Source organism: Paraburkholderia largidicola, from assembly GCF_013426895.1.
Lineage (GTDB): Bacteria > Pseudomonadota > Gammaproteobacteria > Burkholderiales > Burkholderiaceae > Paraburkholderia > Paraburkholderia largidicola.
On record NZ_AP023177.1, the window covers coordinates 57,672 to 115,342 of the forward strand.

Sequence of the window (57,671 nt, forward strand, 5' to 3'; positions counted from 1 at the left end):
CGCCAACGCCGCCGCCGTGGCGGAGCACGCCTGGGCGCTGATTCTTGCGTGCGCCAAGTCCGTGCCGCAACTCGATGCGCGCATGCGCGCAGGTCACTGGGACAAATCCACGCACAAGTCCGTCGAACTGGACGGACGCACGCTCGGCCTCGTCGGATTGGGCGCGATCGGCCGACGTGTGGCAGCGATTGGCACCGTGTTCGGCATGAATGTGCTTGCGTTCGACCCGTATGCGAAAGAAGCGCCGGTCGGCGTGAAGCTGGTGTCGCTCGACGAGCTGTACGCCGCTTCCGACATCGTCTCGCTGCATTGCCCGCTGACCGCGGAGAACCGCCAGATGCTCAACCGCGACACGCTCGCGCAGTTCAAGCCCGGCGCGATTCTCGTCAACACCGCGCGCGGCGGTCTGGTCGATGAAGCCGCGCTCGCCGAGGCACTCGCCAACGGCCAGTTGCGTTCTGCTGGTCTCGACAGCTTCGACGTCGAACCGATGACGAATCCCCATCCGTTCCAGCAGATTCCGAACGCCATCCTGTCGCCGCACATCGGCGGCGTGAGCGATGCCGCGTACGTGAACATGGGCAGAGGTGCCGCAGCCAACGTTCTCGCCGTCGTCGACGAACGCGCCCGCAACGCAGCCTGACGTTTGCAAGAGAAGGTCTATCATGTTCTATCTCATCTCGCCCGAAGTTCGCACAGCCGAAGTCTTCACGCGTATGCCGGACAAGTTCCGCAAACCCGATGCGCAGACCGATTGGGCACGCGCGAATCGCGGCGGACTCGCCACGGATTCCTTCCTCGAAGGCCCGGTGTGGGACCCGGAAGGCTATCTGTTCGTGACCGACATCCCGCACGGCCGCGTTTTCAGGATTTCGCCTTCGGGCGAGTGGGAACTCGTCGTGCAATACGACGGTGAGCCGAATGGCATGAAGCGTTATGACGATGCGCATCTGCTCATCACCGACTATCGCAATGGCCTGATGCTGCTCGACATCGCGCGGGGCGAAGTGCGTCCGTTTCTCGAGCGGCGCAATTCCGAGCGCTTCAGGGGCGTGAACGACCTCACGTTCGATTCGAACGGCAACCTCTACTTCACCGATCAGGGCCAGACCGGTCTGCACGATCCGACCGGCCGCGTCTACCGGCTGTCGGTGGACGGCAAGCTCGACATGCTCCTCGGCAATTGTCCGAGCCCGAACGGACTCGTGCTGTCGCCCGACGAAAAGGTGCTGTTCGTCGGCATGACGCGCGGCAACTGCGTGTGGCGCGTGCCGCTTCAGGCCGATGGTTCCGTCAGCAAGGTCGGACAGTTTTTCACGTCTTACGGTCCGAGCGGTCCGGACGGTCTGACCATCGATAGCGAAGGTCGTCTCTTCGTCGCAAACCCGGGGCTGGGTCGCGCGTGGGTGCTGAATCACCGCGCCGAACCGGTGGAAATCCTGACGAGCCCGGAAGGCGCTTCGCTTACCAATCTGTGTTTCGGCGGCCCGGACATGAAGACGCTGTTCATGACCGAGTCCGTTTCGGGAACAGTTCTGAAAGCCCGGATGACGATTGCCGGACCGCTTCCCAGGCTGGCAAAACAGACCGTCTGATCGATCGGCTGGCGAGCCTGATCGCTCGCCTTACACCAATACGTTGCGCCGACAGAAGCGCGATGGAGGAGCAAACATGACCATGTCGCACACCCTGCGCGCCGACGGCGCCACGCGGCAAGCATCAGCGCAGCCCGTCCCCGGCATTGCGAGCGAGGATTACGCGGCCAGCGAGCGCACGCTTGCCAAGGCATTCCGGCGCATTCTGCCGTTCATCTTCATCTGCTACGTGATCAGCTATCTCGACCGGACCAACGTCGGATTTGCTGCGCTGACGATGAACAAGGATCTCGGTCTGACGGCCGAGCAGTTCGGCTTCGGTGCGGGGCTGTTCTTCGTCGGCTATTTTCTGTTCGAGATTCCGAGCAACCTGATCATGCAGAAGGTCGGGGCGCGCGTGTGGATCGCACGCATCATGATCACGTGGGGTCTCTTTTCGATGGCGACAGCGTTCGTCGTCGGCCCGAAAAGTTTTGGCGCCGCGCGATTCCTGCTTGGACTCGCGGAAGCGGGCTTCACGCCCGGCATCTACCTGTATTTCACGCACTGGTTTCCAGGCAAGTGGCGCGCCAAGGTCACGGCTGCGTTTCTCGTTGGCATTCCCGTCGCGAACATGATCGGTTCGCCGGTGTCAGGCGCGCTGCTCGAACTAGGCGGTGTGCACGGGCTGCGCAGTTGGCAGTGGTTGCTGCTGATCGAGGGCGTACCGGCTGTGATCCTGGGCATCGCCTGTCTGTTCGTGCTGGCGGATCGTCCCGAAAAGGCAAAGTGGCTGAGCGACGCCGAGAAGTCGTCGCTTGCGAAGCGTCTCGCGCTCGAACAGCGCGACATCGGCGCGCGTCACGGCAGCAACCTGCGCGACGCGATGACCAACTGGCGCGTGTTCGTGCTCGCGTTCATCAACTTCTGCGGCATCGTCGGCTCGCTCGGCGTGGGTCTGTGGATGCCGCAAATCATCAAGCAGTTCGGCGTCGGGCATTCGGTCGTCGGCTGGCTTACGGCGATTCCCTACGCGATCGGCGCAATCGTGATGCTCTGGTGGGCGCGCGTCGCGAATCGCTCGCAGAACCGCATTCCGTATGTAGCCGGCGCGCTGGTCGTGGCGGCCGTTGCGCTGTGCGCGAGCACCTTCATCGACACGCCCGTGCTCAAGCTGATCGCGTTGTGCTTCACGGTAAGCGGGATTCTCGCTTTCCAGGCGACTTACTGGGCCATCCCGTCCGGCTTCCTCACGGGGCGAGCCGCAGCCGGCGGCCTCGCGCTGATCGTCTCGGTGGGCAATCTCGGCGGCTTCGTCGGACCGTCGATGATCGGTGCGCTCAAGCAGGCCTCAGGCGGCTTTACCGTGCCGCTGCTCGCGGTATCGGGCGTGCTGCTGCTCGGCGCGCTGACCATCGCGTGGCTAGGCGATCCGGGCGCAGATGCAGGCGAGGCATCTTCGGCTCACAAGGCGTGATCCACGTTCTCAAAAACCAATCCATAAACACAATTTGGAGACTCCATGCTGTTTAAGAAGGCCAGCCAGAAACACAACACGAATTCACGTCTGTTGCTCGGCGCACTCGCCGGCGTGAGCCTGACCTGCGGCACCGCACACGCGCAAAGCGGCGTCACGCTGTACGGCATTGCGGACGTTGGCATCGAGCACATCAACAATACGAGTGCTGGCGGCGCACAAACGCGCGAAGTATCAGGAAACCTGTCGGGTTCGCGCTGGGGACTGAAAGGCGTCGAAGATCTCGGCGGTGGGATGAAGGCCATTTTCCAGCTGGAAAACGGATTCAACATCAATGACGGCACGAGCGCGCAATCGACCAAAGGTCTGGGCGCGAATGCGGCCACGACTTCCCGGCTGTTCGGCCGGCAGGCATGGGTCGGGCTTGCCTATAAAGGCCAGCAGTTGACCTTCGGCCGGCAGAACGCGCTGCTCTACGAGCAGGCGGTTGCCTTCGATCCGATGGGGGCTTCGTCGCGATATTCGGTGCTGTCGCTCGACTACGCGATGGCTGCGCGGATCGACAACTCGGCAAAGTACACGGGCATATTCGGCCCGCTGACGGCACAGGCGATGTACAGCACGCGCTACGACACGGGTTACGGCTCCGAAGTGCCGGGTGCGGAAATCACGGGGCGCTTTTTCAGCGGCGCGCTGACCTTCGCGCAAGGCCCGTTCGCGGCAAGCGTGTCGTACGAGCAGCGCAACAGCAACTCGGTAGCAACCAACACGGACACGGAGCGCCGCGCGACGGCAGCCGCTTCGTATCAGATTGGACCGGTGAAGGGCTTCGCGGGTTATCGCTATCTGCGTGCGTCGAATGCTTTCCTGCCTGCGAACCCGATCGTCGTGGCAAACGGCTCGGAAGCCAGCGCCGCGAACCTCTACTGGGCGGGCGCGCAGTACGTTGCCACGCCGGCATTCGTGCTGACGGCAACGGCCTACTACCAGGACGTGCATTCGACCAGCGCCGATCCGTGGCTCGCCGTGCTTTGCGCCGACTACCTGCTGTCAAAGCGCACCGATGTCTACGCGACGGCGGGCTTTGCGCGCAACAAGGGCGGCTCGGCGCTAGGCGTGAACGGTTATGGAACGGTCGCGGCCGGATACAACCAGACGGGCGTTGTCATCGGCATGCGGCAGAAATTTTAAGAGGCGAATGTCATGCAGATCGTCCAATCGCCTCATTTGCCCGTCCGGCCCGAGTGGCTCGCGCTTCGCGACGAGCCGGTGCTCGAACCGTCGCTTGCCATCGTCGATGCGCATCATCATCTGTGGGATCGCCAGACCGGGCGGTATCTCGCGGAGGAGTTCGGCAGGGATGTGGCCAGCGGGCATCGGGTCGTGTCGACGGTCTACGTGCAATGCCGCTCGATGTTGCGCCAGAACGGTCCGGATGCGATGAAGCCCGTTGGCGAAGTGGAGTTCGCCAACGGCATCGCCGCGATGTTCGCGAGCGGTGCGTACGGGCAGGCGCGCTGCTGCGAGGCGATTGTCGGCGGCGCGGATCTGACGTTGGGCGCGGAACTCGATGCCGTGCTCGAAGCGATGCTGCAGGTATCCGGCGGGCGCTTGCGGGGCATCCGCAATCCGCTCGCGTGGCATGCGAGTCCTGCGGTGAGTTCGAGCCCCGTGACGCCGCCGCGCGACCAGATGACGAATCCCGCGTTCCGGCAGGGTGTCAGGATGCTCGGCCGTTTCGGTTTATCGCTCGATGCGTGGGCCTATCACACGCAACTCGACGATCTGTACGAACTCGCGCGGACTGCAGAGGAAGTCACCATCGTCATCGATCATTTCGGCGGGCCGCTTGGCGTGGGTCCGCATGCCGGTCAGCGCGCGATTGTGGGCGCCGAATGGAAGCAGAAACTCGCACGGCTTGCGAGCCTGCCCAACACGCGTATCAAGCTAGGCGGCGCGGGCATGAACGTGTTCGGCTTCGACTTCGCCACACGCGCGCTGCCGCCATCGTCCGAGGAACTGGCCGTCGCGTGGCGCCCGTATTTCGACACCTGCATCGAACTGTTCGGCGTGAATCGCTGCATGTTCGAAAGCAATTTCCCCGTCGACAAAGGGATGTTCAGTTACGGCGTGCTGTGGAACGCCTTCAAACGACTCGCGTCCGCGATGTCCGTCGATGAAAAGACCGCGCTCTTCAGCCGGACTGCGGCGACGACCTATCGCCTCGCGATTGCAGGAGACAACACATGAAGACGAGCGCAACGGTTGCGACGGCCGAACTGAAGGACGGCGCGCAAGCCAGAGGCTTGAAAAACATCACGCGCACTGAGTGGCGCTCGCTGTCACTTGCAGGACTCGGCTGGACTTTCGAGAGCTACGATTCGTTCCTGCTTTCGCTTCTTCTGCCGACATTGGCCCTGCAGTTCGGCCTGAGCAAGGCACAGCTCGGTCTTTTCACGAGCATCACGGCGGCAGGACAGATCATCGGCGGCATTCTGTTCGGATACGTGTCGGACCGGTTGGGGCGCGTGCGTACCGCGTTGCTGTGCGTCGGCATCTATTCGCTGTTCTCCGGGCTGATTGCCTTCGCGCCCAACGAACACTGGTTCGCTACGTTGCGTTTTTTTGGCGCGTTGGGCATGGGCGGCACGTGGACGGTGGGCGCCGCGCTCATTGCCGAGACATGGCATGCAAGCCGGCGCGGCAAGGGCGGGGCACTGATGCAGATGGGTTTGCCCATCGGCGCCATTCTCGCCATCACGATCTCGGGCATCGTTAGCGGCGTGAATGATGGACTCGGTGGAAACAGCTGGCGTCTGCTGTTTCTGATCGGTGCTTCACCTTTCTTCATCCTGTTCTGGGTCGCGAGAAAAACGCCTGAATCGCCGATCTGGCTGGAGCGCAGGCAAGCGAAGTCAGCGGTTCAACGCGTGGCCGCGGCAAGTCATGACAAGCTCAATGTGCGCGGACTGCTGACGGCGTTCTGCTTCATCTTTTTCCTGCAGTACCTTTACTGGGGCGTCTTTACGTGGACGCCAACGTTCCTCGTCACGGTGAAGCATCTCGACTTCGTGCACAGCCTGAAGTTTGTGCTCGCGTTGCAATTCGGTGCGATCAGTGGGTTTCTGCTGTTTTCGGCGTTCGTCGACCGGCTCGGTCGTCGGCCAATGTTTCTTGCCTATCTGCTCGTCGGGGCGGCCGCGGTCGGCGCGTACATCCTGTCATCGGATGCGCTGCTGCTGATGGTCGCAATTTTTCTGACTGGCTTCAGCGTGAACGGCATTTTCGCTGGCGCCGGACCGTTCCTCGCGGAGATCATCGGCGATACGGCATCGCGCGGATTTCTGATGGGCCTCGCGTATAACGGTGGCCGTCTTGGCGGCTTTATCGCGCCGTTGATCATCGGTGCGCTCGCGTCGACGTCGGGCGGTTTCGTGCTGGGACTCGCGACGACGATCGTCGCCTTCATCGCCGCTGCTGTGGTGGTGTTTTTCGCGCCCGAGACGCGCGGCAAGGCGCTGTCGTGACGACAAGTGCACAAACGGGCTTCGTCAGCCGGCTGTTTCCGGCGCTTGCGGAAGCATCGCTGCGCCGGTATCTGAGCGGACAGGTCGCGTCCGTGCTCGGAAGCTGGACGCAGAACGTCACGCTCAACCTGCTCGTGTATCACCTGTCGGGGTCGGCGGCGATTCTCGCGCTGCTTAATTTCCTGCTGTACGGACCACAGCTGATCGTCGCACCTCTCGCCGGGTCGCGGATCAGCTCGGTCAATGCGAAACGCGCGACGCTGTGTGTGCTGACGGCTTCGCTGGTTCTTACAGCCAGTCTTTTCACGTTGTCGCTGCTCGGTGTGCTTGGTGTAAAACTGATCCTCGCGCATGCGCTTGCGATCGGTGTCGCGAGCGCAATCGAAACACCCGCGCGCCAGGTCCTGCTGCTCACGAGCCTGGAAGATCCGGCGCATACGTCGAATGCTGTCGCGATGAACACGATGGTCTACAACGTCGGTCGCATGGTGGGCCCGACGATTGCAGGGTTCGTCTATCCGACGCTCGGGCCCAGAACATCGTTTGTGATTTACGCGTTGGCGCTCGGCTTCATGGCTACGTGCGTGCGTTCGATCAGAGCCTCTGCTGCGCGGCCTGCGCGGGCGAACAGCAGCCTGCGCGACGCGGTCGGTTACGTGATGTCCGATGTGTTCTCCGCACGCTATCTGCCGATCCTCGCGTGCATCGGCCTGTTTGCCGGCAGCTACCAGACGCTCGTGCCGCTGCTCGCGGATCAGGGGTTTCACGACGCGGCGCGCTTTACGGGTGTGTTCTTCGCGTGCGCTGGCGCGGGTTCGTTGAGCGCGGCGATTCTGCTTTCCTCGGCGATTGGTCCGATGGCCTCGCGGAGATTCATCGCGTGGGCGCCGTGGACGGCCGTCGTCGCGCTCGCGTCGCTCGCCGCGACGTCGGAGGCGGCAGCCACGATACCGGCCTTTTACGCGCTCGGCTTCAGCCTCACTTTTGCGGCCACGTCGACGAACGCGACCATCCAGCGACAGTGTCCTGAACACGTGCGCGGCGGGCTCGTCGGCATGTACGGGATGGCTTACAACGGCACGATGCCGTTCGGCTATCTCCTCGTCGGAACTGCGTCCGAAGCGCTAGGCGTACGGCACACGTTCGCAGCCATGGCGGTGGTGCTCGCCAGCGGCGTCATCGCCGTCATTGCGTGGCAACGGTTCACAAATCAGCGCGCAGGCGCACAATAAACGGAGACGACAATGCAAACTGGATTCATGGACAAGTCCGCGATCGAGCGCCGGACCATACGAAAGGTCGTCTGGCGACTCATTCCCTTTCTGATGGTGTGCTACCTGCTTGCCTTTATCGACCGGGGCAATGTGGGAATGGCGTCCCTGCAGATGAATCAGGACCTTGGCATGTCGGCGAAGGTCTTCGGCTTCGGCAGCAGCCTGTTCTTCATTTCCTATTTCTTTTGTGAAGTGCCGAGCAATCTCGCTTTGCAAAAGTACGGCGCGCGGATCTGGATCGCCCGGATCATGATCACATGGGGCATCGTGTCGGCGGCGACGGCGCTCGTGCATAACGCGACGACGTTCTACCTCCTGCGCTTCCTGCTTGGCGCCGCCGAGGCGGGCTTCTTCCCGGGCGTGCTGCTCTATCTGTCGTACTGGATTCCGGCGTCGTATCGTGCTCGCATCGTTGCGACCTTCATGGTCGCGATTCCGGCCGCGAGCTTCATCGGCTCACCGATCTCGGCGCTGCTCTTGCAGATGGACGGCTTCTGGGGTTTGCGCGGATGGCACTGGCTGTTCATTCTCGAGGGCATTCCGACGGTGCTGCTCGGCGTTGCCTGTCTGTTCCTGCTGACCAACAAGCCGGAGAACGCTAAATGGCTCGACGACGACGAACGGACATGGCTCGTCAATGCGCTTGCCAGCGGGCACAAGGCGCCCAAAAAGGTGCCGTCGCTGCCGCTCGCACAACTGTTCCGCAATCGCTATGTGCTGTGCCTCGCACTCGTCGATACGTGTGCGTCGGCGGCGGGCAGCACGCTGTCCGTGTGGCAGCCGCAACTGCTCAAGTCCTTCGGCCTGTCCGTCATGCAGACGGGCTTGCTGAACTCGGTTCCGTACGCGGTAGCTTCCGTACTGATGGTCTACTGGGGCCGCCGCTCGGACCGGCTGGGCGAGCGCCGCTGGCACACCGTCGTGCCGATGCTGCTGATCGGCGTGGGCCTGTTCGCGACGTCGCTGAGCGGCTCACTGCTGCCGACGGTCTGCATGCTGTGCGCGGTGCTCGTCGGCGCCTATTCGTTCAAAGGCCCGTTCTGGGCGCTGGCCACTGACATGTTGTCGAATAGCGCCGTGGCAGCAGGTCTCGCGACGGTTAATGCGATCGCGAACCTGCTTGGCGGCGGTCTGATGGTGAACGTCTACGGATGGGTGAAGGACGCGACGGGTAGCTACGCGCTGGCATTGATGCCGCTCGCCATTCTTACACTCGTGAGCGTCGCGACGCTGTTGCTCCTGACGCGCAACGGTTCGGCAAGCCGTCTTGCCGGTAAGACGGGGACCATCTGAGCATGAAGTCCAGAACGAGGCGCGAGTTTCTCCAGGTTGCTGGTGCGGCGCTGGTGTCGGCAGCGCTGCCGAGGCTGGCTGGTGCGGAAGAAACATGGTCGAGCGGTACGGAGCGGCCAGTGTTCAGGTTGCCGGAAGGCGCCATCGACTGTCACATGCATATCTACGACGACCGCTTCCCGGTTGCGCCGGGCACGACGCTGCGTCCAACTAATGCGACGGTCGCGCAATACCGGCTTCTGCAGTCGCGGCTCGGCGTGAAGCGTAACGTGGTCGTCACGCCGTCGACGTACTGAACCGATAACCGCTGCACGCTCGACGCCCTCAGGCAATTCGGCGATCAGGCGCGCGGCGTCGCCGTCATCGATAGTTCAGTGAATGATGCCGAATTGCAGACGCTCCATCGGGGCGGCATCCGTGCGATTCGCTTCAATCTGAGTTATCCGGGTGCGACGACGCTCGACATGCTTGCGCCGCTTGCTGCGCGCATCGCCGATCTCGGCTGGCATATCGAACTGGTGGTGCAGGGCGCGCGGCTACCGGAACTCGAACGTCATCTGTCCGCGCTGCCTTGCCCGCTTGTCATTGACCATATCGCCCTTGTTCCGCAGCCGGGTGGGCTGTCTTCGGACGCGTTACGCACCGCGCGACGGCTCGTCGAACGAGGTAATACATGGATCACGTTGTCAGGGCCGTATGTCGACAGCGAGACGGGCGCGCCTGTCTATGAAGATGTCGCGCCAGTCGCAAAAGCGCTGATCGACATGGCGCCGGAGCGAATCCTATGGGGAACCGACTGGCCTCATCCGACGGAAAAGACTCAAAAGCCGGACGATGCGAACCTGTTGGACATCATCGCAAATTGGATTGGGCGTGCGGACTGGCAGCAAAGGATATTCGTCGACACCCATTAGCGGACCCGGTGTCAAGCGAGCAAACAATCCCCTCGACCAGGTGAGGGGCCGATGCCGATTCTACTGATCGAAGGCAGTAGCCAATCGCACCCGTTTCTTCGCTTCATGGCTGCGACGGATCGCGCCAGACACCCATCAGGATCAAGCGATCGGCGTGCAGCGGCTGCCTGTCGCCCTGGTGGCTCTGCCACCCCAGAAGAACTACAAGGGCTTCCCCATTGAGCACAAGCGCAATCGAAGTTCGATGTCGATACATGCTGCAATGCCGTTTCGGCGCGTGTGAGAAGGTGAAGGACTGCTGTACTACAACCGGTCATATTGGGCCGTTGGCCCGGACCCTGATGAAAGACGCGCGCAAGGACCTCATTCTTTGGGCGGGACAGAAATCCCCGTTCTTCTGACAGGTATGCCTTGCGCGGGTCCAACCCGCTTCACATCACCGCTGGCAGTGCAAAGTGATCGTCAATTCCCTCGTGGTTGCTCTGATGCCTCGAGATGCTTATCTATCGGACGTAGTGTCCGTTCATGCGGTCGCCGGTAGGGCCTTGAAGGCGTCCCCGTATTTCAGAGTCGCCCACGCCATGCGCGCGTTCTTCGCTGCGATGGCGACGGCTGCGCGCCAGTAGCCGCGACGCTCGACGAGACTTCTCACCCAGCGGCTGAAACGGTCCTGCTTGTCGCCCAGACTCGCCATCACCGAGCGAGCTCCGAGTATCAGCAGATTGCGGAGGTACGCATCTCCCGTCTTCGTGATGGCGCCGAGCCGTTCCTTACCTCCGCTGCTGTACTGGCTTGGCGTGAGGCCGATCCATGCGGCCACCTGGCGGCCGTTTCTGAAGTCATGTCCGGCGCCGAGACTCGCAAGCAAAGCGCTTGCAGTGGTCGGGCCAATGCCGCGCAGATGCATCAGCCGTCGGCTTCGCTCATCGTCTCGGGCGATTTCGCTAATTGCGCGATCGTATTCGGCGAGCCGGGCTTCGATGTTGCCGGCGTGTTCGAGCAGATCACTGATGCAGCGTCGGGCCCAGCCGGGCAATGCATCCAGATGGGTGGGTATCTCTCTTCGTAGGCGTTCCGGACTCTGCGGTAGCACCACGCCGAATTCGGAGAGCAAGCCACGTATGCGGTTATAGATCGCGGTCCGTTCCTCGACGAAACCCTGACGTGTTCGATGCAGGCAGAGTGTCGCCTGTTGGTGCTCGTCCTTCAGCGGCACGAAACGCATGCTGGGGCGCGTCACTGCCTCACAGATTGCCGCAGCATCGGCGGCGTCGTTCTTGCCACGCTTGCCTGACATCCGGTACGGCGCCACGAGTTTCGGTGCCATCAGCTTCACCGTGTGGCCGTACTGCTGGAACATGCGCGCCCAGTGATGTGCTCCCGAGCATGCCTCCATGCCGATGAGACAGGGCGGCAGCTGGGCGATCAGCGTGAGCAGTTGATCGCGTGAGACGCGCGGTTTGATCAATACTGCCTTGCCGCCTTCATCCACTCCGTGAACGGCAAAGACGTTCTTGGCAAGATCGATTCCGACGGTGACAACGGGCATGGACTTCCCCTTTAACTTGGTGTTCGTTGGACGTTCAAAACTTCATCACGGCACGTTGATGCTAATTTACGGCTTCACCGCAACCACGGGACGGGGAAGTCCCTTTCATTCTTTGGTGCCGCAACGCGTCCATCGGGTTCGCACAATACTCGTGGTTGCCAAACGTCCGGCACCAATCCAGGGCTGGCTCGTGTTGCAGGCGATCCGCTTTGCTGCACTTCGGGGACGGCGGCACGACATCCCATTCAATCTCGGTGGCTTGTGGCCCAGTCAACGATGAGGGCTTGCCGGTCGCCGTCGTAACGCTTATGCGAAGCAGCGAGTCACATCAAATGGTTTTCGCTCCTTCAGCATGTGGAAACACGCGCGGGCCAGCTTGTGAGCCAGGGCCTTGCGGGCGAGCACTGAATTCGTCCTCGCTTTCTTGCGTTCGTAGAACAGCCGGGCTTCGGTGCTAAAGTGCATCGCGAAGTTGGCCGCCTCGATGAATGCCCAGCACAGGTATGGATTTCCATTCCTGGTATTGCCTTCGCCCTTTTTCTTGCCGTTGCTCATGCGCTGGCTGTCCACGCACCGCGCGTAGGAAGCGAAGTTGCCAGCGTTGGCGAAACGCTCGATGGTTCCGGTTTCGAGCATGATCACGGTGGCAAGCGTCTGGCCGATGCCGGGCACCGTGGTCAGCAAGACATAGTCGGGATGTCGCGCGACTTCCTTCTGGAGACGCCTTTCAACGATAGCAATCTGTTCGCGAAGCGTCGTGATGACTGCGACGTTCGCGCGGACCGCGAGCGCCACATTGTCGGGCAGGCCCATCTGATCGACAGCGTGTTCGTCGAGTCGCTTGACCTGATTACTTGTGATTCGCGTGCCATACTGACGCGCTGTAATGTTCTCGACGGCGAGAATGTGACTGGTGCAGCTGCGTACCAGCTGCATGCGCTTGCGCGCCAGGTCTCGTACCTCACGGAGCCTCGCCGGCAGGATGGTGCCCACCGGAAGGATCCCCAGGCGTAGCAGGTGGGCCAGGTAGCGCGCGTCGGTCTCGTCGCCGCTATGTTTGAGCCCATCGTACTTTTTGATCGCGGTGGTGTTGGCGAGATGAACCACGTAGCCGGCCGTCTGCAGGCCGTCGACAAGCCAGTACCAGTTGAACGTGGATTCGACCACGACGCCGGCCATCCCGGCTCGCCATGGAGCAAGGAACGCCAGGATCTTCGCCAGGTCGTTCGGCAGGCGTTTTTCGGCGACCACGCGGTCCGTTTCGTCGATCACGCTCACCACGCTATTGTTCGAATGCAGGTCAATGCCGCTATAGTTCATGATGACCTCCTTCTGGTTAAAGCTGTTTCGGCAAACTCACTTTAACCCCGTCGCCCGGCAGGGCGACGGCAGGAGGTCCGCTAGATGATTTTCAATCCGGTAAAGCTTTACCAGTTCGCCTAGCACCTTTTTGCGGAGTTGGAGAGACGACGTAGTCCAGTGGCATTCTGGATGCTTGTCCGTCGTGACGTGCTTTTACCGCGAGCCGAGACTGCGCTTCGAATTGAAGCGTCCGTTTAGAACTTGAAAGCGGCCGTTGCTTTGACCTCGTTCAGTCGGCCGTTTCGGGTCCGGGGTGCTGTCGATCGCGTCGGGCACGAGTCGGCCAACGGACTAAACCGCTCGCGCGGTATGCACTCCGTTTGAACGCGGTGGTTCTTCATAGGAAACCCGCCCGGTTTCCTATGTTGAGCAATGAGGCACTCCGCCTCGTTGCTCAACAGGAGCCCAGCCATGACTACCCCCAGCCAAGGCATCAGTCCGCTACGCCAGCGCATGATGGACGACATGCGCATGCGCCGCCTCGCGCCAGCCACACAAGCCAACTATCTTCGTGTGGTTCGAGAGTTCACCGTCTTTCTCGGTCGCTCGCCTGACACCGCCACCGTCGAGGACTTGCGGCGCTATCAGCTACATCTGGTTGACCGCGGTGTGTCGCCGATTTCCCTCAACGCGGCGATCACCGGATTGAAGTTCTTCTTTGCCACCACGCTCGGTCAAGGGGAGTTGATGGCGAAGATGCGTCCGATTTATCTTCCGCGTACCTTGCCCGTCATACTCAGCCGCGACGAAGTGGGGCGGCTGATCGCGGCGGCCAGTAACCTCAAGCATCAGACAGCGCTCGCAGTAGCCTATGGCACAGGACTACGTGCCAGCGAGGTGGTGGCCCTGAAGGTCGGAGACATCGACAGCCAGCGCATGACGCTGCGCGTTGAACAGGGTAAAGGTCAGAAGGACCGCTACGCGATGCTGTCCCCGGTGCTGCTTGAGCGCCTGCGGGTCTGGTGGCGAGTGGCCCGGGCCCAGGGCAAGATGCTCGACGGCGGCTGGCTGTTTCCCGGGCTCAATCCGATTGAATCGCTCAGCACCCGTCAACTCAATCGGGTGGTCCATGCGGCCGCCGAGGCCGCTGGAATCGACAAGCGTGTGTCCATGCACACCTTGCGCCATAGCTTTGCCACCCACCTACTGGAACAGAAGGTCGATATCCGCGTGATTCAGGTCATGCTTGGGCACAAGAAGCTCGAGACCACAGCGCTTTATGCCCAGGTCGCCACCGATATTCTGCGTGAAGTGGTCAGCCCTCTCGATGGTCTGGATCCTGCGTAGATAGCCGTCGTGGCGCATTGCGCGCTCGAGGTAGCCGACGTCTTCCGCGCTCTTGGTCCAGCGTGGCGCCAATCCGCTCACCTGAACCTTGGGCAACTGAAGGTGATGTCAGCGATCGAACAGTGCCGCAGCGCGGCGCTGGGAGGGCACGTGCTGCGTTGCCAGGGATGCGCCAGGATCGAGATCGCCTACAACTCATGCCGCAACAGACATTGTCCGAGGTGTCAGGCTACCGCTGCGCGCCGGTGGCTCCAAGCGCGTGAGGCCGATCTTCTTCCCGTCGAGTACTACCACGTGGTCTTTACGCTGCCGGCTGCGATCAGCGCGATTGCGTACTACAACAAGGCCGTCATCTATGGGCTGCTGTTCGATATCGCGGCCGAAACATTGCGCAGCATCGCCGCCGATCCGAAGCATCTCGGGGCACAGATCGGTGCCACTCTCGTGCTGCATACCTGGGGCTCCGCGCTCACGCATCATCCCCATGTGCATGGCATCGTTCCCGGTGGTGGGCTGTCGCCGGACCGAAGCAGGTGGGTAGCGTGCAAGCCAGGCTTCTTCCTTCCGGTGCGCGTGCTCTCGCGCCTGTTCCGGCGACGCTTCCTCGAGGAGCTGGAAGCGATCTATCGCCGCGGCCAGTTGCGCTTCTTCGGCGAATACGCCGAGCTCAACGATATGGCAGCCTTTGCCGGGTGGCTTGCGCCAATGCGTACATGTGAGTGGGTGGTATACGCCAAACGCCCGTTTGCAGGGCCCAAAGCAGTGCTCGCCTATCTGTCACGCTATACCCACCGGGTGGCGATCTCCAACCAACGCCTGGTCGCGCTCGACGAACATGGCGTCACCTTCCGCTGGAAGGACTACCGCGTAGACGGACGCACACGCAACAAGACCATGACGCTCCAGGCAGATGAGTTCGTGCGCCGGTTCCTGCTGCACGTGCTGCCTGGCGGCTTCCACCGCATCCGCCACTACGGTCTGCTCGCGAACCCATCGCGGCGCGAGAATCTCGCGACGATACGCGAGTTGCTGGGCGCCGCGCCTAACAGTGTCGGCCTCAGTGCCAACGTCGTATCCACCGTGGAAGTACCGCCAAGCTTCGTTTGCCGGCACTGCGGTTCGCCAATGATCATCATCGACATACTCCAACGCAGCAGACCTATCCGGGCACCGCCTGTCGAGTGCGCCCACGCATGAACGCCATCGTGTCAGGATGCACAATTCGACTGTCGGCTCTTCGGCAACGAGAGCCAATAGCAGACGCCTGTGCCTATCGTTCCAAACAGGCAGTCTGGCGCTGGCCGAGTCGGCGCGATGACAACCCACCGCTGTGCCGTCGCCGCGATCATGCGTGTCTAACCGCAGATTTACCCGCGTTTATATCCACCATGCCTTCAATGGGATCGAACAAATCGCCATAGCGGTGAAACGTTCAGACCATGCCGGAGCACTCCGCGGTTTCCTCCCTTGGGGCTTGTAGGACGCCTGCCCGCTGGCGTCTGGGGGAGTTGACGTGTCGATGGATCAGGGCAGGCGTCCTACAACCCTAAACATTTCTTGCCGGTCGTCGGTACAGCATAGCCGCCATTCGAGCGGCTGATTCACTCTCGATATCTGACGTTCAAAGTCTCTGGCATCAAGCGGCAAGCACCTTTTTGCTTCACCCGCGCTCGCCAGCACGGACGAGCATCGATCTACCGCTTCGAAGCGCTACCGGCGGCGAGCGCGGCGGGATCGACAAGACGGTCGTATTCATCGCCGTCGAGAAATCCGAGCGCGACCGCTGCCTCGCGTGGCGTGACGCGGTCGCGAAACGCTCTTGCCGTAATCTGTGCAACGCGGTCGTAGCCGAGTATCGGATTGAGGGCAGTGACTGCGAGGAGCGATCGGTCAACGTTGCTCGCGAGTTGCTCTCGATTCACTTCAATGCCACGTACCAGGCGCCTCGCAAAAATGCTGACTGAATCAGCGAGCACACGCAACGACTGCAGCAGGTTATAGACAAGTACCGGTTTGGCGACGTTCAGTTCGAAGTTTCCGGAAGCGTTCGCCAGGGTGACCGTCTGGTGGTTACCGATAACCTGAAAACACGCCTGGACAAGCACTTCTGCGATCGTCGGATTGCGCTTTCCCGGCATGATCGAAGAAGTCAGTCCATCATCGGGAATCAACAATTCGCCGAGACCACAGCGAGGACCGGAAGCGAGCAATCTAATGTCGTTTGCGATCTTCAGTAGCGATGTCGCGATCGTGTTCAACGCGCCCGATAGTTCCACTAGAGCATCATGCGCCGCCATGCCTTCGAACTTATGGGCACTCGGGACAAACGACAAACCGGTAACGTCTGCGAGCGCCGCACAAAAGAATGTGTCGAAGCCTTCGGGCGCGTTCAGCCCCGTGCCGGCAGCCGTGCCGCCCTGAGGCAGAATCAAGAGCCGGGGCAAGGCATCGTCGATACGAGCCAGTGCATTGGACAGTTGGCGCTCGAATGTTTCGAACGTTTGCCCCATGGTCATCGGCACAGCGTCCATCAAATGCGTGCGAGCGACCTTTACGACGTCCGCGAAGGCATGGCTCCGCTCAGCAAGCGCCGATCGAAGTTCTTCCAGCGCGGGCCGCAAACGTCCCCTCAACTCGATCGCGGCTGCCACGTGCATCACCGTCGGAAAGCTGTCGTTCGATGACTGTGAGCGGTTGACGTGATCATTGGGGTGCACCGGATTCTTGGTCCCGAGCGGTTGGCCGAATAACTCGTTTGCCCGGTTTGCGATGACCTCGTTGGCGTTCATGTTGGTTTGCGTGCCGGACCCCGTCTGCCAGATCGTCAAGGGAAAATGGTCGTCCCATCTTCCCTCGTGCAGCTCGATCGCCGCCTTCTCAATCGCCGAGGCAATCTCTTGCGCGAGCACGCCACACTGAACATTGGCCTGCGCTGCCGCGCGTTTTTGCAGACCGAACGCGCGTGTCAGCACAGTCGGAAAGCGTTCTTCACCGATCTCAAATAAACCGAGGGCACGCTGCGTCTGTGCGCCCCAGTATCGATCCGACGGAATCTCGACGGGACCGAATGCGTCATGTTCGATTCGCGATGGCATGATCATAGCAAGTGGCACATTCTCGAAAATTTGGGTTGAGCGTGGCGCGACATCTCTGCGCATTGTGGAGATGTCACATTCGGATCAAGGCGCGTTCCGGGCGCTTTTGAGCGGGATACCGTGAGGATGTGGATTGGTGTCGCTCATGTCTTCGGGAAGCAGATTGCCGTCCGCGAGGCTTTCATCGGCCTGCGCGGCTTCAGGATAGCGCTCGGGATACAGATGTCGCTCCGCAATGGTTGCATCGAAGGTCCGCGACCATTTGGCGATCACGACCGTGGCGAGGCTATTGCCGATGGTGTTGCAGGTGGCGATGGCCATCGACATGAAGCGGTACACGCCAAAGATCAGCGCAAGCCCTTCGATGGGAAGAATGCCCGTCGACGTGACCGTAGCCGCAAATACGACGAACGATCCGCCCGACACTGTGGCCGCGCCTTTCGACGTCAACAGCATCAGCAGCAGAATGCCGATCTGATGATCCAGCGTGATAGGCACGCCATACGCACGCGCGATGAACATCACGCCCATCGACATGAAGATCGATGTACCGTCGAGATTGAACGCATAGCCGGTCGGCAACACGAGACCGACGGTCTGCTTCGCGCAACCGAGACGTTCGAGCTTGATCAGAAGACGCGGCAGGGCGCTCTCGGACGAAGCCGTGCCGAGCACGATGAAGATCTCGTCCTTGATATAGCGCAGAAAGCGCCACAGGCTGAAGCCCGCGAGCTTCGCGATCATGCCCATCACCACGACGATGAATAGCACGACCACCGCATAGAAGCTCAGCACGAGCTGCGCGAGCGCGATCAGCACAGCCGTGCCGTTGCTTCCCACCGAGAATGCGATCGCACCAAGCGTGCCGAGCGGCGCGAACTTCATCACGAGATTGATGAACGAGAAGAGCACTTCGGAAACGAGATCCAACCCTTCGTTGATGCGCACGCGGCGGCGCTCGGGAATCGCGAGAATGCCGATGCCGACCATCACCGCGAGCACGACCACTTGCAGCAACTCGCCCTTCGCAAACGCGCCGACGAAGTTGTCCGGCACGATATGCATGACGAACTCGGTGAAGCCTTGTGGCGTGGCCTTGGACGCCATCGCGGGTACAGCGCCGACCGTTACGCCGGTCATGCCTTTACCGATTTGCAGCAGGTTGCCCGCAAGAAGGCCGAAGGCGAGCGCGAGTGTCGAGACGACTTCGAAATAGACGATCGAGCGCCAGCCGACGCGCCCCGCGCTCTTCACGTCGCCCGCCGAAGCGATGCCATGCACGATCGTCAGGAACACGAGCGGCGCGACGCCTGCCTTGATTAGCGCGAGAAAGATATCGCCCAGCACCTTGAGTTGCGCGGCGAACTTCGGGAACAACAAGCCGACCACAATGCCGATCGCGAGCGCCAGAAGCACCTGCATGCCGAGCTTGCGATACCACGGCAGTTTTTTCTTCGCTGCGACTAAGGCGCCGTCGTGTGATGCGTGTTCGTTTTGCATCGCGTGCTCCTCCATGTTCTGTACGTTCAGATTTCGCTCGACAGCGCGATGGCGCGGTCCACCATCTGCGGCGCGAGGCCGAGATAGTTGGCGGGATCGGTCATGCGGTCGATCGCGGCACGATCGAAGTGCTTCGTGACTTCCGGCAGTGCGGCGAGCGCTTGCGCGAGCGTGCCGCCTTGCTCGTTCACCGTGCGGCAGGCGTCGTACACGATGTCGTGCGCCTGCTGACGTCCGGTGTAGGGCGCCATGCCCATCATCACGGCTTCCGCGACGATCAAACCCTTGCTGATGCCGAGGTTGTGCTTCATGCGCGCTTCATCGACGACGAGACCGCCGAGCGCGAACTTCGCCTGATGCAACGCGCCCGCCGTGAGGATGAAGCTCTCGGGAATCGCGATCCATTCCGCATGCCACGGACCGGTGGCGCGCTCGAAGTCCTGAATCATGGCGTCGACCATCAGGCCGGCGTGCTGTCGCACGGCTTTCGCTGCGGCGAGCATGAGTTCGCTTGAGATCGGATTGCGCTTCTGCGGCATCGTGCTGCTCGCGCCGCGTCCCTTGACGAAGGGCTCGTATACTTCCGCGAATTCGGTCGACGCCATGATCATGATGTCGAGCGCGATCTTGCCGAGCGAGCCCGTAACGAGCGCGAGCAGATTCACGGCTTCGGCGAAGCCGTCGCGCGCGACGTGCCACGTCGTCGCGGGCACGCCGAGCTTCAGTTCCTCGGCGAGCGCTTTTTGCACCTCGAAGCCCTTGTCGCCAAGCGATGCGAGCGTGCCCGCCGCGCCCGCGAATTCGACGACGGCCACGCGTTCGCGTATCTGCGCGAGGCGTTCCTGATGACGATCGAACATCGCGAGCCAGATCGCGACCTTGTAGCCGAACGTCACCGGCAATGCTTGCTGCAAGTGTGTGCGGCCGGCCATCGGCGTGTCGCGATGCTTCTTCGCCAGCTTCGCGAGAATCGTGCGCAGTTCGCGGATATCGCCATCGATCGATTCGAGCGCGTCGCGTACTTGCAGCGCGACCGCCGTGTCCATGATGTCCTGTGTCGTCGCGCCCCAATGCACGTAACGGCCCGCGTCCCCGCACATCTCGACCAGTTGATGCACCAGCGGCAGGATCGGATAACCGACGATATCGGTCTCTTCGCGCATGTGATCGAAATCGATGCGCTCGATCGTCGACTCACGCGCGATCACGTCGGCCGCATCGGATGGGATCACGCCCACGCGCGCTTCTGCCTTCGCCAACGCAATCTCGACGTCGATATAGCGTTGAATAAGCGCGTGATCGGAAAACAGCGCGCGCATCCTGGCGGTTCCGAAGGCGTCGCGAAACAGGATGGAATCGACCACGGTGCTGGCCATCGGAACGGTGACATGTGTCATTGCGACCTCGAAAATATCGATCTGTAGGGGCGGACCAGGCAAAGAATGATTTCAATAAGTCCGGACATATGTAGATTATTATGTTCGAACATGTTGAGGCAAGCTATGATTTACCCGTAGCCACAGAACAAGACACTTACAGAGGAAGGACCATGAATCGACCCCACTTCGCGGAGATCGCCCGCGAACTCACTGAAGCGATTGCTTCCGGGCGTTATCCCGTCGGCACTGTCCTTCCGACCGAGCTGGAACTGCGGGATCACTACCGCACCAGTCGCCATACGGTGCGCGCGGCGCTGCACGAACTTCAGCAATTGGGTCTGGTTTCACGTCGCAAGAACGCGGGAACGCGTGTCGAGTCGGCGCGGCCGCGGAATGAATTCCGGCCGACGCTTGCCTCCGTGGACGATCTGGCCCAGTTCGGGGCCGAGCACTTGCGGCTCATGCAATCGACAGACGTGATCGCTGCGGACCGCGATCTCGCCGGGACGCTGCAATGCGCGGAAGGGACGCGGTTTCTGCGCATTTCGAGCCTGCGCATCGATGGCGGGAACGCTCGCACGCCGGTGGGATGGACAGACGTGTACATCGCGCCCGATTATGCGAACGTGGCGGATACCGCACGCGAGCAGCCCGACCGCCTGATCAGCGACTTGATCGAGGAGCGCTACGGGCACAGCATCGCGGAGATCCAGCAGGGGATTCAGGCGGTGCTGATTTCGGAGGAGATGGCAAAGCGGCTACGCGTGGAGCAGGGGACGGCGGCGCTCGAGATCGTTCGGCGCTATCTCGACGTGGAGGGAAAGAGTTTCGAGGTATCGGTCAGCGTTCACCCCGCGGCGCGATTTTCAGTCGCGATGCGGCTCAAACGCTCGAATGGCTGACGCATTTAATAGTCGGTCACATCCCGGGATTCGTACGATCGACAATTGTCGAGGCAACTGCTGTCGCCCCGGTGTCCCATACAGCGTCGTTCGACGGCGTTTCCACATCCGATACCGGCCGTTCAATATCTAAGGTGTGACCGGCGGATACGGGTCGCACCGGGACTTTGGAGGGGCTAAACACCGGGCATTCCACAGGCGCGAGTCGCCGCAGATGATGCGCGAATCTCATCTTAACGCCGACATTCCTAGGCTAAAGTCCTCGTACATTAAGCGTGCTCGCTCTGTCGTTCTCTACCGCGACGAACATCCCTTGCTATCGCAGAGCCGAATTTCGAGCCCTTAAATTGCCCCGGATCGACCCAGCAACTGGCCGTCATACCGGCGCAAACGCCGAACGCCATCCGAACTGCGGTGCGCAAAATCATTGCGTTTCTCGTGCTTCAGATGCGAGATGGGATTACCATCGCCGCGCCCTGCCGATACGCGCGCGTTGACATCGGAACCGATCGGTCCATATAATCGACCCCACTTTCAAGCACTGCATCGTTTGCGAACCTGATCGATGGCAAATCCGGCTGGCGTGGGGCGCCCCCGCGAATTCGAACTTGGCGATGCCGCGCGCGACGCCATGGACGTTTTTTGGGACCGCGGATATGAAGGCGCGTCCCTGCCCGACCTGATGGCCAGCACCGGTTTGTCGCGCGGCAGTCTCTACAAGGCCTTCGGCGACAAGAAGGCGCTGTTGCTGGCGGCGCTCGACCTGTACATGGCCGACGGGCTCAAGGCGACCGCGGACATCCTGTCGCAACCCGGCCCCGTGAAGGATGCGATTCGCGACTCGCTGCTGCGCTATGCGCACCTGTCTGTCGGCGAGGCTGGCCGGCGGGGGTGCCTCGCGATCGCGATGACCACCGAACTGGCCGCGCGCGACGCGGATGTTGCCGAGCGCACGGGGCGCATGTTCCGGCGCCTGCAGCAGCTTTATGCGGGCGCAATCGTCCGCGGTCAGGCGAGCGGCGAAATCGCCGAGCAGGACGAACAGGTACTGGCGCGTTTGCTCGTCTGCCAGATCGAGGGCATGCGCGTGCTGGGGAAAACCGGCGTGCCCGAGCGCGACATGCTCGCGCTGGTCGACCGCACGATGCGTCTCCTCGACTGAGTTTTTTTATTCAATTTGGAACCGATTGGTTCCGTATGGAGAGCCGTCCATGTCACCAAATGATCCCGTCTCGCCCGACCCGCGTCGCTGGGCCATGTTTTCGGTCCTGCTCGTCGGCGCGTTCCTGCCGCCGCTGGACTTCTTCATCATCAATGTCGCGCTGCCGTCGATCCGCGCGGAACTGGGCGCCTCGTCATCGGCCGAGCAACTGGTCATTTCGTCTTATGCCGGCCTGTACGCGGTGACGCTGATCACCGGCGGGCGGTTGGGCGACCTGTTCGGCCGCGGCCGCATGTTCTTTCTCGGGTTGATCGGCTTTGCGACGGCCTCGACGCTGTGCGGCCTCGCGAGCTCGCCGTGGACACTCATCGTCGGTCGCGCGTTGCAGGGCGTGACCGCCGCGATCATGGCGCCGCAGGCGCTCGCTTCGATCCAGGCGATCTTCCCGGAAACGGAAAAGCCGCTCGCGCTCAGCCTGTATGGCGCGGTGTTCGGCCTCGCCGCCGTGGTCGGTCAGGCGCTTGGGGGGATCCTGATCTCGCTGAACCTGTTGAACCTGGGTTGGCGCACGATCTTCCTCGTCAACCTGCCGCTGGCAATTCTGGTGGTGCTGTTCGGCGTTCCGCTCTTGAAGGAAACGCGTGCGCAGCATGCGCGCAAGCTCGACCTCGGCGGCACCGCGCTGTCGATGCTGACGCTGGGCGCGCTGATCGTGCCGCTGATCGAGGGGCGCGAAGCAGGCTGGCCCCTATGGGCATGGGTGTCGCTGATCGCGGCGCCGGCCCTCGCCGGGTTCTTCTGGCGGTATGAGCGCAGGCTGGGCAGCCGCGGCGGCGCACCGCTGCTCGATCCGGCCGCGCTGCGCGCGCCAGGGCTGGGACGGGCGTTGCTGATCGCGCTGCTGCTGTACGCGATCGGCGCGTTCTTCCTGCTGTTCTCGGTGTATCTGCAGAATGCATTGCATGTCGACGCGCTGAGCGCGGGCCTCGTGTTCTTGCCGTTCGGCGTGGGGTTTTTGCTCGGCCCGTTGTCGACCCCGTTCTGCGCACGTCTCATCGGCGCTTACGTCAATCCGTTTGGCATGGGGCTGGAGGTCGTCGGGCTCGTCGGACTCGCGTGGTTGGTCGATGCCACGCCGATCGGGATGCCGCTCGCGTCAGTGCCGCTCGCCGCCGCCCTGTTCGTCATCGGTTTCGGACAGGGGCTCGCGCTGCCCACGCTGATGCGCATGGTGACCGGGCGCGTCGCACCGGCGCTTTCCGGCATGATCGCGGGCATCGCCAGTTCGACGCTGCAGGTCAGCACCTCGCTCAGCGTCGCGATCATCGGCGGAATTTTCTATATGGTCCTCGGCGCGCGCCAGGATCCGGCCGCCATTGCGCACGCGTTCATCGTCGCGCTGCTCTCGATTTCATTGTTCCTCGCCGTCGGCGCCGCGCTGGGCATCTCGCTCGCACGCGCGCCCGCCGCGCCGACATCGGTGCGGGCGGCCGCCCGGCCGGGCTTTGGCTCTGAATGCAATCGGCCGTAATCGTCCATCTGTCGTTTTCTGACGTCGCTGGCGCGCTCCACTTGCGGGCCCTTCCGGCGACTCGCGGTACATGTCTAACGTGTGTCGTCACGTGGCGTACTGGCGACTGATCTTCAGCAGTTACCAGACTCTTCCGTTGCGGCGGCATCTCGCTTCACTGCCACGCACTTGATCTCGACCAGCAAGCCGGGATGCGCGAGTTCGGACACGCCTATCGAAGTCCAAGCGCATGTGCCGCGTGGAAAAACCCGGTTCTTCACTTCACGGAATGTAGGCATATGCGTGCTCATCTGCACGTGGTATGTCGTCATATCGACGACATCTTCAAAAGTGCATCCAGCCGCTTGCAGAACCACGCGCAAATTATCCCAGCACGCGAGGAATTGCGCCTCGGGATCGGCGATGACTTCGAGGGCAACGGTCCGCCCGACCTGCCCCGCGCAGAAAACTATGGAACCAGCCTTCACGGCCGGTACATAACCGGCGCGCTCTACGATACGTTGCATCGTCGGCGGGATGATCAATTCACGGACTGTCATGTGTCTCACCCGTTACAGGATTGAAGCGGTCATTCACCGCAGCCCAGATTATGACCGTGTGTGTCCGGATCGAGGCAGAGTGACGCGTCATTCGCTCGCCGGAAGGCGGTCGTGGGCAAGGGCCTATTGCACCCCCGGACATAGAAGTTGCGCGACGATCTCAAGTGGCCGTTCATGGCCGAATGGGTGAGGTCGCCATCGGCCGCTTTAAGGTAATTCGGCTCACAAAACCCGGATTCGACAGATTCGACTGACTGACCGCTCTGGAGGGAGTCGTCTGACCGTAGTGGGTCGACTAGGGAAGGTCGGCGACCAATCCGGGCGGCCCGTTCGTCATCAGCCGAGGGATTTCCGGGTTCGCCAATAAGCGTTGTTCGTGCGACACCGAAAGCTGCCGTTCCTATGACCGATGTACTCTCGCAGCGGCCGTCGAGGTAAGGCTCGCCTGAGCGGCTGTAGAGGGTCGGTTTTTGCTTTTAGCATAGTCGGAGTCGTAACAATGATGTGCATTAGATCGTGTTCGGCCATAAAGGAAACACGTTGTCCATTTAAGGCCCGATCGTGACAAGGAGTGTCACGTCTACGGCGTAATCCGGCGGCGGAATGCCTGGCCCGAAGTCGCCCGCGAGATAGTGAAACCTGCCGCCATAATGAATCGTGTGCGGACCTGGCGGCAACGGCCGAAGCATGAGGTAGTAGCCGTCAGCGACACCCGTACCCGTTCCGTAAATCTGTTCAGGTAGACCAAAAACCCAACGGAACGCTGCTGTGAATGTGATACGGTCGGTAGAAACACGATACGACTCAATATCGTTCACAGGAACGTTGTCGATAGTGACAAACATGTCCTGGATCCGGTCGGCGAAGCGGTCCGCGATTGCACGTTCGCCCGACGCCTTGGTTGGGGTGTATGCGCCGGGAGGCAGCAATGTCGACGAAAAAGTATCCAGTGTTGCGAGCAGGATAGACGTCCCTGCAGGGATAACGTCTGCGGACTGGTCGCAAACCTGTGGCGCATTTGGAACGTCCAGGGCGTGGAAGTAGGGGCTGGGCGTGTTTAGGGTTGTAGGACGCCTGCCCTGATCCATCGACACGTCAACTCCCCCAGACGCCAGCGGGCAGGCGTCCTACAAGCCCCAAGGGAGGAAACCGCGGAGTGCTCCGGCATGGTCTGAACGTTTCACCGCTATGGCGATTTGTTCGATCCCATTGAAGGCATGGTGGATATAAACGCGGGTAAATCTGCGGTTAGACACGCATGATCGCGGCGACGGCACAGCGGTGGGTTGTCATCGCGCCGACTCGGCCAGCGCCAGACTGCCTGTTTGGAACGATAGGCACAGGCGTCTGCTATTGGCTCTCGTTGCCGAAGAGCCGACAGTCGAATTGTGCATCCTGACACGATGGCGTTCATGCGTGGGCGCACTCGACAGGCGGTGCCCGGATAGGTCTGCTGCGTTGGAGTATGTCGATGATGATCATTGGCGAACCGCAGTGCCGGCAAACGAAGCTTGGCGGTACTTCCACGGTGGATACGACGTTGGCACTGAGGCCGACACTGTTAGGCGCGGCGCCCAGCAACTCGCGTATCGTCGCGAGATTCTCGCGCCGCGATGGGTTCGCGAGCAGACCGTAGTGGCGGATGCGGTGGAAGCCGCCAGGCAGCACGTGCAGCAGGAACCGGCGCACGAACTCATCTGCCTGGAGCGTCATGGTCTTGTTGCGTGTGCGTCCGTCTACGCGGTAGTCCTTCCAGCGGAAGGTGACGCCATGTTCGTCGAGCGCGACCAGGCGTTGGTTGGAGATCGCCACCCGGTGGGTATAGCGTGACAGATAGGCGAGCACTGCTTTGGGCCCTGCAAACGGGCGTTTGGCGTATACCACCCACTCACATGTACGCATTGGCGCAAGCCACCCGGCAAAGGCTGCCATATCGTTGAGCTCGGCGTATTCGCCGAAGAAGCGCAACTGGCCGCGGCGATAGATCGCTTCCAGCTCCTCGAGGAAGCGTCGCCGGAACAGGCGCGAGAGCACGCGCACCGGAAGGAAGAAGCCTGGCTTGCACGCTACCCACCTGCTTCGGTCCGGCGACAGCCCACCACCGGGAACGATGCCATGCACATGGGGATGATGCGTGAGCGCGGAGCCCCAGGTATGCAGCACGAGAGTGGCACCGATCTGTGCCCCGAGATGCTTCGGATCGGCGGCGATGCTGCGCAATGTTTCGGCCGCGATATCGAACAGCAGCCCATAGATGACGGCCTTGTTGTAGTACGCAATCGCGCTGATCGCAGCCGGCAGCGTAAAGACCACGTGGTAGTACTCGACGGGAAGAAGATCGGCCTCACGCGCTTGGAGCCACCGGCGCGCAGCGGTAGCCTGACACCTCGGACAATGTCTGTTGCGGCATGAGTTGTAGGCGATCTCGATCCTGGCGCATCCCTGGCAACGCAGCACGTGCCCTCCCAGCGCCGCGCTGCGGCACTGTTCGATCGCTGACATCACCTTCAGTTGCCCAAGGTTCAGGTGAGCGGATTGGCGCCACGCTGGACCAAGAGCGCGGAAGACGTCGGCTACCTCGAGCGCGCAATGCGCCACGACGGCTATCTACGCAGGATCCAGACCATCGAGAGGGCTGACCACTTCACGCAGAATATCGGTGGCGACCTGGGCATAAAGCGCTGTGGTCTCGAGCTTCTTGTGCCCAAGCATGACCTGAATCACGCGGATATCGACCTTCTGTTCCAGTAGGTGGGTGGCAAAGCTATGGCGCAAGGTGTGCATGGACACACGCTTGTCGATTCCAGCGGCCTCGGCGGCCGCATGGACCACCCGATTGAGTTGACGGGTGCTGAGCGATTCAATCGGATTGAGCCCGGGAAACAGCCAGCCGCCGTCGAGCATCTTGCCCTGGGCCCGGGCCACTCGCCACCAGACCCGCAGGCGCTCAAGCAGCACCGGGGACAGCATCGCGTAGCGGTCCTTCTGACCTTTACCCTGTTCAACGCGCAGCGTCATGCGCTGGCTGTCGATGTCTCCGACCTTCAGGGCCACCACCTCGCTGGCACGTAGTCCTGTGCCATAGGCTACTGCGAGCGCTGTCTGATGCTTGAGGTTACTGGCCGCCGCGATCAGCCGCCCCACTTCGTCGCGGCTGAGTATGACGGGCAAGGTACGCGGAAGATAAATCGGACGCATCTTCGCCATCAACTCCCCTTGACCGAGCGTGGTGGCAAAGAAGAACTTCAATCCGGTGATCGCCGCGTTGAGGGAAATCGGCGACACACCGCGGTCAACCAGATGTAGCTGATAGCGCCGCAAGTCCTCGACGGTGGCGGTGTCAGGCGAGCGACCGAGAAAGACGGTGAACTCTCGAACCACACGAAGATAGTTGGCTTGTGTGGCTGGCGCGAGGCGGCGCATGCGCATGTCGTCCATCATGCGCTGGCGTAGCGGACTGATGCCTTGGCTGGGGGTAGTCATGGCTGGGCTCCTGTTGAGCAACGAGGCGGAGTGCCTCATTGCTCAACATAGGAAACCGGGCGGGTTTCCTATGAAGAACCACCGCGTTCAAACGGAGTGCATACCGCGCGAGCGGTTTAGTCCAATGGCCCAGTACCAGACGCTGCCGCTTTGGCCAACCGAAATTGGACGGGAACAGTTGATGAGCGGATTCGGGTAGAAAGGACCGTTGTCGATACCGTTCACCCATTGCCAGAAAGAAACCACCCACTGTTTATAGGTTTGCCCCTGGAAGGGCGCATGCCGGGGAGCGACCAGACGCCCGGTGGATTTGTCAGCGGCGGGAGTGACCGGGTTGGCGACGGCTTTGTTAGCAGCCGTTATCGGGCTGGCTGCATTGTCTGAACCGCCGCCTCCGCATCCGGTGAGTACAACCGCAATGGTTGCGACGATCGTCGCCGTTCGCAACCTGGTCAGTGCCTCTGCAACGTGTGCAAAGTGGCCTTGATCTGTGTCATTCATCACGCTCTCCTACCGGGATTTATCGCTTTGCTGCCCGCTGATCGCGTTGTGTGATTGTTTATAAACCTCCCACGAAAGCAGCGCGCGACAAAAATTTGGCGGCTTTTGACAGACTTTTTCGGTGGACAAGATTGACGCAAAAAAAGTCAGGCACCGCCGACCGGGCTTTGATTGCTCGGGTGGCCGAATTCGCGTGGCTAATGAGGTGTTGTCGAAGAGGGGGAGGACCTTCTTGACCGGGTAGAGCCTTGGCACGCGACTGTCTTTTCCTGGCACGATGGATTGAGCAGTGAAGAAGGCCGCTGTCATCGTTTATCGCAAGGGGCATGGATTTATGGTTGGCTCAACATCGAATAATCTGCCGCCGGTCATCACGGTCCGACGCAACATAACGCTTCGCGGACGACGTTAAAGGCTGGTACGGTCGCCATATCCCTTCGTGCACCCAGGCGGCTTTCATGACGGGGGTAGTCGAGCCTGTCAACAGGGGACTTACCGCTCGCGCCCGTTGCCCGAATACGACGGCCCAAATAGCCATATACATCCGCCAGCAACTTCCCGACTTCGCCATCGATGCAATTTCTTCGGGTCGCCTGGTCATGTCGAAGCCACCTTGACGGCTTGTGCCCCAAGGTCTGCGGCTCTTGGCTCACGGCTGGCGCGAGGAAGCTGAATTTCGTCAACGCTTTGAAAGCACCGAAATCGACCTCGCTGGGCGTCGTTTTAGTATCAGCCGTTCATGCCCGAATTATTCTCGGCAGAAGACAAGGTTGCAGACAAGGGTGGGCACCCCCATTGGCACGAATCTAGCAAGGAATGCATCAGGTTAAAAATATTAAGTGACTACCCATGCTGCCTTCTGCTTCCTCGCCTATGGCACGAACTGAATTTCCGACCCGTATCTCGACAGGGGTTTCTGGACTTGATGATGTGCTGAATGGTGGCTTGATACCGAACCGCGTATATCTGATCGAAGGCGTACCCGGGGCGGGAAAAACTACGCTGGGCCTGCATTTTTTGCTCGATGGCCTCAGGCGGGGCGAACCAGGCCTTTACATCACCTTGTCCGAAACTGCTGCCGAACTCGAGGCGGTTGCACAGTCCCACCGCTGGTCGCTGGAAGGCCTGTCAATTCACGAGCTCGTTAGTGAGGATGGGCTAACGGCGGACGCCGGGCAGTCTGTTTTGCATCCGTCGGAGGTCGAACTTGGTGAGACCGTCGACGAAGTTCGGCGCAAGGTATTAGACCTGAATCCCCGCCGCGTCGTGTTTGACAGCTTGTCGGAGTTACGCCTGCTGGCGCAGGACGCACTCAAATACCGGCGTCAGGTGCTCGCGCTCAAGCAGTTTTTTTCCAGCCGCGGTTGCACTGTATGGCTCCTCGACGACAAAACGTCGCAGCTGGGCGACCTGCAACTTCACAGCATTACGCACGGCGTGATTGAGCTTGATCAGCGGATGCAGGAATACGGCGCCGAACAACGGCGCCTTCGTGTCGTCAAGATGCGTGGGATCAAGTTCGTGGGAGGTCAACACGATTTCAAGCTCGATACGGGCGGCATTACCGTGTATCCCCGTCTGGTCGCCGCTTCACACCGTCGAGAATTCAACAATACTGCGCAGTCTACGGGCGTGCGTGAACTCGATGCTCTGCTGGGCGGGGGGCTAATCCCGGGGACCAGTTCCCTCCTCGTCGGTCCATCCGGAGTCGGCAAGACAACGACCGCCGTGCGTTGCGCGCTGACGGCCCTGCAGCGGGGCGAGACTGTCAAATACCTCCTGTTCGACGAGACCCTCGGCACGCTGATGTCGAGATCACGACAACTCGATATGGGCTTGGACGACTTTATCGAAAACGGCAGGCTCTCGGTTCAGCAGATCGATCCTGCGGAAATGTCGCCGGGACAGTTTGCGGCCCTTGTGCGTGAGGCTGTCGAAGACGATGGCGCCTCGATGGTGGTCCTCGACAGCCTGAACGCCTACATACAGTCCATGCCGGGGCATCGCTACCTGATCCTGCAGATGCACGAGCTTCTGAGTTACCTCAATCAGCAGGGCATTACTACGATTCTTGTGCTGGGCCAGCATGGACTCATCGGTAACGTGGCTTCCGAGATTGATCTGAGCTATCTGAGCGATGCGCTGGTACTGTTCCGGTTTTTCGAGAGCGCTGGAGAGGTCCTGTCTGCATTGTCGGTGCTCAAGAGCCGCACAAGCGAGCACGAACGTACGATACGAGAGTTTCGCGTCGACTCTGGCGGGTTGCGCGTTGGACCGCCCCTCAAAGACTTCGAAGGCATACTCTCCGGCTTGCCGTCATACCGCGGGGCGCAGCCCTTATTGAGTGATCGGCCGAACGACCAGGAGTGAATCTTGGAAGAACGGATCCTGATTGTCGCGCCGCGTGGACGTGATGCTGAGGTTATCGCCCGCGTGTTGTCCCGCGAAGAAATGGAGTGTGCGATTTGCCCTGACGTCGGAGAACTCGTCGCGATGCTCGTCGAAGGGGCTGCATGTGCCCTGATTGCTGACGAAGCGCTAGATGCACACGCCTTGCGTTTGCTTGACGAATGGTTGGGCGATCAGCCCCCGTGGTCGGATTTTCCTTTCATGCTGCTAGTCGGCAACGGGAAGAAGGGCATATCGACAGTTGAAGGCCGGCGCCTCGAGACATTGGCCAATGTCATGCTCATAGAGCGTCCCGTAAGCGGTGAGGCGCTCGTCAGCGCAGCGCGTAGCGCCCTTAGAGCCCGGCGCAGACAATACCAGGCGCGCGCGATGATCGCCGACCGGGCCGAGGCCAACGCCCGGCTTATAAACGCATCGCGCCAAAAAGACGAGTTTCTTGCCATGCTCGCACATGAACTGCGCAATCCACTTGCCCCCATAAGGAATGCGGCAGAAGCAATCAGGATGGTTGACGGCGTGCTCCCGGTTCGTGTCCGATGGGCACGTGAAATCATCGAACGGCAGAGCCGGCATCTGGCCAACCTGCTGGAAGATCTTCTGGACGTGTCTCGCATTACCACGGGCAAGGTCACGTTGAAACGAAGCACGGTGGAACTAAAGACCATTCTCGACGCGGCTATCGATGTTGCGAAGCTGGCACTCGACGCGCGGCGGCATACACTGACCGTGCACCCCCTGGACAAACCAATCTACGTCGAGGCAGACCCGACCCGTCTCGCCCAGGTGTTCGGCAATCTTTTGGATAACGCAGCGAAGTACACGCCCGACGGCGGCCAGATCGCAATTCGCGTGAGCGCCGATTCAGCTGCCGTCACTGTGACAGTCGAAGATAACGGCACGGGCATCGCAGCGGACGAGCTGACAGAGGTTTTCGAACTCTTCTCGCAATCGAATCGTGCTTTAGATCGCGCCCAAGGGGGACTAGGTATCGGCCTGTCTGTTGTTCGGTCACTTGTCAACATGCACGGGGGTAATGTGCGGGCGCAAAGCGGAGGGCTCGGACATGGCGCGCAAATGGTCGTTGTGCTCCCCGTCGCCGATGCGCAGGCACAGCATGACGTCACGCCCGCGCACGCTGAGCTGGGAAATGCGCAATGGCTCAACGTGTTGGTGGTCGACGATAACATCGACGCAGCAACTTCGCTGGCCGTGATACTTGAACTGAACGGCCACCGTGTGCGGACTGCGCCCGACGGCCCGCATGCGCTGGAAGCCTGCATAGCGCAGCGGCCGGATGTTGTGCTTCTGGATATCGGGCTGCCGGGGATGGATGGTTATGAGGTCGCACTGCGCCTAAGGAAGATGCCGGAGATGCTCAAAATCACCCTGATCGCGGTTACGGGGTACGGGCAACCCGAGGATGTAGCGCGCTCGCGGCATGCAGGCTTCGACCATCACCTCGTCAAGCCCGTCGAGCCCGACGCACTTTCGCAGTTGTTCAACGACGTGAGACCATTACGCGCGACGCAGCGGTTGTAACCAGGACAAAAACACGTTCCGAAAAAAGCAATCACAATGTAGAGGGCGTCGATTGCTAAATACCCTCGGCAGACGGCAAGTGGGATCGCGCGCTCTCGAAAATGCCCGCCGAGAACGCAGTGCATATCGAAGTGACAGGGCAGCAATGGTGATGGCAGACTGCCTACCGGGCGCACTACAGCAGAAACCGTGTTGCGCTCATGTTGTCGTGGCCAACACCGGCGTTGCCGATGCGTCGCCATCGGATGGACCACCGCCCAGCACGCAATGCGTTGCGTGGGCGTACCCCATGCGCAACGATCGCATCGTCCCGTTTACAGAAACCTCACACGTCACCGGTAGCCGCAACGGGATCCGGTACCACGCGGCGGGTTACGCACTGTCGCGCATCGAGCATTATTTCAACGCGCCGGGCTCGCGGCGCTGAGCGGATGTCGCTCTGAAGCGCTCAAGGCACAGCGGATGCTTGCATCGTCTCCACGAAATTCATGGAGCGCATGATGAGCAGCGTTCATAAGAAATCCGATGCGTATCCGTATGCAAGCGGAGGTTGGGACTCCCTCAAGGCCGTGGCAGGCGCGCTCGTGCACGAGCGTGCGCCGGTGACAACGAGCCGCGTGCTCGTTCATCAGAACAAGCCCGATGGCTTCATGTGCGTCGGCTGTTCATGGGCCAAACCCGCTCATCCGCATCCGTTCGAGTTCTGCGAAAGCGGTGCGAAGGCGACCGCATGGGATACGACGTTGCGCCGCGTCGAGCCGGAATTTTTGCGTCGCATACCGTGAGTGAACTCGAAGCGTGGCACGACCACGATCTCGAAGAAGCGGGGCGTCTTTGCGCGCCGATGCGCTGGGATGCCGCGACCGACCGATACGTCGAAACTACCTAGGAACATGCGTTTGGAGAGAGCGGACGCGAACTGCGCGCACTCGATCCGGATTCGGTCGTGTTCTACACATCGGGGCGTGCGTCGCTCGAGACATCGTACATGTATCAGCTTCTCGCGCGCATGTATGGCACCAACAATCTGCCCGACAGTTCGAACATGTGTCACGAGAGCACGAGCGTCGGCCTGAAAGAGGCGATAGGCGTTGGCGTCGGGACGATCACGCTCGACGATTTCACTCAAACGGATCTGATGTTCTTCTTCGGCCAGAACTTCGGCACCGATCATCACGTTCAATCCGATACGCGAGCCGGGGCTGGTCAGCTTCGTGAATCCCCAGTCGCCGTTGCAGATGCTCACACCTGGTTCTACGCAGATCAGCACGCAATACCACCAGGTGAAGGCGGGCGGTGACTCCGCCGCGATTGCCGGCATCTGCAAGGTTGTGATCGAAGCAGACGACCGCGCGCTGTCGGAAGGCGGCGTTCGCATTATCGATGTGTCTTTCATCGCAGAGCACACGACAGGCTTCGATGCGTTTGCCGCGTACGTCCGCAACATCGGCTGGGAAGAACTGGAACGGGCGAGCGGCCTGCCTCGGCAAGCGATGACGGCAGCCGCCGACGAGTACATGCGGGCCAAGGCCGTCATTGCGCACTTTGGCATGGGGCTCACGCAACATCGGATGGACGTGCAGAACGTGCGGATGATCGTGAACCTCCTGCTTTTGCGCGGCAATATCGGCAAGCCTGGCGCGGGTCCATCGCCGATTCGCGGACATTCGAACGTGCAAGGCCAGCGCACAGTTGGCATCACCGAAAAGCCTTCGCTTGCGCCGCTCGACAGGCTCGCTGAGCAATACCATTTCGACCCGCCGCGCCATGAAGGCATGGCGACTGTCGATGCGTGCAAGGGTGTGATCGACGGTCGGGTGCGGGCGGTGATGCAGCTTGGCGGTAATCTCGTCAGGTCGGTTCCGGACCGTTACGCGATCGAGCCGGCGTGGCGCAAGCTGCGCCTGACCGTGCACGTGGCGACCAAGCTCAACCGAAGTCATCTCGTGCATGGCGAGGTGTCGTATCTGCTGCCGTGCCTGAGCCGCATCGAAGTCGACACGCGCCTCGGCAAGCCGCAGGCCGTTTCGATGGAGGACAGCACGGGCTGCATGCATGGTTCGCGCGGTGTCGCATTGCCGGCAAGCGACCGTCTGCTGCCGGAGCAGGCCATCGTGGCGGGCATCGCGATGGCGACGCTCGATCAGTCATCGGTCGACTGGGAAGCATGGAGCAACGACTATGCACTGATTCGCGATGCGATCGCTCAGACCTATCCCGACATCTTTCACGACTTCAACGCCCGGTTGTGGACGCCGGGCGGTTTTCACCGCCCCCTGCCTGCGCGCGAATGGAAATGGCAAACGAAGAGCGGCAAGGCGGAGTTTCTCGTACCCGAGACATTGAACGAAGATCCCGACATGCCCGAGCGCTGCCCGACGGATTTGCGTCTATTCACACTGCGCAGCGACAGTCAGTTCAACACGACGATCTATCGGCTCGACGACCGGTTTCGCGGCATCAGCGGGACGCGGATGGTTGTCTTGATGAACCCGCGGACATCGCGCGTCGCGGGCTCGAAGCGGGCGTGTCGATATTGCTCGAAGTTGTCTCGCCGGATGGTGTCAAACGGCAGGTGGATGGATTCCAGGTAGTCAGCTTCGATCTGCCAGAGGGCTGTATCGGGGGCTATTTCCCCTGAGTGCAATCCGCTCATTCCTCTATCGCATCATGCAAAAGAGAGCAAGGTGCCGGCTACCAAGTCGATCCCTGTAAGGGTTGTGCGGGAACCGAGACCGCAAGCGGTATGAGAGAACTATGGATCGAAGATGAGAAGCGGGCCGGAAGCGCGCGACCCCACCTCTCCCTGGCTATCCCACCAGTAAGGATTGGCCACCATCGATCCACACCGGTGTCCCCGTGATAAAGCGGGCGTCCGACGCAAGGAACGCCACCATCTCGGCGATGTCGTCGCCCGTCCCCGCCTGGCCGTCAGTCAACGGGATCTTGCCTTCGGGATACTCCACCGGCTCGGATGCCTCTTCGCCTGATCGCGCCTGCGTGTTCTCGTCGATCTCCGATTCGACCTTGCCCGGACACAACGTTAACTCGAATCTTGTGCTTGGCGAGTTCGAGCGCGACCATCTGCCCGAGCGCGAGCAAGCCGCCCTTGGTCGTCGAATACGCTGACGCGCCACCATGGCTAAACACGCGCGTACCGTTGATCGACGAAATGAGGATGATTGAACCCCGGCCAGCGCGTTTGAGATGCGGGACCGTGTAGTGCAACGTCAGATACGTGCCGCAAAAAAAGAGGCCGGTCCACAGGTGGACCAGCCGCAAAACTCCGGCCTCTTGAGGGGATGTTACGGCCAGAGCTGAGAGACGAATCACACGTCGATCTGCCGATCGCGATACGTGTGTGTAGTCAGCATGCGGCGGTCCCCCACTCTGTACGCAATGACTGGTCCTGCAAGAGAGTGTCCGGAAAGCTACATCGAATCATCAGTGTCTTTTTTTGTTGCGGCACCGAAGTCACCTGTTGGTACGCACGCCCTTCGTTATTTTCAACAACCATATGCCAAGCTGAGAAAGACGGTGGCGTGCACCGCAACCTGAACATACGGAAGTAATCCGGCGAGCAGACCTTTGTAGGGTGTGCCACGGGGTGTAGCGCCCGACTACTAACACCGGACCGTACAGATCCGTTCACCAGATGCGGTCTGCATACGTGCGCCAAGGCGTTCAAGCTCGATGCGTCCGCTGCATTGCAGGCGTGTTCGAGCGGCGCATGGCAGCGCGCACCGAGATCGACTGCGTTGTCGTAGCAGCCATAAAGTCCGGACCACGTCGTCCATGACTGCGAGGCCAGGGTAAATAACATGCAGACCGAAATCGTGGCAAACCTTCTTCTGGTCGACGATGATGCAGAAAACCTGGCGTCGCTGCAGCAGGCGCTCGAAAGCGACGGTCATCACGTAAGCATCGCGGGCGATGGAAATGCTGATGAGCGAGCCGATTGAGCTCGTCGTAACAGACTATGAAATGCCCGGCATGAACGGTGCAGAATTCTGTCGTCAGGTGCGCGCGCAACCCGCGCATCGTGATCTGCCCATCGTGATGCTGTCCGCAGGTCCCGAACCCGTCTGCGTCCTACGTTGCTGGACGCTTTTTTTTTTCGCAAGCCCGCACCTTTCGAGCGTCTCACGGCAGCCATCTGGGCTCAGATTGCCGGGCGCAGTATCCCGTAGACGATTTGCGACGTACGGAGGCCTGAAAGTAGGGGCTGGCGCCCATTTCATTGATGCGGGATAGATGTAGATGGATGTAGTCGGTTAGGGAGGCGGAATGAAGAATTGGATGCTGGCGTATCAGGTTGTTGTCTGGCTGAGCGCGGCCTTGTTTTCGATAGCGGGTTGGCTTTGAATCGTGACGCACGTTTTCCGGCAATCATGAAAGTTCATCGCTCGTGTCCCGACATAAGCGGCGAGCGCGAATGTCCCTACTTTCCGGAATCGTGGTAGAGCCATGCGCAAGCCTCTGAAACCGAAAGTCCCACGCCATGCGCGCCGGCAGGACGTATTGACGGCCAGACGCAATGTGAAGATGGCCAGCTCTACGCACGCCTACGTGCGCGGCAACACGATCAAATTCTATGACTGGTTGAAGGAAGCGGAAATTCGGGGATTGCCTGAAGGTCCTGCCATCTGGATCTGTGGTGACTGCCACACAGGCAATCTTGGCCCGATAGCGAACTCTCAGGGGAAAATCGAAGTTCAGATTCGCGACCTCGATCAAACCGTCATCGGTAACCCCGTGCATGATCTCGTTCGCCTCGGATTGTCTTTGGCGACGGCCGCGCGAGGGTCGGCACTTCCTGGCATTACAACCATCAACATGATTGAGGCGCCGTTCGATGGGTATATGCAACCGTTCTCGAAAGAGACGGCCTCGCAGGAGCCTGGCGAGAGACCAGAGGTAGTGCGTGTGGTGATGCGTGAGGCCGTGCGACGCACGTGGAAGCATCTTGCCCGCGAGCGACTGGACGATATCCAGCCCACGATACCTTTCGGCAATCGTTTCTGGCCAATCAGCCAGAAAGAGCGAGCCGAAATCGAATCGCTTTTTCAGATACATACCCTGGCAAACCTCGCTACGGGTTTGCGCGGGCGTCCAGACACGGGCGATGTGACGGTGCTCGATGCCGCATACTGAGTCAAGGGTTGCAGTTCGCTTGGACGACTCCGCTACGTGGTTCTTCTCGATGTGGATGGTGGCGCGATAGAGGGTGACGACCTGTGCCTGATAGATATCAAGGAAGGTGTGCAGGCAGCCGCTCCGCATTACGCGGACGCGGTGATGCCCAGAGACAACGCGGAGCGAGTCGTTGAGGGCGCCCGCCACCTGTCGCCTCATCTCGGCGAACGTATGCGTTCGGCGACTCTCCAGGATCGACCGGTCGTGCTGCGCGAGCTATTGCCACAAGATCTGAAGCCGGAAATCGAGCAGATCGGACAGAAAGAAGCCATGGAGGTCGCGCGTTACCTTGCCCTCGTGGTGGGCCATGCGCACGCACGGCAAATGAGCCACGCTGATCGCAAGCGCTGGATCTCCGAGTTGCGACGTACAAAATCAAAATCAATCGAAGCGCCCTCGTGGCTGTGGAGAAGCGTTGTTGACCTCGTGGGCAGCCACGAGGTCGGCTACCTCGAACATTGCCGACGGTACGCTCTGGAGGCGGGATGATTTGGCGCTGGCCGGAAGTGCGTGCCGTGTTGGAGTCGGGCTTGATGGGTCGTACAACGTAACCGGGTGCGATGCGGCATATCAGGCCTCTGTTTTTCTGCAAACGGCCGTTGTAAGCGCCGGGGAGTAACGGTAGCGGTCATCTGTGACTGCTGGTCTGTGACTGAACAGGCAGGAATGCGGAATGCGCTTTCTATTTCTGTATATCTCGCATATCGGCGATCACCCAGAAACGGAGCAGTTATGCAAAACCAGTCCTGCGCGCCATATCGCGGATTCACAATTGACGTCCGGGTCATGGCGAACAACGTTGTTTCACTCAATGGCAAGGAGCTTCGGTACTCCGTCTCCTGGTCGATTCTTTCGTCAGATCTGCCCGCAACGGCAGTCGCCAGCCTCCCGCAACAGCTTGATTTCTTGTCACGTGAAGAAGCATTTTCATATGCGGAGCGGCGGGCACACACTTTCATCGACGGTTGCCTATACGCTCCAGACATTGAATCAATCGCGTCGGTAACGTAGATCTGTTGATGTCCACGGAGTATTGACCCAAAAGCACCGAAGCCCGTGATGTGCACCGACGCGTCCGCGGCGGGCACACGAGCGACTGTTTCGCGAAGGCCATGGCAACGCAGCCAGTTTGACGGCGGTTACGGGCCAACGAAAACTGCGAGTACCGTTGTGACAATAATCCAGCCCCCGAGCCAAGGCCAAAGCCCTGCAACGGATGCGGTTTGGAAAGAGGGGCGAGCAGTGGCGCACCGATAGCCGCGTCGAGCGCACTCATGAAACATTAACGTTTTGGGAACGCCGCATGCTGGATTCGAGCACGTTCGCCAAGGCACTGGCGTCGCGGACTTACGCAGGGTTATGACAGAAAACAGCGTCAGGTTTGCCTTGGTCGCCCGCGTGCTCGCCGATATCGGTTTGCAATGGAGTCGCCCAATGCGTATTGCACAGATCGCGCCTTTAGACGAGGCAGTACCCCCTGCGCTTTATGGAGGAACAGAAAGAGTAGTTTCGTATTTGACGGAAGCCCTGATCGACCTCGGCCATGATGTCACGCTGTTCGCGAGTGGCGACTCGCGCACCCGGGCACACCTCGAGGTAGCGTGGCCGCAGTCGCTACGTTCCGATCCGTCAGTTTGCGATCCGCTTGCGCCGCACCTCGTGATGCTTGAACAGGTTCGTCGCAAAGCTCCCGACTTTGACATACTGCATTTCCATCTCAGCTACTTGCCGTTCCCGGTCTTCTCGCAGCCTGGTACACCGTTCCTGACCACATTGCACGGCCGTCTCGATCTGCCGGAACTGCGGCCAGTGTTCGATGTATTTTCCGAGGCACCGGTAGTGTCAATCTCCGAGTCGCAGCGGGCGCCGCTTCCCAGCGCGAACTGGCTTGATACGATCCCCCACGGGGTGCCAGCGTCGCTGCTGACGCCGCTGCCGCACGTGCAGCCAACGTATCTGGCCTTCTTGGGCCGGATCAGTCCGGAAAAGCGCGCTGATCTGGCTATCGAAATTGCCGGCCGGGCCGGTATGCTTCTCAAGATTGCCGCGAAAGTGGACAAGGCTGACGAAGCCTATTTCCGCAGCGTAATCGAGCCGCTGCTGGCGCAGCCTCACGTCGACTTCCTCGGCGAGATAAATGAGGCCGAGAAACCCGCGTTCCTGTCAGGCGCCCGTGCGCTGCTGTTTCCCATTGACTGGCCCGAACCCTTCGGTCTGGCGATGATAGAGGCGATGGCGTGTGGCACGCCCGTTATCGCGTTCAATCGCGGTTCGACAGCGGAAGTGGTTGAGCACGGCGTGACCGGATACATTGTGGGCGATGTAACCGAAGCAGTGCGCGCAGTGGCGCAACTCGATGGTCTTTCGCGTAGCAGAGTGCGGGATCAGTTCGAAAATCGCTTCACATCCAGGACGATGGCGCTGCGATACCTCGATGTCTACACGGGCTTGACCGTGGCCCGTCACCCGCCGTTGCTTCGGGCCGTCGCGGGAGTCGGACACGACGGTGTCTTGGAGCCATGAACCTTTTGGAGATGGCCTAGCCGGTTGCTGCCTTACTCGCGCAGATGAGCCGGCTTCAGAGGCATTCGAGCCTAGGCAGCTGCGGCTTTTTATAAACCGTGTATAGACGGTATTATCATAATCACCGAGGTTGCTGCCAGCGAAAGCTAAGCCGAAAATGGTTGGAAAGTAACGGATGATCTGGCCCCAAAACGTTGCTAAATTACATTATGCAAACTGTGTTCAGGAACTACTGATATCGCTAAACGAACCGGTTGCCCGGGCAGCCTCCGAGAGTTGAGCAAACGCTAGACAGTCCTCGCACCGACTTCATGTCCCTTAAAATGCCCACGCATACGCACAGTTTGAGCAACGTGTCATAAGAGATTTGGTTGTCTCTGGTTGTAACGAGCAGCCACTCACGGGAGTTCGGCCGGTTGCCGCAAAAGGCTGGATAGCGTCATGGTCGCTGTCTCCTTCAGGTACTTCCCCACCGCCCTGCATGGACGATGCGAGTTTCCTGGACCGGTTACGCGGTTGAATATGCGATGAGCGAACGAGGTCGCCGGTCAGCGCGCCGACGTCAACAACATGCGGGTCGCGAAACTTTGCCGACGGTTTCGCTGGTTGACGATGTCCGGACAACCTCTCCTCGCTGCTGCAAGTCGCGCTCGGGAGCGGTGACCGTCAAGTAAGTGTTGCCGGTGCCTGTTTCGCATGCGAAGGAAACGCTGTGGCAAACGCGTCCATGGATTTATTTTTTAGGCTATCTTTCAGGAGTCCAAATGAAGAACTGGATGCTAGAATACCAGGTTATGGTATGGCTGAGCGCGGTCTTGCTGTCAATGGTCCGTTGCATGTGAATGATTGCTTCGAGGGCGGCTCCGCGGTCGATCATAAGGGGTTCGTCGCTGTTTGCCATGTCCCCGGCCACCGTAGGCGCCTACGCGCTCTTTCAAGCTCGACAGGTTAGTAATTCTCTTGCGCCCGGCGACTCGCCAGGAGCGCCCGGTTGTGCTGCGTGAGCGCCACAGGATCTGAAGCTGGAAATCAAGCAGGTCGGACAGGAGGAAGCCATGGAGGCACCGCCTCTGCGTCCCGGCTTCTAGCGACGGTCAGCGTCGGCTATCGGCTGCGTTGTGCGTCGCGTCCGCAGCCCTGACGAATCGCGCGAGGAACGTGCGCGTCGTCCCATCAGAAAACAGTACGGCAACCTGATCCATCGTCGCAAAGGTGACCTGGCCGATGCCAAACTTACGCACTCGCACGGACTGGCCACGCACAAAGCTGCGCTGCGCGTGAGGCGTCTCGCGCGCGGCATCCATCATCCGGCCTTCGAGAACGGGCTCGCGGACAGGTTCGACATGCGGCGGGTTACGGCAGTTGTCGCACGTGCCGCACTGTTCGAGTTCGTCGCCATAACCGAAATGCTCGAGGATTGTGTTCCAGCGGCAGCGGCCCGTTTGCGCATAGTCGATCATCTGTTGAAGTGCGTCGCGATCGCGCTTCGCCTGTTCGTCGTAGCGGTGGAGCGATGCTGAGAGGGCATCGCCGCCAGGAGCGCCATCGCGCAGCAGATAGCGGCGCGCGCGATTGCGACGCACGAGCCCGGCGTCGAGCAGTATCTTGAGCGCAACCTGGAGTTTGTTTCGCCCGACATCGCCGAGAATGCGTGCGAGTTCGTCCACACTCACGCCCGTCGTCGATACGCCGTCATGCTTTCGCAGCGCTTCGCGCACGCGCTCGATGAGTTCACGCCCGGGGTAGCGACCGAGCTGCAGAAATTGCTGGATACGCCTGTCGTTGAGATCGAACAGCAACACGCAATCGGCTGCTTCGCCGTCGCGTCCGGCTCGCCCGGTCTCCTGATAGTACGCACCGATGCTCCCTGGCATCTGGTCATGCACGACAAAGCGTATGTCAGCCTTGTCGATGCCCATGCCGAATGCGTTGGTCGCAACCATCACGCGCACGTCGCCACGCATGAAGCCGTCCTGCGCGTCGTGCCGCTGCCGGGAACTGATCCGTCCGTGGTAGAGCGCGGCAGGCACCCCCCATTCGCGAATCGCTGCCGCCAGACGTTCCGCTTCGCGCACCGTTGCCGTATAGATAATACCGGCGTCGCTGCGCGATTCGAGCAAGGTCCGAAGCGCAGTGAGCTTGGCCTGTGCAGAACGCGCTGACGCGCGTCCTTTGCCGCCAGCGACCGACACCTGAAGGACGCTGTAATGCAAGTTCGACCGGTAGACGCCTTTGTGCAGCACGCGTGGATCGCGCATGCCGAGCGTGCGTACGATATCTTTGACGACCGCCGTCGTCGCCGTGGCGGTGAGCGCGAGGACGGGCGGACTTCCAATACTGCTCGCGGCTTCGGCGATCTGCAGGAACGCGGGTCTGAAATCATGTCCCCACTGCGAAATGCAGTGGGCTTCGTCAACCACAATCAGACTTACCCGCCGTACCTCGCCACGCCGTGCACTGCGTCCCCGCGCGTAGGGGTCATCCCGTCCGCGGAGCGCGTCCAGCAGTGCTGGCTTGGTGAGTTGTTCGGGCGTCACGAAGACGATTGCACGCGATGCCGTTTTTAGCTCTTCGTACGCTTGCCGCTCCTCGGCGGCGTTTAGCGTGCTGTTGATCTGCAGTGCCTCGACGTTCGCTGCGAGAAGCTTGTCGCGTTGATCTTTCATCAGCGCGATCAACGGCGACACGACCAGCGTCAGGCCGTTCAGGTGCAGCGCCGGCAACTGGTAGCAAAGCGATTTACCGGCGCCCGTCGGCATGATGGCCAAAGTGTCGCGCCCGTGCATCACGCTCTCGATGATCTCGCGCTGACCTGGCCGCAGAGATTCGAGACCGAAGACGTCGCTCAGTGTCCGGCGCATGGCCTGCAGGGTTGGTTTCGTCGAAGCTGGCACCGATGTGTTCCTCTGAATGTCGCGCGGCTTGCCGCGTCACGCTGGTCGTTGCCTGGTCGGCGATCTCATTCCTGTAACGAGCAATGGGCATTCCCCAGGACCACGCGCGCTGGATGGCCTTTGCGAAAGGTAGTCCTTATGAGCAGACGGGATGGCCATGTAGCGCGTTTCGGCTTTGGCGGGCCAGGCGTTTGCTAGTCACATGGCGTACTGATACCAGCCGCGCAGCCGGAAAGCGCGACGATTTCCTGGAGAAAGCTATGACCGCGACCAAACATGCAGTACCACCATTCCCGTCGCAACAGCAGGCCAATGTCCCCGGCCTCACCGCGCCGATGGACCCACAGCCCGACCACGGTGAAGAGAGTTATGTGGGACACGGCCGGCTTGCGGGGAAGGCTGCGATCATCACGGGCGGCGACAGCGGCATCGGACGCGCGGTAGCGATTGCATTCGCGCGCGAGGGGGCGGACGTGCTGATCTCCTATCTGAACGAGCACGATGATGCACAGGAGACACAGCGCTGGGTCGAAAAAGCGGGCCGCCGCGCGGTGCTGATACCGGGCGACATCAGAAGCACCGCGCATTGCAACGGGATCGTCGAGCGCGCGATGAGCGAGTTCGGCCGGATTGACATCATCGTCAACAACGCGGCCTATCAGATGACCTACGATTCACTCGATGAAATCACCGATGAAGAATGGAACACGACGTTCGATACGAACATCGGTGCTATGTTCAGGATCGTTCGCTCGGCCGTCAGGCATATGAAACCGGGCGGCTCGATCATTAACACGACATCGATCAATGCGGATAAACCCAATCCGGGGCTTCTCGCGTATGCGACCACGAAGGGCGCTATCCAGAACTTCACGGGCGGTCTTGCCCAATTGCTCGCAAGGCAGGGCCTTCGCGTTAATTGCGTCGCGCCTGGGCCGATCTGGACGCCGCTGATTCCGTCGACAATGCCAAAGGAAAAAGTCGAGAACTTCGGCAAGCAGGTGCCGATGGAGCGGCCGGGCCAGCCCGTTGAACTCGCGTGCGCTTATGTGATGCTCGCTACAGACGAAGCCAGCTACGTATCGGGGGCAACGATCGCCGTAACGGGTGGCGCGCCGATTCTCTAGCGTGTGTGCAGCCGGAGTCGCGTCGGCGTGCCGGGATGGAGGTCCCCGGGGCAGGCGGCGTCTGCCGCCAGGCAGGATGCGGCGCCGTCGCGACATCACATGACCGGCCCCGTAGACCGCAGACCACGATAGTCGATCAACGGACCCAGTTGGCTCTAACACCCGGAACCTGACACTCAGAACCCGACACCCAGGCCGACGCCCACTCCACCGCCGAACGAGCCGCCTCCCACGCCCACGCCAATGGCTGGCCCGGGCGCGTAATAGCCTGTGCCGTAAGCTGGGTAGCCGTTGTCATTGGGCGGAAGCGGATACGCATGCTGAAATGCCAGCCGCCAGCGCCAGGATGAAAAAAAGCCTGCACATGATTGACTCCGGGCGCCGGGGCGCCAAAACAACTTCCACCCACCCCCTCGTGCTCAAGGCACATGGGAATACTTCGCCGGGCAACGACGCGGCCCGCCTGTCGCGCGTATGCGGCGGGCAGACGGCATGTTGTTAGAATTTGGACTGTCGTAGTGCGGTTTCCTGTCCGTCGGGTGGCCGTTCGCCGGTGCTCAAGTGCTCGGTCGCCCGTACCTGTCAGGGTCACTCACTGCCTGACTTCCCCCGTCTTGCCAGCGGATGACGCAGATTGAGGGGATAAGGCTTTAGCCCGCTTATCCATCAACGTTCCCTCCTGGTTCTTCGTCCCTGACTTCTCGGCCTTGTCGGTCAGCGCCTTACCGGCGTCGCCGGACTGTACGGTGATCGCATCGCTGCCGGAGGGCGGCTTCCCTTGAGTCTGCTGGGCGCCGGCGCTCATGGCGAAAACATAGCCCAGTGCTCCTACAATAGAAAAGATTCTGTTCATACGTGTCTCCGTCAATTTCCATACGTCCGGTCGTTGAGGCCGCGCTGCTCATCCTCTTCGACGGGCGGCGAGCCGGGATCGACGCGATCTTGTTCCGGCACGCAGGGATCCTGTTCCGGGGGATCCTTGCCTTTGGGAATCAACATTTCATCCATATTGCCGTGCGGCTTCTGCATCACGGTCCCCTTGGGGTCGACTTTTACCTCGTCATGCTTCGTTTCAAGCCGGCGACGACGATCCGCACGCTCGACGGGGCCGACGGCCTCTTTGATCCGGTGTACGACATGGCGCGCGACTGGCTTTGATCTGCGTGCGTGCGGATAAGGCCTGGGTTATCTGTAAAGACGCGCGTCATCGGCTCCTGCGCAAGGGTAGGCTAGCGTGATGCCGCATTGGGCGTTCCAGGGCAAAGCTCGCGGATCGGGAAGGCCCCGAGGGCATCCGCAGCAACTGGCGACGTAGAATTGCGCTGCCGGTTTGCTATTCGGGGCCGGAACCGGCCTCACAAGCCATAACGTTCGCCGAGCTTCGTCTTCCATTTTTCGGCTGCATCGACAAACCCCACGCTTCTCCGCGCTCGAAATACGACGCATCCGCCGACATCTTCATGGGCGGGTGCGTGCCGAGCACCTGCAGCCCATTCGATAGGATCGCGAGGTGCTGTTTGAAGGTTCACTAAACGCGATCGTCGAGAGCCATCCTGGTCTGCACCGCGCACTTCCGCGCGAATTAATCGCGCATCTCGTAAGCAGGATCACCCTGGGTTTACGACACCATTCGTCGCGAAACTGATAGTCCGTGGTCGTGGAACATCCATTGCGCCAGTGTCTATGAACACAAGTCATCTTGGGTTCAAATCTCTTTGGTGTTCAAACTATCAAGGCCCGGCCATGAAACTGCTCATCACCCAAAGCGGACTACCTCGCGTGTCATGGGGCTCCGTATTTACAGGCGTCATTCTGTCGCTGATCGTGTATCTCGTTCTCACCGTGCTTGGCACGGCGATCGGCACGTCAGCATTCGCACCGCTTTCACGTTACAACCCGCTGGAAGGATACGGATTCGGCTCCGGCGCATATCTGATCGTGATGACGGTAATCGCAGTGTTTGTCGGCGCTTATTTCGCCGGTCGCTGCGCCCCCGTTCTTGGATGGCTTCACGGCCTGCTAGCGTGGGCAGTCATGATTCTCCTCGTCGCCTATGGAGCAGCTTCCCTGTTCGGCACCGCTGTGGGAGCAGCCGGAAGCGTCGCGTCGGCGGGCGTGACAGTCGCTGCTACCGCAGACCGGCCGGGGACAGTTGGCACGATGGCGGGCGCGCTGCCTCAACAGCTCCAGGGTGCGGTCGCGTCTGCGACTGCTGCGGCGTCCAGTCCACAGGCGCAAGCCGACGCGCGTCAGGCAGCAGACACCGCTGCGCGCAACGTAGCGCGTGCTTCGTGGTTCTCGTTTGCGGCGCTGATTGTCGGCGCTATCATCGCCATCGTCTCAGGGCACGCGGGGTTCAAGCATCAACCACCGTTCGAGGAGGCTGCCGGAGTGTCAACCGATAATCGCCCGGTCCTGCGCGACCCGCCTCGCTCCACGGTCTCGGGCCGCACCGCCCCTTGAAAAAATCTGATGCGGTTGATTGATTTCTGCGGCGTGCCTCGGACACGGATACAGTAGAGGTGCTATCGGGGTACGATCGCATCTCTACCTCGCTCCAACCGGCGGTGAGGGATGCGGTTGCGCGTCCTTCGCCAATATGCGGCGTGGCGTAAGGGGGGAAGCTGGGGTGATGGCGCAGGATCCCGAGACCGCCGAGCACAGCACGATGCCAAGCCAAGCCAAGCCATCGCCACGGGACTGGTCGACTATGTGTTGCCCGTCGAAAAAATGGCGGCCGCGTTGACCGAGTACATCGACCGGTCGAAAAGCGTGACATTTCCAGCAGCCGGCGCCCACGGGCGTTCGCCCGATCTCGAGCCTGTGCTTCGAGCGCTGGCCCAGGCCGGCTCCGAATTCCGGGGCTACAAGCGGGGCACGCTGGAGCGGCGCATCGCGCGTCGCATGACGGTCAAGCGCGTCAGTACGCTCGACGCCTATTGCGACATCCTGAGAAATGACGTCGACGAAGCGGAGGCGCTCAGCCTGGACATGGTGATTGGCGTGACCGAGTTTTTCCGCGATCCCGAAGCCTGGCAGGTGCTCTCGGAGCGCGTCCTCGCCAGCCTTCTTGCCGAGCCGGAAGGAGACCAGCCGTTACGGGTCTGGGGGTGCCGGGCTGCGCAACAGGTGAGGAAGCGTATTCGATGGCGATTCTGCTGACCGAGGAGATCGAGAAGCAGAACGCCTCGCGGAAGTTCAAGATCCTTGCTTCCGACGTCAATCGCGCCGCACTGGCACGGGCGCGCTCGGGTGTCTACGCGCCAGGCGTCGCATTGCCGCTTGGCGAGCGGCGCCTGGCGCGGTTTTTCCATATGCACGGCGATGGGTATCAGGTCCGGCAGGAACTGCGCGAGGCGGTTCTTTTCACGCCGCAGAACCTGATCGCCGACCCGCCATTTTCGCGGGTCGATCTGATCAGTTGCCGCAATCTGCTGATCTACCTCGAACCGGAGGCGCAGCAGCGCGTATTCGAGCTGTTTCATTTCTCGCTGAACCCGAAGCGGTATCTGTTTCTTGGGCGCTCGGAAAGCACTGATCCCGATTCGATCCAGTTCCAGGAGGTTTCGAAGGCCTGGCGCATCTATCAGCGCAGTCCCGTCGCAACGCCAGGGATTTCCGGGTACCGCTTTTCGGCCCGCCCAATACGTCGTGAAGAATTTCAGCCAGCTAGCCGCGTCGGCGCCAGAAACAAGGGATACGCGGAACTCGTCAACGCGACCCTGCTGGCCGAGCATCACGCCGCGTCCGTACTCGTCAATCCGGCGCACCAGGTGCTTTACGTAAGCGGCGCCGCGGATGAGTATCTGGGGCAGCCGGCGGGCGAGCCGACGGGCAACGTTCTCGACATGGCACGCGAAAACCTGCGGCTGAAGCTACGGATTGCACTGCGCCGCGCGGGGGAGAACGGGTCGGCTACGCCTGTCAGCGAAATTGTGACGAACGGGGACGCGGCGCCCATCAAGATCACAGTTACACAGCCTTTCGACACAGCGCACTCAGGCCAGGCGCTGCTTGTGATCTTCGCGCGGGTGCCGATGATTGACCGGCCCGTTGTACCCGCTCCGACGGGCGTCGATTCGGACCTGTGGCACCTTGAGAGCGAACTGCGCACGACGCAGGCAGCGTTGGGCAGCACCATCGAGGATCTTGAAGAAAGCAACAGTGAACTGAGGGTGTCGAACGAAGAGATTCTCTCAATGAACGAGGAGTTGCGTTCGGCGAACGAGGAACTTGAAACATCAAAAGAAGAGTTGCAGGCGGTCAACGAGCAGCTAAACCAGGTGAACTGGCAACTTCGAGCAGAAGGTCGAGCAGCTGGAGGTGCTCACCGAGGACGTCACGAATCTTCTGGCAAGTACGGAAATCGCCACGTTACTACTTGACCGCCAAGGGCTGATCAAGCGATTTACGCCTAGCGCGGGCGCCATGTTTGGGCTCGCGTCGCCCGACACCGGGCGCGCCATCGCAGAGGTGCTTGGCGCACCGCTGGGCGACGCATTGATGCCCGACGTGGATCAGGTGCTTTCTGGTGTGACCGGACAGGCGGAGCGCGAAATCGAAACGGCTACCGGCCAGTGGTATGTCCGCCGGATTACGCCGTACGCAACCGTCCGCAACAGACCAGCTGCGGGTGCCGTCATCACGTGGACTGACATCACTCATGTCAAGCGTCTCGACGAGCGGGCCCGACGCCTTGCGGCAGTCGTTCAGGATTCGAACGATGCCGTCACGATATTCGACCGCACGGGCCACTTTCTCGCCTGGAACAAGGCCGCTACCACGATGTACGGGTACAGCGAAACGGAAGCATTGCGATGTCCGTGTCGGATCTGCTTCCAGCCGGCGCCAGACAGGATCATCTCGACTTCATCCAGCATGCGCTCCATAACGAAGCGTCGCACTCGTATGAAACGCGACGGGTGGCCAAAGATGGGCGCGTGATCGATATCTGGCTGACGATGTCGATACTGCGGGATGACGTGGGCAACGTCACCGGCGTGGCGTCCACCGAGCGCGACCTGACCGAGCGCAGCATGAGCAACGCCTACCTGCGCGAGCGGGCGGAGCAACTGGCACAGGCCGACCACCGCAAGAACGAATTTCTCGCCGTGCTTGGACATGAGCTGCGCAACCCGCTCGCGGCACTTGTATCGGCGACGACTCTGCTGAGATCGGCAGCCAGCGACGATGCGCGGAAGAGCTGGGCCACGGGAGTCATTGAGCGTCAGGGAAGGGCGTTAATGCTTCTGGTGAATGACATGCTCGATCTCACGCGAATCACAACCGGCAATATCGAGCTCAACCGCCAGACGGTCTTGCTCAAAACGGTGGTGCAGAGCGCGATCGAGGTTTGCCAGCCAATCGTCGACGAACGGCGCCATAGCCTGTCTGTTTCGTTGCCGGCAGAACCCGTCCTTTTATATGTGGATGCGACCCGCCTGTCGCAGGTCATCGAGAATATCGTCATCAACGCAGCGAAGTTCACTGCGTTCGGCGGGTCGATCAGACTGAGCGCGACGACAACGGCGCATCGGCTGCTGCTGAGCATCAAGGACAATGGGCGAGGGATTGCGCCCGCGATGCTGGGGACTCTTTTCGAGATGTTCGTTCAGGGCCCCGCCTCCGGCGGGCGGCGCAACAATGGGCTCGGCGTGGGGCTATCGGTGGTTAAACGTCTCGTCGAGTTGCATGGCGGCTCGGTGAGAGCCATCAGCGACGGCGTGACCGGCAGCGAGTTCATCATTGACCTGCCACTGGATGCAGCGCCAAAAGCAGCGAAAGACATCCTGGTGGAGTCCGCACCCTCGGGAGCCGACCTCCCGAAGCGAATCCTCATTGTCGACGACAACGTCGATGCAGCAGAAGCGCTGGCGATACTTCTGACCATGCAGGGACACGAGGTCGAGACACGTGCCGACGGTGCTTCCGGAATGGCCGCCGTGACAACCTACAGCCCGGATATTATCCTGCTCGACATTGGACTGCCCGACATGGACGGATACGAGGTTGCGCGGCAATTGCGCGAGTCAGGAGCGAGTGAGGGTATGACGCTCATCGCGGTCACCGGATATGGTTCGCCGGCGGATCGTATCCGCTCGGCGGAGGCCGGGTTCGACCACCATCTCACCAAGCCTGTGGAAGCCGACGAGCTCATACGGCTGCTCGCCGGGTAGTCCCGGCGGGAAAGGTCTGGCCGTGCTCGTCGGACACTTCGGCTCGCAACCCGGTTCGCGTACTTTTGCCGTCCCCGAATGGCGGGGCACACTGAGCACCGACCTGCAGCGCCCCTCATCCGCCGTGCTCAATGTTCCACAACACGGTGGCGCTTAGCCTGCCCCTGCGAGTGTGCTGCGCGGCCGCATGCCGGTCATTGGTCCCGGCGGCGTCGCGATCGATCGAAGTCGCCATCAACGGGATACGCCAGTTCGGCGCGCCACGTCTTCGGGCATACGTCATGCGCAATGAAAGACGCTGCACCACCCCCGGCGCAGCTTCAAGACCCAAGGAGCAATCATGCCTACGAAGACCCTCAACGATCTGTTCATTCATTCGCTATCAGATATCTATAGCGCCGAAAAACAGATGACAAAGTCGCTCCCGAAGATGGCGCGCGCGTCAACGAATCCTGCCCTGCGGGCGGCCTTCGAAAAGCACCTTGTAGAAACGCAGGGACAGGTTCAAAGAATCGACCAGATCGTCGAAACGAGCGGTATCAAGCTCAAGCGCATCAAGTGTGCCGCCATGGAAGGCCTTGTCGAGGAGGGCCAGGAGGAGATTGACGAAATTGAAAAGGGGCCCGTCCTCGATACCGCGCTCATTGCGGCAGCCCAAAAGGCCGAGCACTACGAAATCGCGTCATACGGCTCGCTGATCGCCCTGGGCAATCAGCTGGGCGAAACGGAGGCAGTGAAGCTTCTGGCCGAAACGCTGCAGGAAGAGAAGGCGACTGACGAAGCTCTTTCCTTGCTGGCAGTAGAGAAGGTGGCAGCGGAGGCAATGGGAAAGTAGTGATTCCCGGCTGATCAGCGCGGACAAGTCGAATTGCCGCCCCGCGGGGCGGGTTGCTTTATACCGTAGGAGATGCACATGAGAGCATTGCGCTGGCACGGCAAGCATGACATTCGTTGCGACACGGTTCCCGATCCCATCATCGAGCAAGGTCGTGACGCCATTATCAAGGTATCGACCTGCGCGATTTGCGGCTCCGACCTGCATCTCTTCGATGGATTCATGCCCACCATGGAGAGTGGCGACATCATGGGCCACGAGTTCATGGGCGAGGTCGTCGACGTCGGGAAAGACAATCACAAGCTGAAGGTCGGCGATCGGGTCGTCGTGCCGTTCACCATTTTCTGCGGCGAGTGCGAGCGTGGCAATTTCTCTGTCTGCGAGGGTAGCAACCGCAACGCAGCGAAAGCTGACAAGGTGTTTGGCCACACGACGGCGGGGCTGTTCGGCTATTCGCATCTCACAGGCGGTTATGCAGGTGGACAGGCCGAATACGTGCGCGTGCCCATGGCCGATACGACCCACGTCAAGATCCCCGACGGACTGACCGACGAGCAGGTTCTTTTCCTCGGTGACATCTTTCCGACCGGTTGGCAGGCCGCCGTGAACTGCGATATCCAGCCTGACGATACGGTCGCGATCTGGGGTGCGGGTCCCGTAGGGCAAATGGCGATCCGCAGTGCAGGAATTGACTAACGGAAAGGGGCCGGAGAAATGTATCGACGCGGTGGGCATGGAGTCCCATGCGACGCGCTCTTTCGATGCCGTTTATGACCGCGTCAAACAGGCCGTGATGTTAGAGACCGACCGTCCGCATGTGCTGCGCGAAATGATCTATGTGTGCCGTCCGGCGGGAATCCTGTCGGTGCCTGGCGTCTACGGCGGACTGATCGACAAGATTCCGTTCGGGGCGTCGATGAACAAGGGACTCACGTGGAAGATGGGGCAAACCCATGTCAACCGATGGACAGACGACCTGCTGCATCGGATTCAGGAAGGCCAGATCGATCCTTCATTCGTGATCACGCATACGGTGTCGCTAGAAGAAGGGCCCGCTATGTACAAGACATTTCGCGATAAGGAGGACGGTTGCATCAAGGTTGTACTGAAACCTTAGATCCAGCTAATTTTCCGCAAGGGAAATTGCCGGGCGTACCGGAATACACCAGCGTCTACTACAACATGTCGGATGGCGATGACGCGCCGCGGGGTCCGTGGAACCAGGGCCCGCACTAGGAGTTTGTTGAGAAGATCGAACCAGCCGTCGACGGTGGGGACGGTCTCGCCAGCGTGCAGGTCTGGCCTGAACAAGTTGAAGTGTTGACCGCGATGGCATTGCGTACGGCCTCTGTTGTTGAAAGCGACCCGGTCACGGGCGCCGATCTCGGCGCGGGACAAGATGGATCACCCAAAAAGTAAAGTTGGGAACGGGGCGAAGCGTTCTCCTTACGGCCAACGCCCCCGCAACATTATTGAAGGGCGCACGGATGTCTGGCGCCAGACCTATTGCGCGGCGACACCCTTCTGTGTCGCCAGCGACTGCGCGTGTTGGTAGTGTTCCTGGATGGTTGGCATCGCGTCCTGAGCTGCCTTCTTGAGCTTGGCGTCCTGTCCGTTCGTTATCTCCTTCTGAAACGCAGAGATGGCCTGCTTGTGTCCCTCAAGTCCCACCTTCTGGATATACGCCTGATCGAATTCCTTCCCCTTCAGTCCCTTGAGCGAATCAAGGACCGCCGTGTCGGAGTTGTCCTTTGGCACAGTAACACCCTTTGGCGCCGCCATTTTCAGTTGCACGGTCAACTTGGTGTGATCGGCCATCATATGGTGCGCGAAAGACTTAACGTCCTTGTCCTCTGAGTTCTTCTGCGCAAGTTTCGCGGCGTCGATTTCGGTCGACGAGGACATTGATGCCGCTTGCACGAAGTCCTTATCGACCTGAGCTAACGGGTTAGCCGCCGTCGTGGAGGCAGCCTGCGTTTGCGCACCGGCAGGGCACATGACAGATCCGGCGACAACACCGGTGATGATCAAAATATGCTTCATTCTCATGCTTTTTCTCCGTAAGGGGGACGGGGGCTGCCGGGGCACATGTGGATGGCGACACGAACTCCCGCCAGTCAGCGCGAACGGCGGGATAACAGGGGATGACGGCCCTTGAGCAAGCGCAGGACGGCACGAGCCACGACGGTGGTGAGCACCAACGTCGCGACGGGAAAAGTACCCGCAGTATCAAGCGCTATCTCCGTCGGATGCTCCCGAAGCAGTTCGAGACGTCGGCGTGTCATTTCGGCCCCAAGCACACGCAGCTCACTTTTCAGGGATCGCTCGGCAGCCGGAAGCAACACGGTCTCCTCATCAGCGACATGGTGCATCGTGTCGCGTATCAGCTCCATGAAAAGCGCGTCGTACTCCACGTTCTCGGGACCCATGCCGCGTAACCTGGCGATGACGTCACGCATTTGCTCATGCTCCGGAAGACTTTTCTTCAGTACGTCGTTGCCCGGCTCGGCGCGAGCGAGAGCGGGATAAAAAATTTCTTCCTCGAGCTGCGCGTGGATCTCAAGCGCCTTGCATATCGAATTAACGATAGCCCGCTTACGCCACAAGGCAGTTTCAGCGCGATAGCGATGGAAAGCCAGGATGACGTGTGAGTGGTCAAGCCGGATCATCGTCGTGATACCGGGCGACATTGACCCCTTTGGCGTGGACATGGAAGTCTCCAAAGACTGACATAAGCACGCCAGTAACCGAGCATCCGGTATTCCCGCTGTTGCTCGGCCACGTATTGTCAGCACATCACAACGAGATGGCTGCCTGGCTATTGCATTGATACCGCAACTAGACCCGGGTCGGTAAGGGCATCGTTTCAATGACGCGAGAGGGCACTTCGCGTTGGCGCCCACGTGTCTGACGCTGCCTCGCTGCCGTTAGCCAAGATCGGCACCGTGGGCTATGAGTTACCCGGCGCAGCGCCGAGTCCCACGCATACGTCATGCGCCGTCAGAGACACGCGGCACACCTTCCCGGAGTGCGGTTATGGAAAATCTGGCAGAGATGCCGTGAAGAGTTATGACATCATTGTGGTGGCGGCGTCGAGCGGAGATCCGTCCGCACTCAAAACCTGATATCTGCGTGGCCAGCCGATTTGCCCGCATCGGTTTTCGTCGTGATGCATGTCGGCACGTAGGCCAGCACCCTGCCACATTTGCTGCAAAAAGCTTGTGCTATGCGAGTTCAACACGCCGTGCACCACAGGGCCGAAAGAAAATTTCGCCCGCCCGGCGGCTGACCCTTTGTTTCGATCCGCTGCGATCAATTACGGGCATCGCGTTATCGGAACTGTCCTTACTGGCCATCTCGACGGCGGTGCGGCGGGCCTAAAGGCAGTCAATGCATGCGGCGGATTCGTTGCCATACAAGATCCAGCGGAATCGGCTGCACCCGGGATGCCCGAAAATGCACTCCGCGCGGTTAGGGCTGACATCGTTGCCAGCGTGGCGGAACTCGCTGCAGTCGTCGTGAAACGATTGGATGAGCCGGTGGGAGCGAAAACCAAGCCGTCGAACATTCGCCACATCGCAGCGATCGGTACGCGCAGCCCCTTACCTGCCCGGAATGCGGTGGGTCGTTTGGCGAATCGGTGAAGATGCGCCACCTCGATTCCGGTGTCGCACCGGTCACGCCTTTTCCGCTCTGGCGCTCGAAGATGTGCAGCGAGAGCAGACTGAGAACGCATTAGGTCTGTTGTACGAGGCCTGCAGGAGCGTTTGTCACTTGCGAAACAGCGGGCGACAACTATCGATGATCCTTTGGAACGCGCAGAGATGAGCTCACATATCGAAGGGCTTGCGGCGGCGAAGACGCTGCTTACGACCTGCTTCGCAACACGGTGCGCGACACCTGATCCCAGACGCGTCCGGGCTTTCTCTTTTGCCCAGCCGTGGAAGCGTGCCCACGAAATCTCACGGGCCACAACGTCCGATAGGACGATTGTGACCCCGGCTGTCCGGCATTGGATCAACGAAGGAGGTAACGCAATGATAATCCACGCATTCTCTCAGTTCTCGCAGGATGAACGGGACGATTTCGCGGCTGTATGCCAAAGATTCGGCCGAGTTGTGGAGGAATTTGGACTGGTAGACGAGGATAATATCCGAGCGGTCGCGGTGGTAGGCAAGTGACAGTAACACTCCGTGGTGGGTCAACCCGTGACGCTGTATGGATCGCGTGATAGCGAATGGATCGCTGCGGCGCGAGGCGTCGTTTCTGCATCGCTGGTGAGCGAAAAAGAGGGAGTGCAAGAGTGCGGCCCGGCTGGCACTTCATAGTACCCCTACGAAGTGGCGTTGGGCGCGCCCGGGACCTGTTTCTATCTCCGGGGAGATTTGGATACAGGCGTGGTCGTGGTGGATGGTTGTCTGGCAGGCCGGCCAGCGCCTGATTCCCGTCGGTGCGGGCGGCGTCTTCGGCCAGGAAAGCTCTCTTGCTAAAGGCGATTAGTTTGAAGCCAGATCCCCTGACACGCGGAACGGTGTTGCCCCAATGCCAGCCTCCCCCTGCTCGAAAACGTGCAATTCGGGGACGGCGAGATGAGGTAATTCGGGGAAAGGAGTCATTGCACATTCGGCCGTCGGAACTGCAAGCGCAGGCGCGTTATCGATAGAGTGGAGATCTGGCCGTACAGTGTGACGCATCCGCCATCATGCTAAAGCACGCTTGCACCGTTTGAGCGGCAGGTTTTGCCCCGAAGATGTCCGATACGGCAAGTGCGGAAGACCTTCGGAATAGCAAGTTCAAGCTAACGCAACTCAACGAAGCATGAACGCTTTCATTTCGCCCGTGAGTTCGCCGACAGTTGGAATCGATTCGGGCCCGGTTCTTCCGATTGCTGCAGTTGGGGTTCGCAAGCGGGTACATGTGCATAGTCGGCGCCCTATCTGTCGAGGCGCAACTGCCTGAATGTCCACTATGCGGGACGACCCGAATTGCCGCGTCCCGGACCTTCCTTTTACTATCAACTCCCACCGCATATCGCAGCCAGACGCGCCACCGGCCATACGTCGCCAAAAGCGAACGCCTTAACCGGCGCGATCCCTATCGCACCTAGTCGATCTATCAGGAGGCAGGCATGCTTAGCGCTCACGAATTTGCGACCCTGATGTTGGTCAAGGACTCCGCCGACCAGATTGCCGACCGGACGGAACTCGACGCGTTACTCGAACGTCAGCTGGTCGCAATGGAGCAGTTGGCGGGAGGGGGCGTGCTGCCTCGCGTGACACAGGAGGGGGATTCCCTGCTTCGTGCCCTTTCACGCATGCACTGACATGTCGATCCATCTGAAGCGCCGCCGTCGAATTGACGTGGGTAGCGGACTGGTCTCTCGTTGCCGTCCGCCGGTTGAACCCTCAATGCCGATGATGCATCAGGTCGACGTAATGGGAACCAAGTTATCGGCTTGATCTTCCTTCGCATGCGTTCGGGTGGTGGAGGGGGCAAGCCATAGCACCACGCCGACCATCAACATCACTGCCGGGCCCATCAGGTACGCCATAAACGTTTCACTCACGACATCCTGCTTCAGGTCGGTCGCCGCAGTTACGCTCCAGGTGACGGCCCGCGCCAAGCGCACAGCCCGTTGCCGTTAGCGTTGCTTCGCATTGCAATAACCAGCGTGACGTCATGCCGCAAATGAAAGATTGACGCAAGAGTTAACCGCTCGAGCAGGCGTTGCAAAAAACTAACCCACTGCTGGAGATTCCGATACTGGTTCAGTTTTACAAAGGATCGGACGGAAAGTGATGATTACTGCACGCCTTTGTGAACGATTATGAAAATGCGTCTCAAAGTACTGTCTTATTGCCTTTGTTTAACGGTGCTTTGAATGTTTTGTTCGCTTTATTGCGGCGGCGGATCGGGCAGAGGCGTATCTTGACTGGGGGACGAATTTTTCGGGGCCTTGGCTTTATAGGAGGAGAAGGTCAGTCATCTGTTTCCGCGTCCTTGATGCATTGCGCTGCCGCCGGTCCGAATGCGACTGGCAAATTATCGGGCGGATAGCGACAGGAAGTTTGTCTCCCGCTTCCGGAGATCATCTAGTAACATTCATCAGCATTGCATTATTTAATTGGCGGCGACCTGACTTTCGCAGGGGAGGGAAAACTCCGGGTGAGGCGCGAGAAAGAACATGACATCGTTTGCGTCGCCGAAGGCTGTGCCCTCGTAATTCGGCACTTTAAGGCCGATGCTGCGCGTCGGCCGATTTTTTTGGGGCGGACGAGGAGATTCGCGTGATCAACTGGTACTTTGCGTCCACTTGGTAGTTGGCGAAAAACGAAATGATTGAGAGAAGCGCAAACACGCGAGTGGCGAAAAGCAGTCGGCTCAAAGCTACCCGCTCTCTGATTGAGACCAGATACACTCTCGAATTAGCCCGTGGGTCGTCGGTGATTGCGAGTACCCTTACTCGATCCTCCTTGATGCAGGCGATCGGAGAAACATTGTCTGCTTTTGTCGCGAATCACGGAACCGGAGACCTCGATGGGTTTGTCCTTGTCCTTAGCGAGCGATTAATTCAGCGCGATAGGGCTGATGCAGCAGAAATGATCGACAACTGGAGACCGGCC

44 protein-coding genes and 6 pseudogenes (1 of these 50 only partly in view) are annotated in these 57,671 nt (G+C 60.5%); 34 read left to right on the top strand and 16 right to left on the bottom strand.

Annotated elements, in window-relative coordinates:
* The 9 genes and pseudogenes from PPGU16_RS39525 to PPGU16_RS39565 form a co-directional block, all read left to right on the top strand.
* Positions 1–643 carry the 3' portion of an NAD(P)-dependent oxidoreductase gene (locus PPGU16_RS39525; protein WP_180727546.1) on the top strand. The gene continues 305 nt to the left of window position 1, outside the view, so the window shows 643 of its 948 coding nt (coding positions 306–948); its start codon lies off the left edge, out of view; it ends in the stop codon at positions 641–643.
* Between the two features lie 22 nt (positions 644–665).
* A complete protein-coding gene (locus tag PPGU16_RS39530) occupies positions 666–1,595 on the top strand; it encodes an SMP-30/gluconolactonase/LRE family protein (protein WP_180727547.1) in 930 nt (309 codons plus the stop codon).
* Between the two features lie 76 nt (positions 1,596–1,671).
* Positions 1,672–3,051, top strand: a complete 1,380-nt coding sequence (locus tag PPGU16_RS39535) for an MFS transporter (protein WP_180727548.1) — start codon at positions 1,672–1,674, stop codon at positions 3,049–3,051.
* 45 nt (positions 3,052–3,096) lie between these two features.
* Positions 3,097–4,242 (top strand): porin, encoded by a 1,146-nt coding sequence (locus tag PPGU16_RS39540; protein ID WP_180727549.1) that lies wholly within the window; start codon positions 3,097–3,099, stop codon positions 4,240–4,242.
* A gap of 12 nt (positions 4,243–4,254) precedes the next feature.
* Positions 4,255–5,301 (top strand): amidohydrolase family protein, encoded by a 1,047-nt coding sequence (locus PPGU16_RS39545; protein WP_180727550.1) that lies wholly within the window; start codon positions 4,255–4,257, stop codon positions 5,299–5,301.
* Positions 5,298–6,578 carry an MFS transporter gene (locus PPGU16_RS39550; RefSeq protein ID WP_180727551.1) on the top strand — a complete coding sequence of 427 codons (1,281 nt, stop codon included), beginning with the start codon at positions 5,298–5,300 and terminating at the stop codon, positions 6,576–6,578. The genes PPGU16_RS39545 and PPGU16_RS39550 overlap by 4 nt, the downstream gene beginning before the upstream one ends.
* Positions 6,575–7,810 (top strand): MFS transporter, encoded by a 1,236-nt coding sequence (locus tag PPGU16_RS39555; protein WP_180727552.1) that lies wholly within the window; start codon positions 6,575–6,577, stop codon positions 7,808–7,810. Before PPGU16_RS39550 ends, PPGU16_RS39555 begins: the two co-directional genes overlap by 4 nt.
* A gap of 12 nt (positions 7,811–7,822) precedes the next feature.
* Entirely contained in the window at positions 7,823–9,145 is a 1,323-nt protein-coding gene (locus PPGU16_RS39560) for an MFS transporter (RefSeq protein WP_180727553.1), read from the top strand.
* A gap of 2 nt (positions 9,146–9,147) precedes the next feature.
* Positions 9,148–10,059: pseudogene (locus PPGU16_RS39565) on the top strand (amidohydrolase family protein).
* Positions 10,060–10,582: 523 nt separating this feature from the next.
* Here PPGU16_RS39565 and PPGU16_RS39570 read toward each other — a convergent pair.
* Both PPGU16_RS39570 and PPGU16_RS39575 read right to left on the bottom strand, forming a co-directional pair.
* The gene (locus PPGU16_RS39570; protein WP_180727554.1) at positions 10,583–11,608 is read right to left on the bottom strand and encodes an IS110 family RNA-guided transposase; all 1,026 of its coding nucleotides are present in this window, start codon (positions 11,606–11,608) and stop codon (positions 10,583–10,585) included.
* Between the two features lie 306 nt (positions 11,609–11,914).
* A complete protein-coding gene (locus PPGU16_RS39575; RefSeq protein ID WP_180727555.1) occupies positions 11,915–12,928 on the bottom strand; it encodes an IS110 family RNA-guided transposase in 1,014 nt (337 codons plus the stop codon).
* A 453-nt stretch (positions 12,929–13,381) separates the two neighbouring features.
* Between PPGU16_RS39575 and PPGU16_RS39580 the strand changes: the two genes are divergently transcribed.
* Both PPGU16_RS39580 and PPGU16_RS39585 read left to right on the top strand, forming a co-directional pair.
* A complete protein-coding gene (locus PPGU16_RS39580; RefSeq protein ID WP_180727466.1) occupies positions 13,382–14,257 on the top strand; it encodes a tyrosine-type recombinase/integrase in 876 nt (291 codons plus the stop codon).
* Positions 14,258–14,266: 9 nt separating this feature from the next.
* A complete protein-coding gene (locus tag PPGU16_RS39585; RefSeq protein ID WP_147235073.1) occupies positions 14,267–15,454 on the top strand; it encodes an IS91 family transposase in 1,188 nt (395 codons plus the stop codon).
* 497 nt (positions 15,455–15,951) lie between these two features.
* Here PPGU16_RS39585 and PPGU16_RS39590 read toward each other — a convergent pair whose 3' ends face one another.
* The 3 genes from PPGU16_RS39590 to PPGU16_RS39600 form a co-directional block, all read right to left on the bottom strand.
* Positions 15,952–17,358, bottom strand: a complete 1,407-nt coding sequence (locus PPGU16_RS39590) for a class II fumarate hydratase (protein WP_180727556.1) — start codon at positions 17,356–17,358, stop codon at positions 15,952–15,954.
* 78 nt (positions 17,359–17,436) lie between these two features.
* A complete protein-coding gene (locus tag PPGU16_RS39595; protein ID WP_180727557.1) occupies positions 17,437–18,852 on the bottom strand; it encodes a cation:dicarboxylate symporter family transporter in 1,416 nt (471 codons plus the stop codon).
* 26 nt (positions 18,853–18,878) lie between these two features.
* Positions 18,879–20,249 (bottom strand): class-II fumarase/aspartase family protein, encoded by a 1,371-nt coding sequence (locus PPGU16_RS39600; protein WP_180727558.1) that lies wholly within the window; start codon positions 20,247–20,249, stop codon positions 18,879–18,881.
* Between the two features lie 152 nt (positions 20,250–20,401).
* Here PPGU16_RS39600 and PPGU16_RS39605 point away from each other — a divergent pair, with 152 nt between their 5' ends.
* The 3 genes from PPGU16_RS39605 to PPGU16_RS39615 all read left to right on the top strand — a co-directional run bounded on the left by PPGU16_RS39605 (position 20,402) and on the right by PPGU16_RS39615 (position 23,826).
* On the top strand, positions 20,402–21,133 hold the full coding sequence (locus PPGU16_RS39605; protein ID WP_180727715.1) for a GntR family transcriptional regulator: 732 nt from the start codon (positions 20,402–20,404) through the stop codon (positions 21,131–21,133).
* 565 nt (positions 21,134–21,698) lie between these two features.
* On the top strand, positions 21,699–22,295 hold the full coding sequence (locus tag PPGU16_RS39610) for a TetR/AcrR family transcriptional regulator (RefSeq protein WP_180727559.1): 597 nt from the start codon (positions 21,699–21,701) through the stop codon (positions 22,293–22,295).
* Positions 22,296–22,344: 49 nt separating this feature from the next.
* On the top strand, positions 22,345–23,826 hold the full coding sequence (locus PPGU16_RS39615; RefSeq protein ID WP_180727560.1) for an MFS transporter: 1,482 nt from the start codon (positions 22,345–22,347) through the stop codon (positions 23,824–23,826).
* A gap of 113 nt (positions 23,827–23,939) precedes the next feature.
* Here PPGU16_RS39615 and PPGU16_RS39620 read toward each other — a convergent pair whose 3' ends face one another.
* From PPGU16_RS39620 to PPGU16_RS39640, 5 genes are all read right to left on the bottom strand, one after another.
* On the bottom strand, positions 23,940–24,365 hold the full coding sequence (locus PPGU16_RS39620; protein ID WP_180727561.1) for a RidA family protein: 426 nt from the start codon (positions 24,363–24,365) through the stop codon (positions 23,940–23,942).
* A 548-nt stretch (positions 24,366–24,913) separates the two neighbouring features.
* Positions 24,914–25,459 carry a hypothetical protein gene (locus PPGU16_RS39625; RefSeq protein ID WP_180727562.1) on the bottom strand — a complete coding sequence of 182 codons (546 nt, stop codon included), beginning with the start codon at positions 25,457–25,459 and terminating at the stop codon, positions 24,914–24,916.
* A gap of 316 nt (positions 25,460–25,775) precedes the next feature.
* Complete coding sequence (locus PPGU16_RS39630) at positions 25,776–26,963, bottom strand: IS91 family transposase (protein WP_147235073.1); 1,188 nt, start codon at positions 26,961–26,963, stop codon at positions 25,776–25,778.
* Positions 26,964–26,972: 9 nt separating this feature from the next.
* Positions 26,973–27,848, bottom strand: a complete 876-nt coding sequence (locus PPGU16_RS39635) for a tyrosine-type recombinase/integrase (protein WP_180727466.1) — start codon at positions 27,846–27,848, stop codon at positions 26,973–26,975.
* Positions 27,849–27,935: 87 nt separating this feature from the next.
* The gene (locus PPGU16_RS39640; protein ID WP_180727563.1) at positions 27,936–28,349 is read right to left on the bottom strand and encodes a hypothetical protein; all 414 of its coding nucleotides are present in this window, start codon (positions 28,347–28,349) and stop codon (positions 27,936–27,938) included.
* 849 nt (positions 28,350–29,198) lie between these two features.
* Between PPGU16_RS39640 and PPGU16_RS39645 the strand changes: the two genes are divergently transcribed.
* The 4 genes and pseudogenes from PPGU16_RS39645 to PPGU16_RS39660 all read left to right on the top strand — a co-directional run bounded on the left by PPGU16_RS39645 (position 29,199) and on the right by PPGU16_RS39660 (position 35,047).
* Positions 29,199–30,719, top strand: a complete 1,521-nt coding sequence (locus PPGU16_RS39645) for an ATPase domain-containing protein (RefSeq protein WP_180727564.1) — start codon at positions 29,199–29,201, stop codon at positions 30,717–30,719.
* Positions 30,720–30,722: 3 nt separating this feature from the next.
* Complete coding sequence (locus tag PPGU16_RS39650; protein WP_180727565.1) at positions 30,723–32,297, top strand: hybrid sensor histidine kinase/response regulator; 1,575 nt, start codon at positions 30,723–30,725, stop codon at positions 32,295–32,297.
* A gap of 289 nt (positions 32,298–32,586) precedes the next feature.
* Complete coding sequence (locus PPGU16_RS42880) at positions 32,587–32,724, top strand: hypothetical protein (RefSeq protein WP_243460802.1); 138 nt, start codon at positions 32,587–32,589, stop codon at positions 32,722–32,724.
* Positions 32,725–32,797: 73 nt separating this feature from the next.
* Positions 32,798–35,047 (top strand): annotated as a pseudogene (locus PPGU16_RS39660) (FdhF/YdeP family oxidoreductase).
* A 60-nt stretch (positions 35,048–35,107) separates the two neighbouring features.
* Here the strand turns inward: PPGU16_RS39660 and PPGU16_RS39665 are convergent.
* Positions 35,108–35,540, bottom strand: a pseudogene (locus PPGU16_RS39665) (SDR family oxidoreductase); the annotation flags it as partial.
* A gap of 578 nt (positions 35,541–36,118) precedes the next feature.
* Between PPGU16_RS39665 and PPGU16_RS42885 the strand changes: the two are divergent.
* The 4 genes and pseudogenes from PPGU16_RS42885 (at position 36,119) to PPGU16_RS39680 (ending at position 40,016) form a co-directional block, all read left to right on the top strand.
* Positions 36,119–36,259, top strand: coding sequence for a hypothetical protein (locus tag PPGU16_RS42885; RefSeq protein WP_243460803.1), 141 nt, complete (start codon positions 36,119–36,121; stop codon positions 36,257–36,259).
* Between the two features lie 22 nt (positions 36,260–36,281).
* Positions 36,282–36,551, top strand: a complete 270-nt coding sequence (locus PPGU16_RS42890; RefSeq protein WP_243460829.1) for a PleD family two-component system response regulator — start codon at positions 36,282–36,284, stop codon at positions 36,549–36,551.
* 213 nt (positions 36,552–36,764) lie between these two features.
* Positions 36,765–37,982, top strand: a pseudogene (locus PPGU16_RS39675) (DUF2252 family protein).
* Between the two features lie 945 nt (positions 37,983–38,927).
* The gene (locus tag PPGU16_RS39680; RefSeq protein ID WP_180727716.1) at positions 38,928–40,016 is read left to right on the top strand and encodes a glycosyltransferase family 4 protein; all 1,089 of its coding nucleotides are present in this window, start codon (positions 38,928–38,930) and stop codon (positions 40,014–40,016) included.
* 1,094 nt (positions 40,017–41,110) lie between these two features.
* Here PPGU16_RS39680 and PPGU16_RS39685 read toward each other — a convergent pair.
* Positions 41,111–42,910 (bottom strand): RecQ family ATP-dependent DNA helicase, encoded by a 1,800-nt coding sequence (locus PPGU16_RS39685; protein ID WP_434064463.1) that lies wholly within the window; start codon positions 42,908–42,910, stop codon positions 41,111–41,113.
* A gap of 260 nt (positions 42,911–43,170) precedes the next feature.
* On the opposite strand from PPGU16_RS39685, the gene PPGU16_RS39690 reads away from it, so the two are divergent.
* Entirely contained in the window at positions 43,171–44,037 is an 867-nt protein-coding gene (locus PPGU16_RS39690) for an SDR family oxidoreductase (RefSeq protein ID WP_180727567.1), read from the top strand.
* Positions 44,038–44,629: 592 nt separating this feature from the next.
* Here PPGU16_RS39690 and PPGU16_RS39695 read toward each other — a convergent pair.
* Positions 44,630–44,890 (bottom strand): hypothetical protein, encoded by a 261-nt coding sequence (locus PPGU16_RS39695; RefSeq protein ID WP_180727568.1) that lies wholly within the window; start codon positions 44,888–44,890, stop codon positions 44,630–44,632.
* Positions 44,891–44,892: 2 nt separating this feature from the next.
* On the opposite strand from PPGU16_RS39695, the gene PPGU16_RS39700 reads away from it, so the two are divergent.
* The 9 genes and pseudogenes from PPGU16_RS39700 to PPGU16_RS42915 form a co-directional block, all read left to right on the top strand.
* Positions 44,893–45,195 carry a hypothetical protein gene (locus PPGU16_RS39700; protein WP_180727569.1) on the top strand — a complete coding sequence of 101 codons (303 nt, stop codon included), beginning with the start codon at positions 44,893–44,895 and terminating at the stop codon, positions 45,193–45,195.
* A gap of 585 nt (positions 45,196–45,780) precedes the next feature.
* Complete coding sequence (locus tag PPGU16_RS39705) at positions 45,781–46,500, top strand: hypothetical protein (protein ID WP_180727570.1); 720 nt, start codon at positions 45,781–45,783, stop codon at positions 46,498–46,500.
* A 111-nt stretch (positions 46,501–46,611) separates the two neighbouring features.
* The gene (locus PPGU16_RS42895; protein ID WP_243460804.1) at positions 46,612–47,199 is read left to right on the top strand and encodes a protein-glutamate O-methyltransferase CheR; all 588 of its coding nucleotides are present in this window, start codon (positions 46,612–46,614) and stop codon (positions 47,197–47,199) included.
* Positions 47,184–48,422 (top strand): CheR family methyltransferase, encoded by a 1,239-nt coding sequence (locus PPGU16_RS42900; protein ID WP_243460805.1) that lies wholly within the window; start codon positions 47,184–47,186, stop codon positions 48,420–48,422. The genes PPGU16_RS42895 and PPGU16_RS42900 overlap by 16 nt, the downstream gene beginning before the upstream one ends.
* Positions 48,361–48,981, top strand: coding sequence for a PAS domain-containing protein (locus PPGU16_RS42905; protein ID WP_345961204.1), 621 nt, complete (start codon positions 48,361–48,363; stop codon positions 48,979–48,981). Before PPGU16_RS42900 ends, PPGU16_RS42905 begins: the two co-directional genes overlap by 62 nt.
* Positions 48,978–50,213 carry a hybrid sensor histidine kinase/response regulator gene (locus PPGU16_RS42910; protein WP_345961205.1) on the top strand — a complete coding sequence of 412 codons (1,236 nt, stop codon included), beginning with the start codon at positions 48,978–48,980 and terminating at the stop codon, positions 50,211–50,213. Before PPGU16_RS42905 ends, PPGU16_RS42910 begins: the two co-directional genes overlap by 4 nt.
* A 340-nt stretch (positions 50,214–50,553) precedes the next feature.
* On the top strand, positions 50,554–51,048 hold the full coding sequence (locus tag PPGU16_RS39715) for a YciE/YciF ferroxidase family protein (RefSeq protein WP_180727571.1): 495 nt from the start codon (positions 50,554–50,556) through the stop codon (positions 51,046–51,048).
* Positions 51,049–51,126: 78 nt separating this feature from the next.
* Positions 51,127–52,165: pseudogene (locus PPGU16_RS39720) on the top strand (zinc-dependent alcohol dehydrogenase).
* An 8-nt stretch (positions 52,166–52,173) separates the two neighbouring features.
* Positions 52,174–52,467, top strand: a pseudogene (locus PPGU16_RS42915) (manganese catalase family protein); the annotation flags it as partial.
* An 84-nt stretch (positions 52,468–52,551) separates the two neighbouring features.
* Here PPGU16_RS42915 and PPGU16_RS39725 read toward each other — a convergent pair.
* Entirely contained in the window at positions 52,552–53,091 is a 540-nt protein-coding gene (locus PPGU16_RS39725; RefSeq protein WP_224030019.1) for a DUF4142 domain-containing protein, read from the bottom strand.
* A gap of 74 nt (positions 53,092–53,165) precedes the next feature.
* Positions 53,166–53,759 carry a hemerythrin domain-containing protein gene (locus PPGU16_RS39730; RefSeq protein WP_180727573.1) on the bottom strand — a complete coding sequence of 198 codons (594 nt, stop codon included), beginning with the start codon at positions 53,757–53,759 and terminating at the stop codon, positions 53,166–53,168.
* A gap of 462 nt (positions 53,760–54,221) precedes the next feature.
* On the opposite strand from PPGU16_RS39730, the gene PPGU16_RS43300 reads away from it, so the two are divergent.
* Both PPGU16_RS43300 and PPGU16_RS39740 read left to right on the top strand, forming a co-directional pair.
* Positions 54,222–54,692 carry a chemotaxis protein CheB gene (locus tag PPGU16_RS43300; protein ID WP_350341210.1) on the top strand — a complete coding sequence of 157 codons (471 nt, stop codon included), beginning with the start codon at positions 54,222–54,224 and terminating at the stop codon, positions 54,690–54,692.
* Between the two features lie 1,484 nt (positions 54,693–56,176).
* Positions 56,177–56,371, top strand: coding sequence for a hypothetical protein (locus tag PPGU16_RS39740; RefSeq protein WP_042305867.1), 195 nt, complete (start codon positions 56,177–56,179; stop codon positions 56,369–56,371).
* 99 nt (positions 56,372–56,470) lie between these two features.
* On the opposite strand, the gene PPGU16_RS39745 is transcribed toward PPGU16_RS39740, so the two are convergent.
* Positions 56,471–56,614: a hypothetical protein gene (locus PPGU16_RS39745; RefSeq protein WP_243460806.1), complete on the bottom strand. Its 144-nt coding sequence runs from the start codon at positions 56,612–56,614 to the stop codon at positions 56,471–56,473.
* Between the last annotated feature and the right edge of the window lie 1,057 nt (positions 56,615–57,671).

Excerpts from the sequence above, each read along its gene's own strand:
- PPGU16_RS39530 (WP_180727547.1), top strand. The coding sequence starts at position 666 with ATGTTCTATCTCATCTCGCCCGAAGTTCGCACAGCCGAAGTCTTCACG.
- PPGU16_RS39535 (WP_180727548.1), top strand. The coding sequence starts at position 1,672 with ATGACCATGTCGCACACCCTGCGCGCCGACGGCGCCACGCGGCAAGCA.
- PPGU16_RS39540 (WP_180727549.1), top strand. The coding sequence starts at position 3,097 with ATGCTGTTTAAGAAGGCCAGCCAGAAACACAACACGAATTCACGTCTG.
- PPGU16_RS39545 (WP_180727550.1), top strand. The coding sequence starts at position 4,255 with ATGCAGATCGTCCAATCGCCTCATTTGCCCGTCCGGCCCGAGTGGCTC.
- PPGU16_RS39550 (WP_180727551.1), top strand. The coding sequence starts at position 5,298 with ATGAAGACGAGCGCAACGGTTGCGACGGCCGAACTGAAGGACGGCGCG.
- PPGU16_RS39560 (WP_180727553.1), top strand. The coding sequence starts at position 7,823 with ATGCAAACTGGATTCATGGACAAGTCCGCGATCGAGCGCCGGACCATA.
- PPGU16_RS39570 (WP_180727554.1), bottom strand. The coding sequence starts at position 11,608 with ATGCCCGTTGTCACCGTCGGAATCGATCTTGCCAAGAACGTCTTTGCC.
- PPGU16_RS39575 (WP_180727555.1), bottom strand. The coding sequence starts at position 12,928 with ATGAACTATAGCGGCATTGACCTGCATTCGAACAATAGCGTGGTGAGC.
- PPGU16_RS39580 (WP_180727466.1), top strand. The coding sequence starts at position 13,382 with ATGACTACCCCCAGCCAAGGCATCAGTCCGCTACGCCAGCGCATGATG.
- PPGU16_RS39590 (WP_180727556.1), bottom strand. The coding sequence starts at position 17,358 with ATGATCATGCCATCGCGAATCGAACATGACGCATTCGGTCCCGTCGAG.
- PPGU16_RS39595 (WP_180727557.1), bottom strand. The coding sequence starts at position 18,852 with ATGCAAAACGAACACGCATCACACGACGGCGCCTTAGTCGCAGCGAAG.
- PPGU16_RS39600 (WP_180727558.1), bottom strand. The coding sequence starts at position 20,249 with ATGACACATGTCACCGTTCCGATGGCCAGCACCGTGGTCGATTCCATC.
- PPGU16_RS39605 (WP_180727715.1), top strand. The coding sequence starts at position 20,402 with ATGAATCGACCCCACTTCGCGGAGATCGCCCGCGAACTCACTGAAGCG.
- PPGU16_RS39610 (WP_180727559.1), top strand. The coding sequence starts at position 21,699 with ATGGCAAATCCGGCTGGCGTGGGGCGCCCCCGCGAATTCGAACTTGGC.
- PPGU16_RS39615 (WP_180727560.1), top strand. The coding sequence starts at position 22,345 with ATGTCACCAAATGATCCCGTCTCGCCCGACCCGCGTCGCTGGGCCATG.
- PPGU16_RS39620 (WP_180727561.1), bottom strand. The coding sequence starts at position 24,365 with ATGACAGTCCGTGAATTGATCATCCCGCCGACGATGCAACGTATCGTA.
- PPGU16_RS39635 (WP_180727466.1), bottom strand. The coding sequence starts at position 27,848 with ATGACTACCCCCAGCCAAGGCATCAGTCCGCTACGCCAGCGCATGATG.
- PPGU16_RS39640 (WP_180727563.1), bottom strand. The coding sequence starts at position 28,349 with ATGAATGACACAGATCAAGGCCACTTTGCACACGTTGCAGAGGCACTG.
- PPGU16_RS39645 (WP_180727564.1), top strand. The coding sequence starts at position 29,199 with ATGCTGCCTTCTGCTTCCTCGCCTATGGCACGAACTGAATTTCCGACC.
- PPGU16_RS42880 (WP_243460802.1), top strand. The coding sequence starts at position 32,587 with ATGCGCAACGATCGCATCGTCCCGTTTACAGAAACCTCACACGTCACC.
- PPGU16_RS42885 (WP_243460803.1), top strand. The coding sequence starts at position 36,119 with ATGCAGACCGAAATCGTGGCAAACCTTCTTCTGGTCGACGATGATGCA.
- PPGU16_RS42890 (WP_243460829.1), top strand. The coding sequence starts at position 36,282 with ATGCCCGGCATGAACGGTGCAGAATTCTGTCGTCAGGTGCGCGCGCAA.
- PPGU16_RS39680 (WP_180727716.1), top strand. The coding sequence starts at position 38,928 with ATGCGTATTGCACAGATCGCGCCTTTAGACGAGGCAGTACCCCCTGCG.
- PPGU16_RS39690 (WP_180727567.1), top strand. The coding sequence starts at position 43,171 with ATGACCGCGACCAAACATGCAGTACCACCATTCCCGTCGCAACAGCAG.
- PPGU16_RS39695 (WP_180727568.1), bottom strand. The coding sequence starts at position 44,890 with ATGAACAGAATCTTTTCTATTGTAGGAGCACTGGGCTATGTTTTCGCC.
- PPGU16_RS39705 (WP_180727570.1), top strand. The coding sequence starts at position 45,781 with ATGAAACTGCTCATCACCCAAAGCGGACTACCTCGCGTGTCATGGGGC.
- PPGU16_RS42895 (WP_243460804.1), top strand. The coding sequence starts at position 46,612 with ATGCGGTTGCGCGTCCTTCGCCAATATGCGGCGTGGCGTAAGGGGGGA.
- PPGU16_RS42900 (WP_243460805.1), top strand. The coding sequence starts at position 47,184 with ATGGCGATTCTGCTGACCGAGGAGATCGAGAAGCAGAACGCCTCGCGG.
- PPGU16_RS39715 (WP_180727571.1), top strand. The coding sequence starts at position 50,554 with ATGCCTACGAAGACCCTCAACGATCTGTTCATTCATTCGCTATCAGAT.
- PPGU16_RS39725 (WP_224030019.1), bottom strand. The coding sequence starts at position 53,091 with ATGAAGCATATTTTGATCATCACCGGTGTTGTCGCCGGATCTGTCATG.
- PPGU16_RS39730 (WP_180727573.1), bottom strand. The coding sequence starts at position 53,759 with ATGTCCACGCCAAAGGGGTCAATGTCGCCCGGTATCACGACGATGATC.
- PPGU16_RS43300 (WP_350341210.1), top strand. The coding sequence starts at position 54,222 with ATGTCGGCACGTAGGCCAGCACCCTGCCACATTTGCTGCAAAAAGCTT.
- PPGU16_RS39740 (WP_042305867.1), top strand. The coding sequence starts at position 56,177 with ATGCTTAGCGCTCACGAATTTGCGACCCTGATGTTGGTCAAGGACTCC.